47 protein-coding genes (1 of these 47 only partly in view) are annotated in these 57533 nt (G+C 66.3%); 22 read left to right on the top strand and 25 right to left on the bottom strand.

Features of this window, described 5'->3' with window-relative positions; all coding sequences use genetic code 11:
• From nuoI to ACO6D5_RS00655, 10 genes are all read right to left on the bottom strand, one after another.
• A protein-coding gene (gene nuoI, locus ACO6D5_RS00700; RefSeq protein WP_006223758.1) for an NADH-quinone oxidoreductase subunit NuoI crosses the window boundary here: on the bottom strand, positions 1-217 show its 5' end (the start). 272 nt of this gene lie to the left of the window's left edge; only the first 217 of its 489 coding nucleotides appear in the window; its start codon is at positions 215-217; its stop codon lies beyond the left edge, outside the window.
• A 21-nt stretch (positions 218-238) separates the two neighbouring features.
• Complete coding sequence (gene nuoH / locus ACO6D5_RS00695) at positions 239-1312, bottom strand: NADH-quinone oxidoreductase subunit NuoH (RefSeq protein WP_006223757.1); 1074 nt, start codon at positions 1310-1312, stop codon at positions 239-241.
• Positions 1312-3639 carry an NADH-quinone oxidoreductase subunit NuoG gene (nuoG, locus tag ACO6D5_RS00690; RefSeq protein WP_315526707.1) on the bottom strand — a complete coding sequence of 776 codons (2328 nt, stop codon included), beginning with the start codon at positions 3637-3639 and terminating at the stop codon, positions 1312-1314. Before nuoG ends, nuoH begins: the two co-directional genes overlap by 1 nt.
• 15 nt (positions 3640-3654) lie before the next feature.
• Positions 3655-5022 (bottom strand): NADH-quinone oxidoreductase subunit NuoF, encoded by a 1368-nt coding sequence (nuoF, locus tag ACO6D5_RS00685; RefSeq protein ID WP_006223755.1) that lies wholly within the window; start codon positions 5020-5022, stop codon positions 3655-3657.
• Positions 5019-5513 (bottom strand): NADH-quinone oxidoreductase subunit NuoE, encoded by a 495-nt coding sequence (nuoE, locus tag ACO6D5_RS00680; RefSeq protein WP_006217963.1) that lies wholly within the window; start codon positions 5511-5513, stop codon positions 5019-5021. Before nuoE ends, nuoF begins: the two co-directional genes overlap by 4 nt.
• 47 nt (positions 5514-5560) lie before the next feature.
• Entirely contained in the window at positions 5561-6817 is a 1257-nt protein-coding gene (locus ACO6D5_RS00675) for an NADH-quinone oxidoreductase subunit D (protein ID WP_280025679.1), read from the bottom strand.
• Positions 6818-6820: 3 nt separating this feature from the next.
• Positions 6821-7447 (bottom strand): NADH-quinone oxidoreductase subunit C, encoded by a 627-nt coding sequence (locus ACO6D5_RS00670; protein ID WP_315526706.1) that lies wholly within the window; start codon positions 7445-7447, stop codon positions 6821-6823.
• A gap of 76 nt (positions 7448-7523) precedes the next feature.
• A complete protein-coding gene (locus ACO6D5_RS00665) occupies positions 7524-8000 on the bottom strand; it encodes a NuoB/complex I 20 kDa subunit family protein (protein ID WP_006217960.1) in 477 nt (158 codons plus the stop codon).
• Between the two features lie 40 nt (positions 8001-8040).
• Entirely contained in the window at positions 8041-8400 is a 360-nt protein-coding gene (locus ACO6D5_RS00660) for an NADH-quinone oxidoreductase subunit A (RefSeq protein WP_006217959.1), read from the bottom strand.
• Positions 8401-8697: 297 nt separating this feature from the next.
• Positions 8698-9813: a porin gene (locus ACO6D5_RS00655; protein WP_485824336.1), complete on the bottom strand. Its 1116-nt coding sequence runs from the start codon at positions 9811-9813 to the stop codon at positions 8698-8700.
• A gap of 459 nt (positions 9814-10272) precedes the next feature.
• Here ACO6D5_RS00655 and ACO6D5_RS00650 point away from each other — a divergent pair, with 459 nt between their 5' ends.
• From ACO6D5_RS00650 to ACO6D5_RS00640, 3 genes are read left to right on the top strand one after another with little or no spacing between them, the layout of a single operon-like run.
• Entirely contained in the window at positions 10273-10887 is a 615-nt protein-coding gene (locus ACO6D5_RS00650; RefSeq protein ID WP_485824335.1) for a TetR/AcrR family transcriptional regulator, read from the top strand.
• Entirely contained in the window at positions 10884-11327 is a 444-nt protein-coding gene (locus ACO6D5_RS00645; RefSeq protein WP_315526702.1) for a PaaI family thioesterase, read from the top strand. Before ACO6D5_RS00650 ends, ACO6D5_RS00645 begins: the two co-directional genes overlap by 4 nt.
• The gene (locus ACO6D5_RS00640; protein WP_485824334.1) at positions 11324-11752 is read left to right on the top strand and encodes an NAD(P)-binding domain-containing protein; all 429 of its coding nucleotides are present in this window, start codon (positions 11324-11326) and stop codon (positions 11750-11752) included. Before ACO6D5_RS00645 ends, ACO6D5_RS00640 begins: the two co-directional genes overlap by 4 nt.
• Here the strand turns inward: ACO6D5_RS00640 and ACO6D5_RS00635 are convergent.
• The 7 genes from ACO6D5_RS00635 to axyZ form a co-directional block, all read right to left on the bottom strand.
• Positions 11723-12490 (bottom strand): phosphatase PAP2 family protein, encoded by a 768-nt coding sequence (locus ACO6D5_RS00635; RefSeq protein ID WP_485824333.1) that lies wholly within the window; start codon positions 12488-12490, stop codon positions 11723-11725. The two genes, ACO6D5_RS00640 and ACO6D5_RS00635, sit on opposite strands and share 30 nt — an antisense overlap.
• Positions 12487-13281 carry a metallophosphoesterase family protein gene (locus ACO6D5_RS00630; RefSeq protein ID WP_485824332.1) on the bottom strand — a complete coding sequence of 265 codons (795 nt, stop codon included), beginning with the start codon at positions 13279-13281 and terminating at the stop codon, positions 12487-12489. The genes ACO6D5_RS00635 and ACO6D5_RS00630 overlap by 4 nt, the downstream gene beginning before the upstream one ends.
• Entirely contained in the window at positions 13278-14252 is a 975-nt protein-coding gene (locus ACO6D5_RS00625; RefSeq protein WP_485824331.1) for a diacylglycerol/lipid kinase family protein, read from the bottom strand. The genes ACO6D5_RS00630 and ACO6D5_RS00625 overlap by 4 nt, the downstream gene beginning before the upstream one ends.
• 91 nt (positions 14253-14343) lie before the next feature.
• On the bottom strand, positions 14344-16143 hold the full coding sequence (locus tag ACO6D5_RS00620; protein ID WP_485824330.1) for a gamma-glutamyltransferase family protein: 1800 nt from the start codon (positions 16141-16143) through the stop codon (positions 14344-14346).
• Positions 16144-16298: 155 nt separating this feature from the next.
• Entirely contained in the window at positions 16299-17801 is a 1503-nt protein-coding gene (locus tag ACO6D5_RS00615) for an ABC transporter substrate-binding protein (protein WP_315526696.1), read from the bottom strand.
• Positions 17802-17921: 120 nt separating this feature from the next.
• Entirely contained in the window at positions 17922-18818 is an 897-nt protein-coding gene (locus ACO6D5_RS00610; RefSeq protein ID WP_315526695.1) for a LysR substrate-binding domain-containing protein, read from the bottom strand.
• A 38-nt stretch (positions 18819-18856) separates the two neighbouring features.
• The gene (gene axyZ, locus ACO6D5_RS00605; protein WP_315526694.1) at positions 18857-19495 is read right to left on the bottom strand and encodes a multidrug efflux transcriptional repressor AxyZ; all 639 of its coding nucleotides are present in this window, start codon (positions 19493-19495) and stop codon (positions 18857-18859) included.
• Positions 19496-19736: 241 nt separating this feature from the next.
• Here axyZ and ACO6D5_RS00600 point away from each other — a divergent pair, with 241 nt between their 5' ends.
• From ACO6D5_RS00600 to oprZ, 3 genes are read left to right on the top strand one after another with little or no spacing between them, the layout of a single operon-like run.
• On the top strand, positions 19737-20906 hold the full coding sequence (locus ACO6D5_RS00600) for a MexX/AxyX family multidrug efflux RND transporter periplasmic adaptor subunit (protein WP_485824329.1): 1170 nt from the start codon (positions 19737-19739) through the stop codon (positions 20904-20906).
• Between the two features lie 3 nt (positions 20907-20909).
• The gene (locus ACO6D5_RS00595; RefSeq protein WP_485824328.1) at positions 20910-24047 is read left to right on the top strand and encodes a multidrug efflux RND transporter permease subunit; all 3138 of its coding nucleotides are present in this window, start codon (positions 20910-20912) and stop codon (positions 24045-24047) included.
• Positions 24044-25435, top strand: a complete 1392-nt coding sequence (gene oprZ / locus ACO6D5_RS00590) for a multidrug efflux RND transporter outer membrane subunit OprZ (protein ID WP_485824327.1) — start codon at positions 24044-24046, stop codon at positions 25433-25435. Before ACO6D5_RS00595 ends, oprZ begins: the two co-directional genes overlap by 4 nt.
• A 23-nt stretch (positions 25436-25458) precedes the next feature.
• Here oprZ and ACO6D5_RS00585 read toward each other — a convergent pair whose 3' ends face one another.
• The 5 genes from ACO6D5_RS00585 to ACO6D5_RS00565 all read right to left on the bottom strand — a co-directional run bounded on the left by ACO6D5_RS00585 (position 25459) and on the right by ACO6D5_RS00565 (position 34051).
• Positions 25459-26118 (bottom strand): helix-turn-helix transcriptional regulator, encoded by a 660-nt coding sequence (locus tag ACO6D5_RS00585; protein WP_485824326.1) that lies wholly within the window; start codon positions 26116-26118, stop codon positions 25459-25461.
• A 54-nt stretch (positions 26119-26172) separates the two neighbouring features.
• On the bottom strand, positions 26173-27654 hold the full coding sequence (locus ACO6D5_RS00580; protein WP_485824325.1) for an efflux transporter outer membrane subunit: 1482 nt from the start codon (positions 27652-27654) through the stop codon (positions 26173-26175).
• A gap of 10 nt (positions 27655-27664) precedes the next feature.
• A complete protein-coding gene (locus tag ACO6D5_RS00575; protein ID WP_485824324.1) occupies positions 27665-30769 on the bottom strand; it encodes a MexW/MexI family multidrug efflux RND transporter permease subunit in 3105 nt (1034 codons plus the stop codon).
• 17 nt (positions 30770-30786) lie between these two features.
• Entirely contained in the window at positions 30787-31917 is a 1131-nt protein-coding gene (locus ACO6D5_RS00570; RefSeq protein WP_485824323.1) for an efflux RND transporter periplasmic adaptor subunit, read from the bottom strand.
• A gap of 160 nt (positions 31918-32077) precedes the next feature.
• On the bottom strand, positions 32078-34051 hold the full coding sequence (locus ACO6D5_RS00565) for a choline BCCT transporter BetT (RefSeq protein WP_315526686.1): 1974 nt from the start codon (positions 34049-34051) through the stop codon (positions 32078-32080).
• A gap of 126 nt (positions 34052-34177) precedes the next feature.
• Between ACO6D5_RS00565 and ACO6D5_RS00560 the strand changes: the two genes are divergently transcribed.
• Positions 34178-34558, top strand: coding sequence for a VOC family protein (locus ACO6D5_RS00560; protein WP_485824322.1), 381 nt, complete (start codon positions 34178-34180; stop codon positions 34556-34558).
• A gap of 32 nt (positions 34559-34590) precedes the next feature.
• Here ACO6D5_RS00560 and ACO6D5_RS00555 read toward each other — a convergent pair whose 3' ends face one another.
• Positions 34591-35220, bottom strand: a complete 630-nt coding sequence (locus ACO6D5_RS00555; protein WP_315526684.1) for a TetR family transcriptional regulator — start codon at positions 35218-35220, stop codon at positions 34591-34593.
• Between the two features lie 250 nt (positions 35221-35470).
• On the opposite strand from ACO6D5_RS00555, the gene ACO6D5_RS00550 reads away from it, so the two are divergent.
• Genes ACO6D5_RS00550 through ACO6D5_RS00540 form a run of 3 tightly spaced genes read left to right on the top strand, consistent with a single transcriptional unit; the run spans position 35471 to position 41174 of the window.
• Positions 35471-36538 carry an efflux RND transporter periplasmic adaptor subunit gene (locus ACO6D5_RS00550; protein ID WP_485824321.1) on the top strand — a complete coding sequence of 356 codons (1068 nt, stop codon included), beginning with the start codon at positions 35471-35473 and terminating at the stop codon, positions 36536-36538.
• Positions 36535-39687 (top strand): efflux RND transporter permease subunit, encoded by a 3153-nt coding sequence (locus ACO6D5_RS00545; protein ID WP_485824320.1) that lies wholly within the window; start codon positions 36535-36537, stop codon positions 39685-39687. Before ACO6D5_RS00550 ends, ACO6D5_RS00545 begins: the two co-directional genes overlap by 4 nt.
• Before the next feature lie 14 nt (positions 39688-39701).
• The gene (locus tag ACO6D5_RS00540) at positions 39702-41174 is read left to right on the top strand and encodes an efflux transporter outer membrane subunit (protein WP_315526682.1); all 1473 of its coding nucleotides are present in this window, start codon (positions 39702-39704) and stop codon (positions 41172-41174) included.
• 41 nt (positions 41175-41215) lie between these two features.
• Here the strand turns inward: ACO6D5_RS00540 and ACO6D5_RS00535 are convergent, their stop codons facing one another.
• Entirely contained in the window at positions 41216-41986 is a 771-nt protein-coding gene (locus ACO6D5_RS00535; protein ID WP_315526681.1) for an IclR family transcriptional regulator domain-containing protein, read from the bottom strand.
• Between the two features lie 224 nt (positions 41987-42210).
• Between ACO6D5_RS00535 and ACO6D5_RS00530 the strand changes: the two genes are divergently transcribed.
• From ACO6D5_RS00530 to ACO6D5_RS00475, 12 genes are all read left to right on the top strand, one after another.
• Complete coding sequence (locus ACO6D5_RS00530; protein WP_485824319.1) at positions 42211-43233, top strand: Bug family tripartite tricarboxylate transporter substrate binding protein; 1023 nt, start codon at positions 42211-42213, stop codon at positions 43231-43233.
• Positions 43233-44117 (top strand): polysaccharide deacetylase family protein, encoded by an 885-nt coding sequence (locus ACO6D5_RS00525; protein WP_485824318.1) that lies wholly within the window; start codon positions 43233-43235, stop codon positions 44115-44117. Before ACO6D5_RS00530 ends, ACO6D5_RS00525 begins: the two co-directional genes overlap by 1 nt.
• The gene (locus ACO6D5_RS00520; RefSeq protein ID WP_485824317.1) at positions 44114-44884 is read left to right on the top strand and encodes a polysaccharide deacetylase family protein; all 771 of its coding nucleotides are present in this window, start codon (positions 44114-44116) and stop codon (positions 44882-44884) included. Before ACO6D5_RS00525 ends, ACO6D5_RS00520 begins: the two co-directional genes overlap by 4 nt.
• A 107-nt stretch (positions 44885-44991) precedes the next feature.
• Positions 44992-46128, top strand: a complete 1137-nt coding sequence (locus ACO6D5_RS00515; protein ID WP_485824316.1) for a C45 family autoproteolytic acyltransferase/hydrolase — start codon at positions 44992-44994, stop codon at positions 46126-46128.
• Positions 46129-46163: 35 nt separating this feature from the next.
• Complete coding sequence (locus ACO6D5_RS00510; protein WP_315526677.1) at positions 46164-47726, top strand: ABC transporter substrate-binding protein; 1563 nt, start codon at positions 46164-46166, stop codon at positions 47724-47726.
• 625 nt (positions 47727-48351) lie between these two features.
• Positions 48352-48990, top strand: coding sequence for an FCD domain-containing protein (locus ACO6D5_RS00505; protein ID WP_315526676.1), 639 nt, complete (start codon positions 48352-48354; stop codon positions 48988-48990).
• Position 48991: 1 nt separating this feature from the next.
• Entirely contained in the window at positions 48992-49489 is a 498-nt protein-coding gene (locus tag ACO6D5_RS00500; RefSeq protein ID WP_315526675.1) for an ureidoglycolate lyase, read from the top strand.
• A 24-nt stretch (positions 49490-49513) separates the two neighbouring features.
• Entirely contained in the window at positions 49514-50440 is a 927-nt protein-coding gene (locus tag ACO6D5_RS00495) for an allantoinase PuuE (RefSeq protein WP_485824315.1), read from the top strand.
• 44 nt (positions 50441-50484) lie between these two features.
• The gene (locus tag ACO6D5_RS00490; protein ID WP_485824314.1) at positions 50485-51486 is read left to right on the top strand and encodes a Bug family tripartite tricarboxylate transporter substrate binding protein; all 1002 of its coding nucleotides are present in this window, start codon (positions 50485-50487) and stop codon (positions 51484-51486) included.
• A 105-nt stretch (positions 51487-51591) separates the two neighbouring features.
• Positions 51592-52098 carry an RNA polymerase sigma factor gene (locus tag ACO6D5_RS00485; protein WP_485824313.1) on the top strand — a complete coding sequence of 169 codons (507 nt, stop codon included), beginning with the start codon at positions 51592-51594 and terminating at the stop codon, positions 52096-52098.
• 49 nt (positions 52099-52147) lie between these two features.
• The gene (locus tag ACO6D5_RS00480; RefSeq protein ID WP_485824312.1) at positions 52148-53125 is read left to right on the top strand and encodes a FecR family protein; all 978 of its coding nucleotides are present in this window, start codon (positions 52148-52150) and stop codon (positions 53123-53125) included.
• A 191-nt stretch (positions 53126-53316) separates the two neighbouring features.
• Positions 53317-55833 (top strand): TonB-dependent siderophore receptor, encoded by a 2517-nt coding sequence (locus tag ACO6D5_RS00475; protein WP_485824311.1) that lies wholly within the window; start codon positions 53317-53319, stop codon positions 55831-55833.
• Between the two features lie 72 nt (positions 55834-55905).
• Here ACO6D5_RS00475 and ACO6D5_RS00470 read toward each other — a convergent pair whose 3' ends face one another.
• A complete protein-coding gene (locus ACO6D5_RS00470) occupies positions 55906-57456 on the bottom strand; it encodes an ABC transporter substrate-binding protein (RefSeq protein ID WP_315526669.1) in 1551 nt (516 codons plus the stop codon).
• Positions 57457-57533 lie beyond the last annotated feature (77 nt).

The raw sequence follows: 57533 nt of genomic DNA, 5'->3' as shown, positions 1-57533 counted from the left end.
ACACGGCTTCGCACAGCTTGCACGCGATGCAGCGCTCTTCCCCGTTGGGGTAGCGGCGCAAAGCGTGCAGGCCGCGGAAACGCGCCGACGTAGGCGTCTTTTCCTGCGGATAACGCAAGGTGACCTTGCGCTTGAAAAAATACTTGCCCGTCAGGCGCATGCCCTTGAGCAACTCGGTCAGCATCAGACTGCCGAAGAAATCTTTGATCGCTTCCATATCCTGCCTCTGCCTGGCGGCTTAGCGCCAAATGTTCCAGGGCGTCTGCATCCAGATCGCCACCACGACCAGCCAAACGCCGGTCAGCGGGATGAAGATTTTCCAACCCAAACGCATGATCTGGTCATAGCGGTAACGCGGGAACGACGCCCGGAACCACACGAACAACGAGACCACGACGAACGTTTTCAGACCCAGCCAGATCCAGCCCGGGATCCAGGTCAGCGGTGCGATGTCGATCGGGGAAGCCCAGCCGCCCAGGAACATGATCGACGCCATGCAGGACAGCAGGATCATGTTGGCGTATTCACCCAGGAAGAACAGGGCGAAGGCCATACCCGAGTACTCGACCATGTGGCCGGCCACGATTTCCGATTCGCCTTCCACCACGTCGAACGGGTGGCGGTTGGTTTCGGCGACGATCGCGACGACGTAGATCACGAACAGCGGCAACAGCGGCAGCCAGTTCCAGGACAGGAACGTCAGGCCCTTGTCGGCGAACCAGCCGCGGTTCTGGACGTTGACGATCTCGGACATGTTCAGGCTGCCGGACACCAGCAGCACCGTCACCAGCACGAAGCCGATGGCCAGTTCGTACGACAGCATCTGCGCCGAGGCGCGCAAGGCGCCCAGGAACGCGTACTTGGAGTTCGACGCCCAGCCTGCCACGATCACGCCATACACGCCGATCGACGTGATGGCCATGATGTACAGCAGGCCGGCGTTGACGTTGGCCAGCACCACTTCGGGACCGAAGGGCACGACGGCCCAGGCGGCCAGCGCGGGCATCAGCGTGACCACGGGGGCCACGACGAACAGCACCTTGTTGGCCTGGCTGGGGACGACGACTTCCTTCGTCAACAGCTTGAACACGTCGGCGAACGGTTGCAGCAACCCCTTGAAACCCACGCGGTTCGGGCCGACGCGCACGTGCATGGCGCCGATCATCTTGCGTTCCCAGTACGTCAGGTACGCGACGCACAGAATGATCGGCACGGCGATGATCACAATCTTGATGAGGGTCCAGAGGACCATCCAGACCGTCGGGCCCAGCAATGCCTGCCCGTGGCTCTCAAGAACATTAAGCCATTCCATCAGGCACGCTCCACGCTGAGTTGACCGAATGCGCCACCCAGGGCTGCGGTGTTTTCAAAGGCTGCGGAAATGCGCACGGCGCGATCGGCCACGGCATCATCCTGCACGGTTTCGAGTTCGACGGCGCCTTGCGCACCCGCGACGCGCACCTTCACGCCGGCGGTCAGGCCGAGGCTGGCGAGCGTGCGGCCGTTCATGGCGGCAGCCGGCTTCTTCGAGGCCGGGGACGCTTGCAGCGGCTCCGAACGGCGGACCATGGCGTCGGTGCGGTAGATCGGCACGTCAGCCACGCGTTCCAGGCCGCTTGCGGCTTGGCCCAGGCCCAGCGGGGCCTTGACGTCGTTGGACAAGCGGCCTTCGATGCCGCCGGCCAGCACGGCGTCGCGCACGGATTCGGAGGTCTCGTCGTCAAAGCCGGCCAGGTGCAGGACGTTGCCCAGCACGCGCAGGACCTTCCAGCCCGGACGCGTCTGGCCCAACGGCGTGACCGTGCCCTTGAAGCTCTGGGCCAGGCCTTGCGCGTTGACGAACGTACCCGAGGTCTCGGTGAACGGCGACACCGGCAGCATGACGTCGGCCCACTCGGCGGCGGCCGAACGGTACGGCGTCAGGGCGACGGCGAACTGCGCGCCACGCAGCGCGGCGATGGCTTGCTGGCCGTTGTCGGCATCCAGCAGCGGCTCGGCGTGCAGCACGACATAGGCCTTCAGCGGCTCGGCCAGCATGGCGGCGGCGGTCTTGCCGCCCTTGCCCGGAACGGCGCCGGCCAGGTAACCGCCGACGGTATTGCCGCCGGAGGTCAGGAAGCCGAACTTGCCGCCGGCCAGGTCAGCCACGGCGCGGCCATTGGCGGCCAGCGTCGAAGCCTGGGCGCTGGCGACAGCCAGGTTGCCCATCAGCACGGCGGTGTTGGCGCCGGAAGCCAGGCTCGCGGCGATGATCTTGGCGTTTTCGCCCGGGGTGACCGAGGCGAATTCGGCCGGCACCGCTTGTTCGCGGGATTGCGCCAGGGCGACGGCCACTTCGGCCAGCGCGCGCGGCAGCTCGGACGGCGCGACGGTGATGCGGGCGGCGACAGGCATCAGAGGATCGTCAGCGGCGCTGTCGACCATCAGGATCTGCGTGCCGCGCTTGGCGGCCTGGCGCAGGCGTTGCGCCATCAGCGGATGGTCCTTGCGCAGGAACGAGCCGACGACCAGGACGCGGTCCAGGTTGTCGAGTTCGGCGATGGGCATGCCCAACCACGGCGCGCCGGTCAATGCGGCGTCGAACGCCGGATCGGTCTGGCGCAGGCGGAAGTCGATGTTCTCGGAGCCCAGCGCGCGGACCAGGCGGCCCAGCAGCGCATATTCTTCGGTGGTGGCGTATTCCGACGCCAGCGCGCCGATCTGGCCGGCGCCGAAGCTGTCACGGACACGCGACAGGCCTTGGGCCACGGCTTGCAGCGCGTCGGCCCACGAGGCTTCCTGCCACTTGCCGTCGGTGCCCTTGATCATCGGGGCGGACAGGCGGTCGTCGCTGTTCAGGCCTTCGTACGAGAAGCGGTCGCGGTCGCTGATCCAGCATTCGTTGACGGCTTCGTCTTCGAACGGGACAACGCGCATCACGCGGTCGCCCTTGACCTGGACCACCAGGTTGGCGCCCAGGCTGTCGTGCGGGCTGACCGAACGGCGGCGGGCCAGTTCCCAGGTGCGGGCGCTGTAACGGAAGGGCTTGGAGGTCAGCGCGCCCACCGGACAGATGTCGATCATGTTGCCCGACAGTTCGGACTCGATCGAGCGGCCCACGAAGGTCGTGATCTCGGAGTGTTCGCCACGGCCCAGCATGCCAAGTTCCATCACGCCGGCGATTTCCTGGCCGAAGCGCACGCAACGGGTGCAGTGGATGCAGCGGCTCATTTCCTCGGCGGAAACCAGCGGACCCAGGTCCTTGTGGAAAACGACGCGCTTTTCCTCTTGGTAACGCGAGGACGAGCCACCGTAGCCCACGGCCAGGTCTTGCAACTGGCATTCGCCGCCCTGATCGCAGATCGGGCAGTCGAGCGGGTGATTGATGAGCAAGAATTCCATCACCGACTTCTGAGCGGCGCGAGCCTTCTCAGAGCAAGTGTGGACGACCATGCCGTTGGTCACGGGCGTGGCGCAGGCGGGCAGCGCCTTGGGCGCTTTTTCCACTTCAACCAGGCACATCCGGCAGTTGGCCGCGATGGACAGTTTCTTGTGGTAGCAGAAATGCGGCACGTAAAGCCCGACTTTCTGAGCGGCATGCATGACCATGCTGCCTTCGGGCACTTCGACCTGATTGCCGTCGACGGTTAGTTCAACCATTGCTGTTCCTGAGACCTACAGATATTGCGGGACCACACAAGACTTATGCTCGATGTGGTGCGCGAATTCGTCGCGAAAATGCTTGAGGAAGCCACGGACGGGCATGGCGGCGGCGTCACCCAGGGCGCAAATGGTGCGGCCCATGATGTTGCCTGCCACGTTGTCCAGCAAGTCCAGATCTTCCGGACGGCCGTGACCGTTTTCGATGCGATGCACCATGCGGTAGAGCCAGCCGGTGCCTTCGCGGCACGGCGTGCACTGGCCGCAGCTTTCCTCGAAATAGAAGTACGACAGGCGCAAGAGCGACTTCACCATGCAGCGCGTTTCGTCCATGACGATCACAGCGCCGGAGCCGAGCATCGAGCCGGCCTTGGCGATGGAGTCATAGTCCATCGTGCATTCCATGATGATGTCGGCCGGCAGCACCGGGGCACTGGATCCGCCCGGGATCACGGCCTTCAGTTTCTTGCCGCCGCGCATGCCGCCCGCCAGTTCCAGCAGCGTGGAAAACGGGGTGCCCAGCGGGATCTCGTAGTTGCCGGGGCGTTCGACGTCGCCGGTGATCGAGAACAGCTTGGTGCCGCCGTTGTTCGGCTTGCCGACTTCCAGGTAGGCCTGGCCGCTGTTGCGGATGATCCACGGCACCGCCGCGAACGTTTCGGTGTTGTTGATCGTGGTGGGCTTGCCGTACAGGCCGAAGCTGGCCGGGAACGGCGGCTTGAAGCGCGGCTGGCCCTTCTTGCCTTCCAGCGATTCCAGCAGCGCGGTTTCTTCGCCGCAGATGTAGGCGCCGTAGCCGTGGAACGCGTGCAGCTGGAAGCTGAAGTCCGAACCCAGCAGCTTGTCGCCCAGGAAGCCGGCGGCGCGCGCCTCTTCCAGCGCTTCTTCGAAGCGCTCGTAGACTTCGAAGATTTCGCCGTGGATGTAGTTGTAGCCGACGCTGATGCCCATGGCGTAGGCCGCGATCGCCATGCCTTCAATCACGATGTGCGGATTGAAGCGCAGGATGTCGCGGTCCTTGAACGTGCCCGGTTCGCCTTCGTCCGAGTTGCAGACGAGGTACTTCTGGCCGGGGAAGGCGCGCGGCATGAAGCTCCACTTCAGACCGGTCGGGAAGCCCGCGCCGCCACGGCCGCGCAGACCCGACGCCTTGACTTCGGCGATCACGTCTTCCGGCTTCAGGCCGGTGGTGAGGATCTTCTTCAGGGCTTCGTAGCCGCCGCGCTTGACGTAGTCGGCCAGGCGCCAGTTCTCGCCGTCGACGTCCGCCATGATCTGCGGCTGGATGTGCCGGCCGTGCAGGCACATCGAGTTGGATACATCGTTCAGCGGGTTGGGATCGAGCCCTTGCGCGAACTGCTTGTACAGGTCGGGCGCGTTCATGCCGACTCTCCTTGGACCTTGAGGGCCGCGACCAGCGCGTCCAGCTTCTCGTCGGTCATGCGCACGCACATATGCTTGTTGTTCACGATCAGCACGGGGGAATCGCCGCAAGCGCCCATGCATTCGCCTTCAACCAGCGTGAACTGGCCGTCGGCGGTGGTTTGACGGTAGTCGACACCCAGCTTGCGCTTGAGGTATTCGCCGGCACGGTCGCCATCGCGCAAGGCACAGGGCAAGTTGGTGCAGACGGCGATCTTGTTCTTGCCGACGGGCTTGACGTCGAACATGTTGTAGAACGTGGCGACTTCCTGCACCGCAATGGGCGGGACGCCAATGTAATTGGCCACATCTTCAATGGTTTCGGTAGCCAACCAGCCCTTCTCTTCTTGCGCGATGGCAAGCGAGGCCATGATGGCGGACTGCCGCTGGTCGGCCGGGAACTTCGCGAGTTCTCGGTCGATTTTCTGGTAGGCCTGTTCGGAAAGCAGCATAGTTTGAATCCGGGTTATGCGGGCGTGCTCGTGACTGTCTGGGCAGATCAGCGATCGATCTCGCCGAAAACGATGTCCTGCGTACCAATGATGGTGACGGCGTCGGCGATCATGTGACCGCGCGACATTTCGTCCAGCGCTTGCAGGTGGACAAAGCCGGGGGCCCGAATCTTCAGGCGGTAAGGCTTGTTGGCGCCATCGGACACCAGATAGATGCCGAATTCGCCCTTGGGGTGCTCCACCGAGGCAAACGCCTCGCCCGGGGGCACGTGGAAACCTTCGGTGAAGAGCTTGAAATGGTGAATCAGCTCTTCCATGTTGGTCTTCATGGCGGTGCGCTTGGGCGGGGCGATCTTGTGATTCTCGATCATGACCGGACCCGGGTTGTTGCGCAGCCATTCCACGCACTGGCGGATGATGCGATTGCTTTCACGCATTTCAGCGATGCGGACCAGGTAGCGGTCGTAGCAGTCGCCGTTGACACCCACGGGGATGTCGAAATCGAGCAGATCGTAGACTTCGTAGGGCTGCGTCTTGCGCAAGTCCCAGGCCACGCCCGAGCCACGCAGCATCGGGCCGGTGAAGCCCAGGGCCTTGGCGCGGTCGGGATCGACCACGCCGATGCCCACCAGGCGCTGCTTCCAGATGCGGTTGTCGGTGAGCAGCGTTTCGTACTCGTCGACGCAGGCCGGGAAGCGGTTGGTGAAGTCTTCGATGAAGTCCAGGAGCGAGCCCGAACGCGCATCGTTCATGATGCGCATTTCTTTGTCGCCACGGTACTTGCTGGTGTCGCCGTACTGCGGCATCGTGTCCGGCAGGTCGCGGTAGACGCCGCCCGGACGGTAGTAGGCCGCATGCATGCGCGCGCCCGAGACCGCTTCGTAGCAGTCCATCAGGTCTTCGCGTTCACGGAAGGCGTACAGGAACACCGCCATGGCGCCCACGTCCAGCGCGTGCGAACCCAGCGACATCAGGTGGTTCAACAGACGCGTGATCTCGTCGAACATGACGCGGATGTACTGGGCGCGCAGCGGGGCTTCGACGCCCAGCAGCTTTTCGATGGCCATGACATAGGCGTGCTCATTGCACATCATGGACACGTAGTCCAGGCGGTCCATGTAGGGCAGCGCCTGGATGTAGGTCTTGTGCTCGGCCAGCTTTTCGGTGGCGCGGTGCAACAGGCCGATGTGCGGGTCGGCGCGCTGGATGACTTCGCCGTCCAGTTCCAGCACCAGGCGCAACACGCCGTGTGCGGCCGGATGCTGAGGACCGAAGTTGAGCGTGTAGTTCTTGATTTCTGCCATGATTTAACGCCCCAAGCCGTAAGAGTCTTCGCGGACCACGCGCGGGGTGATCTCGCGCGGATCGATCGTGACCGGCTGGTAAATGACGCGCCGTTGCTCGGGGTCGTAACGCATTTCGACGGTGCCCGACAGCGGGAAGTCTTTGCGGAACGGATGGCCGATGAAGCCGTAGTCGGTCAGGATGCGGCGCAGGTCCGGATGGCCTTCGAAGACGATGCCGTACAGGTCGAACGCTTCGCGCTCGAACCAGCCCACGGTCGGCCAGCATTCCATCAGCGATGCGACCATCGGGAATTCGTCGTCGGCGACCCAGGTACGGACACGCAGGCGCCAGTTGTTCTCGATCGACAGCAGGTGGATCACCACGGCAAAGCGCGAGCGGTGGATCTTGGCACCGGTTTCCTCGGGCAGCTGGCGCGTGCCGTTGCCCCAGGTCAGGTAGTCGACGCCACAGAGGTCGATACAGGTTTCAAAGCGCAGGCCGGCTTCGGTGCGCAGCTTGTTGCAGACGGAGAACCACTGCTGCGCGGGCACTTCGAGCGTCAGCTCGCCCAACGCCTCGGTCAGCGCGATATCCGCGCCGAGGGTGGTCTGCAAATTGTTTTTCAGGGTTTCGAGCCTGGTCATCATCTTGTACGCTTAGGTGAACCGATACGCTGGATTCGCCGTGCCCGCGGCAGCGACTGCCGCCGGGCGGGGCGAAGGCTCAGCGCGCAATCGTGTTGGTCAGACGGATCTTGTTCTGCATTTGCAGCAAGCCGTAGACCAGCGCCTCGGCCGTGGGCGGGCAGCCCGGCACGTAGACGTCTACCGGTACGATGCGGTCGCAGCCACGAACCACCGAATACGAGTAGTGGTAGTAGCCGCCGCCATTGGCACAGGAGCCCATGGAAACCACCCAACGCGGCTCAGGCATCTGGTCATAGACCTTGCGCAGCGCCGGCGCCATCTTGTTGCACAGCGTGCCAGCGACGATCATCAGATCGGACTGACGCGGGCTGGGCCGGAAGATGATGCCGAACTGGTCCAGGTCGTAGCGGGCCGCGCCCGCGTGCATCATCTCGACCGCGCAACAGGCCAGACCGAAGGTCATGGGCCACATGGAGCCGGTCTTCGCCCAATTAAGGAACTTGTCGGCGCTGGTTGTGATGAACCCTTGCTTGAGAATGCCGTCTATAGCCATATTCGTCTCTGATAGCGTGCTGTGAAAAAACCCGGAGGGGTCATTCCCAATCCAGCGCGCCCTTTTTCCATTCGTAGATGAAGCCGACGGTCAACACGGCTAGGAAAACCATGACCGTCCAGAAACCGACGAGCCCGACTGTGCCTTGGGCGATGGCCCACGGGAACAGGAACGCGATTTCCAGGTCGAAAAGAATGAACAGAATCGCCACCAGGTAGTAGCGCACGTCAAACTTCATACGGGCGTCTTCAAACGCTTCGAAGCCGCACTCATAGGGCGACAGCTTCTCAGCGTAGGGACGCCGGGGGCCAAGGAGGGAGCCGGCCGTTAGAAGCGCGAACCCGATAAGGGTGGCCACTACGATAAACAGCAGGACGGGAAAATACTGTTGCAGGTTCATTCAGGCGTCCGTCAAATGCGCAAACCTTAGGATTGTAGCATTCGCGTGGTTACTTCCGGCTGAACTCTGTAGCTTGAATAACAGGTGAAAGACTGCATTCCTCAAATGGAACAATCGCAGTTTTCGAGACAGAGCAGCAAGGATACAGGACTCGCCTGACAAGCACCTGCGGAACGCAAAAATACGACCAAAAAACGAAAAAAAAGCCACCCCTGGAGGTGGCTTTATACGAACGGGCCGAAGCCCGTTCGTTCGCTTGCGCTTTGAATCCAGACAGGGCTTGCGCCCTGCGTTGGATTAGAAGCGGTGGCGGATACCGACGCCGACAGCGGTCGACTTCAGGTCGTCGATGAAGGCGTAGTTCTTGGCGTACGAACCGTAAGCGTACAGGTTGGTGCGCTTGGACAGGTCGTAGGTGTAACCCAGCGAGTACACGTTGGTGGTGGCATCGCCGCCGGTCAACTTGTCGTTCGACGGGTCAACACGCTGCCACGAACCGAACAGGCTGCTTGCGCCGCCGATCGGGGCGGACAGGCCGACCAAGTACGAGTTGGCCTTGAAGCCGTCAGCGAAGCTGTTGGCGCCAAAGTTGATGCTGCCCAGGTTGGTGTCGACGCCTTGACCAGCGAACCAGCCGTCGGTCGTGCGAGCGTAGGCCAGAGCCAGCTTCACAACTTCAAAGTCGTACGAACCGCCGATGGCGTACTGACGCGGGGTAGCGTCGGTCGAAGCGCCCGGCAGCTTGTTCGAAGCGTTCAGTTGGTCGTACGTCAGGGCTGCGTTCAGCGGGCCGTTGACATAGCGCAGACCGGTCGTGATGGCGCGGGTGTTGTCGGCGGTCTTGAAGCCGGTTTGAGCAGCGTTGGTGTCGTTCACGTTGAACGAGTAGCCGACGCCGAACTGGAAGCCGCTGAACGACGGGGTCTGATACATGACCATGTTGTCGTAGCGGTTCGTGTTGGCGGCGCTCAGAGCCACGCCGATGTTAGCTTGACCGAAGCCAGCGCCGAACGGGTCGATCGAGCCGAAGTACTTCGACGCGATGTTGGTTTGGCGACCGAAGTCCAGTTGGCCCCAGCTGTCGCTGGCCAGACCGACGGTGGCTTGACGACCGAACAGGCGGCCGCCTTGAGCGGAGTTGCCGTTACCGGAGTTGAAACCCGATTCCAGTTGGAAAACAGCGCGCAGGCCGTCACCCAGGTCTTCCGAGCCACGCAGACCCCAGCGCGAACCGTTCTGGACGCCGTTGATCATGCCGAAACGGCTGCCGTTCACGGCATCGTTCGCAGCACCGCTGATCTTGTTGTAGCCGAGGCCCGTGTCGATGATGCCGTACAGGGTGACAGACGTTTCTGCCTGGGCGACACCGGCGAAACCGGCGAGCAGGGCGGCAGCGAGCAGAGTCTTTTTCATTTAAGAAATCTCCGTTGATTTGAGTGACAAGAGCAGCAATCCAGCAAACCAGCCTGCCGCCCCCCTAACTCCGCGAAGGGAAGTTGACGCTATTGCATCAAAAATCGGGGGGACTGGCTATGGTCGGCATCAGAAAAGTGCAGGTTTGCGACACCCCTGTTGGGATCTTGCAACATCGCGCGGACATGGCGCCAAAGCTGCTAGGGCTTTCCCTTACTTAAACAGGCAAGCCCGTATCCATGCGACTTTCAGCCCTGCCCCTAATTATTCGCTGCATTTTAGCCTGCCGCTTTCAACCGGCTTTCTTACCGGCTTTGACGCGCTTTTCGCTTTATTCCCAACCCGCCCACCCTGCGGGCCACTGTCCTGGCCAGGCGATGGCAGGACGAGCCAATAACATTGTTATTAATAAAAATCGTCGATATCATCGAACCTGTTCCCTTGCCGCTACCGCGCCTCATGCCCTCCCCGACCGCCCGCACCGACCGCAATGAACGCCTGAGCGCCCTGCGCCGCCAGTTGATTCTGGACGCCGCGCAGCGCGTGTTCGAACGCGACGGGCTGGAGAAGACGACGATCCGGGCGATCGCCAAGGAGGCCGGCTGCACCACCGGCGCCATCTACCCCTGGTTCGCCGGCAAGGAGACGATCTATGGGGCGCTGCTCGATGAATCGCTGCAGCGGCTCCACGCGCACCTGGCCGAGGCGGCCGGCGCAGGCGATGCGCCTTCCGCCGCGCGACGCGCCATCCGCGCCTTCTTCGGCTATTACGCCGAGCGGCAGACCGACTTTTCCCTGGGCATGTACCTGTTCCAGGGGCTGGGGCCGCGCGGGCTGGGCCGGGAAATGGATGAAAAGCTCAACGCCCGGCTGCGCCAGTGCGTGGACCTGCTTGGCGTAGCGCTGGCCCGCAGCAAGGGCTGGAACGCCACGGTCGTCGGGGTCGAGCAGATGAATCTATTCACGTACCTGATGGGGTTATTGCTGCTGCTGCACACCCATCGCCTGAAATCCCTGGGCCAGCACGCGGACGCGTTGCTGGACAACTACTGCCTCGCCCTGGAGCAACGATGACCGCAACCGTCCTGGCCGCCGATAGCGACGCCCCGCTGATCAGCCTGGCCGACTTCCACATCCTGCTGGCCGACCAGCATCCTTTTTCGCTGTTGCTGGGGATCGACATCCTGCGCATCGGCCGCGGCACGGCGCGTGCCGTGCTGCCGGCCCGGGACGCCCACCAGCGCCTGGGCGGCATCGTCGCGGGCCCCATGCTGATGGGGCTGGCCGACCTGGCCATGTATGCCGCCGTGGTGGGCGCGACCGGCCAGGCGCACGCGGTGACGGCCAGCCTGACCATCAATTTCCTGCGCAAAAGCCCCGCCGGCGCGATCTATGCAGACGCCCGGCTGCTGAAGGTGGGTCGCCTGTCCGCAGGCGAAGTCATCCTGACCGGCGAAGGCTCGGACGAGCCCTTGGCCCATATCGTGAGCACGTGGTCCGTGCCGAAGCCATGAGCCCCCGCGTCAGCATCGTGGGGATGGGCGGCACCGGCACCCTGGCCGCCCGGCGCCTGCTGGAGGCCGAGCCGGACATCGCGTTGACCGTCTACGACATCGATCCCGAACGCTGCGAGGATTTCCGCGGTTCGGCCACGCTGGCCACCTCGGCCCGCGAAGCCCTGGCGGAATCGGACACCATCGTGCTGGCGCTGCCGCGGGAACGCGAGATCGACCGCACGCTGGAACGCTTCAGCGACGGCGAAGTCACCGCGCTCGTGGCCGGCAAGCAGATCATCGACCTGGCCCCTCCCCCCGCCGAGCAGGCGCGACGCCTGGGCCTGGCGGTCGCCGGGGCGGGCGGACGCTATACCCCCTTGCCGGGCGAGGCGACGGAAGACGCAGGCGCGCGGCTACTGAAGGTCTTGCTCTGCCCGGCGTGACGTGCAGTAGCGCTCGGCCACCGCCACGCATACCGACAGCCAGGCCAGGCTGACGGCGAAGCCCGCCACGACGTCGCTGGCGAAATGCACCTGCAGCAGGATGCGGCTGAGCCCGATCGCCATGATCAGCGCGGCCGAGACCGCCACGCAGGGCCATCGCCAGGCGGGCGGCGCCAGGCGCCACACCAGGTAGCAGGCCGTGCCGTAGACGGCCATCGCGGCCGACGCATGGCCGCTGGGGAAACTCCACCCTGCCACCGTGGCGTAGCCGTGATCATGTTCCGGCCGCACCCGTTCAAAGGTGTGCTTGAGCAACCAGTTGATCGCCCCGCCGATGCCGGTGGCGATGGCGCAGAACGCCGCCAGCCGCCACCAGCCCGTCCAGAGCAGGTAGACCGTCATCAGCACGCTCAGCACGGTCAGGAAGTTGCGGTCGCCCAAATACGTGAACCAGGACAGCAGCCACAGCAGCGAGGTGTCCATGGTCATGCTCAGGGCGTCGGCCAAGGCGCCGTCGAACGCGACGACGCCGCCCTGGCGGCGTACTGCCATCGCGAGCCCGAGGAACAGCGCCAACAAGACGGCCAGCGACGAAGCGTAGACCACATGGCGGGCCCGCCTGGAGCCGCCCACATAGGCGCGCATGCCCCAGAACGCGGCACCGCCGGCCAACAGCGGCAGCGCGATGAACAATTCCAAGGCATGGGATGCCGCCCACGCCGCCCACGCACCGGTCATGAAAGCGTCACCAGTGTCTTGTCGACCGGCGCGAACGCGTGCGTGCCCGCCGCGTAGTCCCAGCGTTCGACGTGGCAGGCCTGTTGGTCGCCCTCGCCTTCGCGCGTGATCACATTCACCGAGTTCGGCACGCTGCCCCGGACACGGTGAGAGCAGGCGGTGCCGGCCTGGACGATCCAGCCGGCGGATTGGCCGGCTGCCGTCAGCGGCAGCACATAAGGAAGATGGATGTGCCCGCCCAGGATCAGGTCGACGCCGGCCTGGGCCCAGGCCGCCAGCGCGCGTTCGCGCCCGATCAGCAGATTGGACAGGTCGGATTCGACCTTGGCGCGCACCGGATGGTGCGCCACCACGACCCGCAACTGGCCCGGGCGTGCCTGGCGCAGACGCTGCGCCACGCGGGCGATCTGCGTGTCGGAGATTTCGCCGTCCTTGCGGCGCCGCGGCCGCGTGGTGTTCACGCCGATCGCCAGCAAGCCCGGGTTTTCGAATACCGGCTCCAGCACGGCGCCCAGCGCGCGCCTGTAGTTGCCATACGGGTTGAGGGCGCGCGCGAACACGTTGAACAGCGGGATGTCGTGGTTGCCCGGCACGGCCAGCACCGGCAGCGACAGGCGTTCAATGAATTTGCGGGCGGCGGCGAATTGGCGGCGCCGCGCGCGCTGCGTGATGTCGCCGCTGAGGACGACGAGATCCGGGTTCAGCGAGCGGGCCAAGTCCAGCGCGGCCTCGACCACGGGCTTGCGCTCGGTGCCGAAATGCGTGTCGGATAATTGCAGGATGCGCGTCATGAGCGGTCCAGGTACTGCGAGTCGGCCGGCACCACCAGCGGCAGCTTTTCGCCGGCGACCTTGAATTCCAGCGGCGTGTTCATCCAGGAGATTTCGCCGTCCATCGCGACCTTGACGCGGCTGCGCCCCCGGATGTGGACCGTCAGCCGGTCGAAGGCGAAGTTGATCACGTGTTCCGCGTCGCCCAGCCGGCTGAACAGGCCGCGCACCAGCAAGCCGTACAGCGCCAGCGTGCCGACCGGACGCGCCGCCATCGCCATCAGGCGGCCGCGGTCAAGCTCCTGGGATTCGATGCCGATGTGCTCGAGTTGCAGCTTGTTGTTGCCGACCACGAGCGTGGGCGAGCGCAGATCGCGCACCCGGCCTTCATATTCCAGCTGCAGCCTGAGCTGGCGCGGCGCGCGCAGCAAGGTGACGATGCCCGACCATAGCGCCACCAGGCGGCTGCGGCCGAAGCGCTGCTTGTAGGCTTCGCGGTCTTCCAGCAACGTGGGGTACAGGCCCAGGCTGGCGTTCACCAGGAACAGGCGGCCATTGAGGTGGCCCACCTGCACCGGCCGCAAATGGCCTTGCAGGAAGCCGCGCAAGGCGACTTCGGTGTCTTGGGAGATGCCGTAGCTGCGGCCGAAGTAATTGAAGGTGCCCTGGGGCAGGATGCCGAAGGGCACGCCCTGGCCCAGCACCGTGCCCGCCACGGCATTGAGCGTGCCGTCACCCCCGGCGGCGATGACGGCGCCCTGCTCGTCTTGCGCGCGCTTGACGGCGGACTGCGCTGTTTCGGTCAGCCGTGACGGGTCATCGACGGGCATCAGCGTGTAGCGCCGGCCCGCCTCGTCAAGGATGCGGCGGATGGTGTCCTGCAGGACCTGCGCGTCGCCGCGCCCCGATCCGGTATTGAGGACGATGAAAAGCGGTTCTTGTCCCGTCAGGGATTGCGCCCCGGTTGCCGGGCGCTGCTGGGATGACGTCATGGGAGAAAGATAGCCCATGCCGGCAAATCGCCGCAAGGCGGCCCGACGCGCCTGGCCCGCCGGGCCGCGCATCGGGCGCCTCGCCCCCCGGTCAGCGGCCGATGGCGTAGGCCTGCATCAACCGCGGCGTGGCTGCGGCGTGCAGCAGTCCGTCCTCGTCGCGCGAGGCGGCGGTCAGGCGGCCCACGGACCACTCGGGCACTTCCTCGATCCGATGTCCGCGCTGGCGCAGGCCATCGATGACCTCGGGACCGAAGCTGGCTTCCACCGCCAGATGCCCGGGCTTGCGGTCGCGCGGGTAGAACGACGTGGGGAAGTGCATGGTGTGGGACATCGGCAGGTCGATCGCTTCCTGCAGATTCAGCCCGTGATGCACGTGGCGCAGGAAGAACAGCAGTTGCCACTGTTCCTGCTGGTCGCCGCCCGGCGTGCCGAACGCCAGGTAGGGCTTGCCGTCGCGCAGCGCCAGCGAAGGCGTCAGCGTGGTGCGCGGGCGTTTGCCCGGGGCGAGCGTGCCGGGCAGTCCTTCTTCCAGCCAGAACATCTGCGCGCGCGTGTTCAGGCCGAAGCCCAGTTCCGGGATCACCGGCGACGACTGGAACCAGCCACCCGAGGGCGTGGCCGAAATCATGTTGCCCCAGCGATCAATGACGTCCACGTGCGTGGTGTCGCCGCGCTTGGCGGAAGCGCGCATGTCGGCCAGCGTCGGCTCGTTGGTCGCGCTGCCGGGCGCGGACACCTTGGACAAGCGTTCCAGCGTGTCCATGACGCGCGCCACCTGGGCCTCGAAGCCGGGCACCTGGCCCGGCAGCAGGTCGTGCGAGGCGGACTCACCGATCAGCGCGCGGCGTTCCGCGTTGTACTCATCGGACAGCAGATGGGCCAGCGGCACGTCGATGAAAGCGGGATCGCCGTAGTAGGCCTCGCGGTCGGCGAACGCCAGCTTCATGGCTTCAGTGACGCGATGGATGAATTCCACGCTGTTCGGGCCCACGCCGGCAAGGTCCATGTCTTTGAGCAGCGCCAGCGTCTGCAGGAAGACCGGGCCCTGGCTCCAGGCGCCGGCCTTGGCGACGGTATAGCCGTGATAGTCGTAGGTCAGCGGCGTGTCGTAGCTGGCCGACCAGCCCGCCAGGTCGGCCGCGGTGATGACGCCGCGATGGGTCGTGCCGCTTTCGTCCATGACGTCGGTGTTGCGCGCGAACTTGTCGATCTCGTCGGCGATGAAGCCGCGGTAGAACGCATCGCGGGCCGCCTCGATCTGGCGTTCGCGGTCCGCGCCCACGGCCTCGGCTTCCTTCAGCACGCGGGTCCAGGTGCGGGCCAGCGCCGGGTTGCGGAACAGCTTGCGGGCTTCGGGCACCTTGCCGCCCGGCACGTAGACCTGCGCGGTCGTCGGCCAATGCGTTTCGAAGAAGTCCTTCAGACCGGCGATGGTGTTGGAAATGCGCGGCATCAGCGCATGGCCGTGCTCGGCGTAATAGATGGCGGGCTCCAGCACGTCGCGCACGCGCATCGTGCCGTGGTCGCGCAGCAGCAACATCCAGGCGTCGAACGCGCCCGGGATCACCGTGGCCAGCAAGCCGTTGCCGGGGATCAGCTTCAATCCTTCGGCACGGTAGCGCTCAAGCGTGGCCGCGGCAGGCGTCGTGCCTTGGCCGCACAGCACCTCCACCTGGCCGGTGCGCGCCGAATAGAACACCGCCGGCACTTCGCCGGCCGGGCCGACCAGATGCGGTTCGACCACCTGCAGCACGAACGCCGACGCCGCGCAGGCGTCGAACGCGTTGCCGCCGCGTTCCAGCAGCGACATGCCGGCCGCGCTGGCCAACCAATGGGTAGAGGTCACGACACCGAAGGTGCCGAGGATTTCCGGGCGAGTGGTGAACATAAGCAGTCCTGTATGGTTGTCAGATCCGAGGCCCCAGCGATCCAACCGTCGCAATCAAACGGTGCCTCCCGATCCGGGACACCGCGGATCCGGCTCCGCCGGTCCGCAGGTGTCGCCCCCTAGAGGGGGCCCGCGCAAGCGGGTAGGGGGTGGGCCTACTTCGCTGCGGCGGTGACGCCCTTCAGGCGGATCAGGCCGTCGGGGTAGGCGACGAAGCCGTCCACCTTCTTCTGCACGCCGAAGGTCCACGGCAGGTAGAACAGGTAGACGATGGGGCGCTGGTCCTGCATGGACGTCAGCACCTGGTCGTACATGGCGCGGCGCTTGGCCGTATCCGCTTCGGCGCGGGCGTCGTTCAGCAGCTTGTCCACGCCGGCGTCGCAGAACTTGCCGTCGTTCAGGTTGCCCTTGCAGCTGAGGTACTGGTGAATGTTGCCGCTGGGATCGACGCGGCCCGACCAGCCGCTCTGGCCCACTTCGAAATCACCGCGCGCCAGCGACGATTGCAGCGACGCGAATTCCACCGGGCGCAAGGTGATGTCGAAACCCGCTTCGGCGCCCATCGCCTGCACCAGTTCGAACACCTGCTGCATGGTCGTGTTGTTGCCGAAGGTGATCTCGAACTTCACGCGGTCAAAGCCCGCTTCCTTCAAGAGCGCCTGCGCCTTCTTCGGATCACGGCCCTTGTGTTCGAAGGCGGTGTTGTAGGCGAAGCTGGCAGGCGGGAACGGCTGGTAGGCGGGCTGGAACATGCCTTCGCCGATCACCTGGTTCAGCACGTCGCGGTCGATCGCCAGGTCAAGCGCCTGACGCACGCGCTTGTCTTTGGCCAGCGGGTTGTTGGCGCGCGCGCCGTTGCCCAGGTTGACCGAGATCGACTGGAAGCCCAGCCCGGTCACCGGCGCCAGGCGCAGGTTGCCGTCGTCTTTCACGGCCTTGGCATCACTGGGCGCCACCCGCTCGATGATGTCCAGGTCGCCCGCGCGCAGGTTGTTCAGGCGCACGGTGTTGTCGGGGATGGGCGTGAAGACCAGGCGGTCGAAGTGATAGTTCGCAGCGTCCCAGTATTTAGGAAATTTCTCGAGCACGATGCGGTCGTTCTGCACGCGCTCCTTGAATTGGTACGGCCCCGAGCACACGGGCTTGCCACCGGGATCCTTGTCGAACGTGGCGGGCGACATCATCATGCCCGCGCGGTCGGACAATTGTGAGAGCAGGGACGCGTCCGGCTCCGACAGGTTCAGCACGACGGTATTGGCATCGGGCGCGTCGACGCTGGCGACGGTGGCCAGTTCGCTCTTGCGGTTGCTGTCGGGCAGGGTGCGGGCGCGGTCCAGGTTGGCCTTGACGGCGGCGGCGTTGACCGGCGTGCCGTCATGGAACACGGCGTCCGTGCGCAGCTTGAACGTCAGCGACTTGTTGTCCGGGCCGACGGTCCAGGACTGCGCCAGCTGGGGCACGATCTTCAGGTCGGGCGTGATGTCCACGAGCTTGTCGCACAGCGAGGCAAAGACGATGCGGCCCACGAAGGTGCGCGCGCGCACCGGGTCCAGCACGTCCGGGTCGTCCTGCAGGCCGATCCGCAAGGTGGACTGGGCATGGGCCAGTCCGCCCACGAGCATTCCCGCCATGGCCATGGCGGCGCAAAGTTTACGCATGGATGTTCTCCCTCGATTGATTTTGTTGGATTCTGCGCCAGGCGCGCCGCGATTGTATAGAGCGCGCGCTGTCGGCCAGCTAAATGAGGCGGACGGCGGCCGCCTCGCGGACGGCCGCGCTCAGGGCAGCCGGCAAGGCGCCGAGAAATCGACCGCGGCGGCGACGGCGTCGCGCAAGCAGGCGACCAGCGCGCGCGTGTCGTCGCGCCGGTATTGGAACGCGTAGGGCAAGGCGGCCAGCGCAGGCTCTCCGTGCAGGACGCGCAGGCTGCCTTCGGCTTGCAGCGCTTCGGCCCAATGGCTGGGCAGCAGCCCGACGCCCGTGCCTTCGATCAGCAGGCCGGCGATGGCGCCCCAGTTATTGCAGCACAGGCGTTCACCGGACGACTCGCGCCCGGCCAGCCAATCATCGATGATGCGGGTCGTGCCCGCGCCGGCCGGCAGCGTGACCAGCGGCAGGCGGGCCAGCAGCGCCGGGGTCATGCGGGTTTCGCCCTCCAGCACGGAAGGCGACGCCGCCCAGGCGAAGCGCGCCTGGCCGATCGGCGTGGACGCGATGTTCGCGCGCGACGAGCGTCCCGCGATGACGGCAAAATCCAGTTCGCCATCCGCCACCCGCTGCTCCAGCACCTGGCCGATGTCCACGTAGGGCTCCAGCACCAGATCGGGATAGGCTGCCCGTACGCCGGCGATCAGGCGCGGCAGCCAGGTCAGCGCGGTCAGTTCGCCCACGCCGAAGCGGCAACGGCCGCGCAGGCCCGGCGATTCGGTCATGGAGGCCCGCACCCGGTCGGCGGCGGCAAGCAGTTCGCGGGCCTGCGGCACCAGCCGTTGGCCGGCGTCGGTCAGCGCGGCCTTGTGGCCGCTGCGGTCGAACAGCGCCTGGCCCAGCGCTTCCTCAAGCTCGGTGATGCGCTTGGACAGCGAGGACACCGACAGGTGCAGGCGTTCGGCAGCCACGGCGAAGCTGGCGCAGGTGGCGGCCCAATAGAAGGCTTCGAGTTGCTTGAGGGTCATGCGGCGATTGTAGGGGGAGGCGCCCCGCTCCGGCGGCGCTAGGCCAGACGCGGCATCAACAGGTGGGGCGACAGCCGCAGGGTGTCGATGCCGGCGCGCAACATGCGTTCGACGCGGGGCCAGATGTCGCCCTTCAGGCGATCCGACCAGCAGATGCTGTCGAACACGCCGTCCACCAGCGAATGCAGGTAAATGTTGGACAGCCGCACGTCCAGCGCGGACGGCAGGTCTTCGCGCTCGACGGCCGCGCGCAGCAGCTTTTCGGACGTGCGCTGCGCGTAGCGTTCCCACAGGTCGCGGCGGCGCAGCAACGGCGCGTTCTCGTCGCTGCGTTCGCATTTCAGGTACAGGATTTCCAGCACGCGCTGCATTGAGCCCTCTTCCGAATAGATCTGGATGAACTGGCGCATGGAGACGTAAAGCGATTCCAGGGCTTCGCCCTCGGTCGATACCTGGGTCAGCGAAGCCGCCTCGCCGAGCGCGCGGTCGCACATGGCGATACAGACGTCGATCTTGTTCTTGTAATGGCCGTAGACGGCGCCCCGGGATACCCCCGCGTGGTCCGCGATGTCGCTCATGGTGGTGCTGGCCACGCCTTTGGACAGGAACACGTGCTCTGCCGCATCCAGGATGCGGTCGCGGGTGCGTTGGGACTCTTCTTTCGTCTTGCGGGCCATGCAGGAAATCTCCAGGAAAGGGTGATGGGGAACAGGCGGCAAAAAAACGGCGGCCCGTCCAGGAGCCGCCATTCCCACACTGTTAAGAAGTGTGCAGCCATGAGCATACTTTCCAACAAGATAATCAATCAAGCATGACGGATTAAATGATAGACTCGCCTCCCACCGGGAAAACCCGCGCATTCCCGGCACGGCATCACCCTCTGCCCTTCCCACGGGCACATCACAACAACAATCAAAAATGAAGCAACGAGTCCCCTACAAAAAGCTCGCCTTTCTATCCGTATTGGTTCTTATTTCCGCTTGCTCGAATAAGGCGCCGGAAGAAGAAGCCAAGGTGCCCGCCGAAATCGGCGTCATCGTCGCCCGGGCCACGCCCACCGCCGTCACCACCGACCTGCCCGGCCGGCTTGAACCCTATCGCGAGGCCGAGGTGCGCGCCCGCGTGGCCGGCATCGTCACCGAGCGCCTGTACGAAGAAGGCCAGGATGTGGTCCGCGGCGCCGCGCTGTTCCAGATCGACCCGGCGCCCTTGCAGGCCGCCTACGACTCCGAGGCGGCCAATCTGGCTCGCGCCCAGGCCAACCTGTCCGCCGCCGCCGACAAGCTGCGCCGCTACGCCGACCTGGTGAGCGACCGGGCCATCAGCGAACGCGACCACGCCGAGAGCGTGGCCGATGAACGCCAGGCCCGCGCGCAAGTCGCGCTGGCCCGCGCCAACCTGCAAAGCGCCAAGCTGCGCCTCGGGTATGCGCGGGTCACCTCGCCCATCGACGGCCGCGCCCGGCGCGCGCTGGTCACCGAAGGCGCGCTGGTCGGCGAAGGCCAGGCCACGCCGCTGACGGTGGTGCAGCAGATCGACCCCATCTACGTGAACTTCGCCCAGCCCGCCGCCGAGGTGATGCAGCTGCAGAAGCAGATCCGCGCGGGCGCGCTAGAAGGCGTGGCGCCGGACCAGCTGCGGGTGCGCCTGGTGTTGCCGGACGGGTCCGAGTACGCGCGCGGCGGCACGCTGTCGTTCGCCGACCTGGCGGTGGACCCCGGCACGGACAACGTGACGATGCGGGCGCTGTTCGACAACCCGGGCCGCGAATTGCTGCCGGGCATGTACGTGCGCGTCAAGCTGGAGCAGGCGATCAACCGCGAGGCCTATCTGGTGCCGCGCGACGCGCTCTTGCGCACCGCCGAGGGCGCGCATTTGCTCGCGGCGGACGACACCGGCGAACTGCGCCGCATCCCGGTGGCCGCGCATCGGCTGCAAGGTCCGAACTGGATCGTGACGCAAGGGCTGGCCGGCGGCGAACGCATCGTCGTGGAGAACGCCGCCCAGCTGGCCGCGGGCCAGAAGATCAAGCCCATTGAAAAACCAGCCCCCGGCGCACAAACCGCCCCCGAGGGCAAGAAGGGATAAACCATGGCGCGTTTCTTTATTGATCGCCCCGTTTTCGCGTGGGTGATCTCGCTGCTGATCATGCTGGTCGGCATCCTGTCGATCCGCGCGCTGCCGGTCGCGCAGTATCCGGACATCGCCCCGCCCGTGGTCAACATCGGCGCAAGCTACCCGGGCGCCTCGGCACAGGTGGTCGAAGAGGCCGTCACCGCCATCATCGAACGCGAGATGAATGGCGCGCCCGGCCTGATGTACACGTCGTCCACCAGCGACTCCACGGGTTGGGCCAGCATCAACCTGACCTTCAAGCAAGGCACCAACCCGGACATCGCCGCCGTGGAAGTGCAGAATCGCCTGAAGGCGGTTGAGCCGCGTCTGCCTGAATCCGTGCGGCGCGACGGCGTGCGCGTGGAAAAGGCGGCCGACAACATCCAGCTGGTGGTGTCCTTGAAGTCCGACGGACGCCTGGACGACATCCAGCTGGGCGAGCTGGCGGCCTCCAACGTGCTGCAGGCGTTGCGCCGCGTGGAAGGCGTGGGCAAGGTGCAGTCCTTCGGCGCGGAAGCGGCGATGCGCATCTGGCCCGATCCAGCCAAGTTGACGGCCATGTCGCTGACGCCCGGCGACATCGCACGCGCCCTGCGCGACCATAACGCGCGCGTCACCATCGGCGAACTGGGCAACCAGGCCGTGCCGAAGGACGCGCCGCTGAACGCCAGCATCGTGGCGGGCGAATCCCTGCACACGCCCGAGCAGTTCGCCAACATCCCGCTGCGCACGCAGCCGGGCGGGGCCACGCTGCGCTTGAAGGACGTGGCGCGGGTGGAACTGGGCGGCACCGACTACATGTACCTGTCGCGCGTGAATGGCATGACGGGCACCGGGCTGGGCATCAAGCTGGCCCCGGGCTCCAACGCCGTGGACACCACGCGCCGCATCCGCGCCACCATGGACGAGCTGGCGCAGTATTTCCCGCCCGGGGTCACCTATGACCTGCCCTACGAGACCTCGACCTTTGTCGAAATCTCGATCCAGAAGGTGCTGCTGACCCTGCTGGAAGCGGTGGCGCTGGTGTTCTGCGTGATGTACCTGTTCATGCAGAACTTCCGCGCCACGCTCATCCCGACGCTGGTAGTGCCGGTGGCGCTGCTGGGCACGCTGGGCGTGATGCTGTGGCTGGGCTTTTCCATCAACGTGCTGACCATGTTCGGCATGGTGCTGGCCATCGGCATCCTGGTGGACGACGCGATCGTGGTGGTCGAAAACGTGGAACGCATCATGGCCGAGGAAGGCCTGTCGGCCCACGACGCCACCGTGCGCGCCATGCGCCAGATCAGCGGCGCGATCATGGGCATCACCGTCGTGCTGGTGTCGGTGTTCGTGCCAATGGCGTTCTTTGACGGCGCGGTGGGCAACATCTACCGCCAGTTCGCGGTGACGCTGGCGGTGTCGATCGCGTTTTCCGCGTTTCTGGCGCTGTCGCTGACGCCGGCGCTCTGCGCCACCCTGCTCAAGCCCGTGCCAGCCGGCCACCATGACAAGCGCGGTTTCTTCGGGTGGTTCAATCGCGCCTTCGCCCGCCTGACCGAGCGCTACACCGCCCGCGTGGCGGGCGTGCTGGCCCGGCCGGTGCGCTTCGGACTGGCCTATCTGGCCGTCATCGCGGCGGTGGCGTTCCTGTTCATGCGCCTGCCCTCCTCGTTCCTGCCCGACGAAGACCAGGGCAGCTTCATGGCCATGGTCATCCTGCCGCAAGGCACGCCGCAAAGCGACACGATGGCGCTGGTGAAGGAAGTGGAACGCTACATGCTGGACAACGAGCCGGTCGAGTTCGTTTATTCGGTCAATGGCTTCAGCCTGTACGGCAGCGGCCCGAACTCGGCCATGTTCTTCGTGACGCTGAAGGACTGGAAGGAACGGCGCGACGCCAGCCAGCATGTGGACGCCGTGGTCGAGCGCATCAACGAGGCCTTTGCCGAGCGCAAGAACGCAATGGTGCAAGCGCTGAATTCACCTCCCCTGCCGGACCTGGGCTCCACCTCGGGCTTCGATTTCCGGCTGCAGGACCGCGCGGGCCTGGGCTATCAAGCCTTGACCCAGGCGCGCCAGCAATTGCTGGCTGCCGCGGCCAAGCATCCGGCGTTGACGGAAGTGGTGTTCGCGGGCCAGGAAGAGGCGCCGCAACTGCAGCTGAACATCGACCGCGACAAGGCCCAGGCCATGGGCGTGGCCGTGGAAGAGATCAACACGGCACTGGCCGTGATGTACGGGTCGGACTATATCGGCGACTTCATGCACAACGGCCAGGTACGGCGCGTGACGGTGCAGGCGGACGGCAAGAGCCGCGTCGACGTGGACGACGTGTCGCGCCTGCACGTGCGCAACGTGCAGGGCCAGATGGTGCCGCTGTCCGCGTTCACCACGCTGAAATGGACGATGGGCCCGCCGCAGCTCAGCCGCTACAACGGCTTTCCCACGTTCACGATCAACGGGTCGGCGGCCAAGGGGCACAGCAGCGGCGAAGCGATGCGCGCCATGGAGGAACTGGCTGCCGAATTGCCGCGCGGCATCGGTTTCGACTGGTCCGGCCAATCTTACGAGGAACGGCTGTCGGGCAACCAGGCGGCCGCGCTGTTCGCCTTGTCGGTGCTGATCGTGTTCCTGGCGCTGGCCGCGCTGTATGAAAGCTGGACCATTCCGCTGGCGGTGATCCTCGTCGTGCCGCTGGGCGTGATCGGCGCCGTGCTGGGCGTGACGCTGCGCGGCATGCCTAACGACATCTACTTCAAGGTGGGCCTCATCGCCACCATCGGTTTGTCGGCCAAGAACGCGATCCTGATCGTGGAGGTGGCCAAGGACCTGGTGCGCGACGGCCAGGGCCTGGTGTCGGCCACGCTGGAGGCCGCGCGGCTGCGGCTGCGGCCCATCGTGATGACCTCGCTGGCCTTCGGCGTGGGCGTGCTGCCGCTGGCCCTGGCCACGGGCGCGGCTTCCGGCGCGCAGGCGGCGATCGGCACCGGCGTGCTGGGCGGGATCCTGACGGCCACCGTACTGGCCATTTTCCTGGTGCCGCTGTTTTTCCTGATCGTGGGCCGCCTGTTCGGCGGGCGCGCCCGCCCTGCGCGTCAAACCGACCGCGACCCTGTGGAGACCACGCCATGAAAGCCATGGCCATGACCTTATTGGCGGCAGCGCTGACGGGCTGCTCGCTGACGCCCGTGCATGAACGCCCCGCGGCCCCCATCCCCGCGGCTTATGACACGCCCGCGCAAGACGGGCAGGCGGAAATGCCCCAGGACTGGCGCGTGTACTTCAACGACCCGGCGTTGCAGGCCTGGATCGACGCCGCGTTGCAGAACAACCGCAACCTGCGCGTGGCGGCATTGCGCATCCAGGAGGCGCGCGCGCTATATGGCGTGCAGGACGCCGACCGCTTGCCCAGCCTGGACGGGCGCGGCGAATTCAGCCGGGGCCGCAGCGTGGAACCCGGACAGGGCCCGCTGCCGGTGGCGAACCGCTATCGCGCGGCCGTCGGCATCACAGCCTTCGAGCTGGACTTCTTCGGCCGCGTGAAAAGCCTGAGCGACGCGGCGCTGGAGCGCTACCTGGCCAGCGAAGAAGCACACCGCGCCGCAACCTTGTCGCTGGTGGCGGAAACCGCGACGGCGGTCTTCAACCAGCGCTCGCTGGCCGAGCAGCTACGGCTGACCGAGAGCACGCTGGCGCTGCGCGAGGCCACGCTGAAGATCACCCAGCGCCGATACGACGCCGGGCTGGAAACCGCGATCGGGCTGCGCACCGCGCAGATGCTGGTGGAGTCGTCGCGCGCCACGCATGCCGAACTCAGCCGGGAATACCGGCAAGCCGTGCATGCGCTGGGCCTGTTGGCGGGCGACTTCTCGCTGCCGGCGGGAACCGAAGCCGTCTTGCTGGAAAGCCAGAGCCTGACGCCACTGGCAGCCGGCTTGCCGTCGACGCTGCTGACGCGCCGGCCCGACCTGCGCCAGGCCGAGAACACGCTGCGCGCCGCCAATGCGGACATCGGCGCCGCGCGGGCAGCCTTCTTCCCGTCGGTGCAGCTGACGACCGATATCGGCAGCACGGCCGGCAGCTTTTCGGACCTGTTCGGATCCGGCACGGGCAATTGGGTGTTCGCGCCCACGCTCACGCTGCCCATCTTCAACGCAGGCCGCAACCGCGCCAACCTGTCGCTGGCCGAAACCCGCAAGGACATCGCCGTGGCCCAGTACGAAGGCAGCATCCAGCTGGCCTTCCGCGAGGTGGCCGACGCCCTGTCCGCGCGCGACACCTTGCGCGAGCAGATCGACGCCCAGCGCAAGGTGCGCGACGCCGACCGCGACCGCCAGCGGCTGGCCGAACGACGCTACGACCGCGGCGTGGCGGGTTATCTGGAAATGCTGGAAGCGCAGCGCAGCCTTTTCGAATCCGAGCAGGAATACATCCGGCTGCAGCAGCGCCGGCTGGTCAACGCGGTGGACTTGTACAAGGCGCTGGGCGGGTGGGAAACGCCGGCGGATAAGGGCTCGTAGGATGGGTTGCGCGCGACCGTCCGTCACGGCCGCGTGCTGACGCGGTACGCGCAGCGCCTTGCGCCAGCCAGGATGTGTTCCTCGCGATCGACCGTCACGCCCGCGCCCAGCACGTTGCGGAACAATTCGAGTTCGCTACGGCAAAAGCCCATACAGGCCTTGGCCGCCGAGCAGATCGGACAGTGGTTTTCGATGAAAAGGTAGTCCGCGCCGTCCTGGCGCAGTTCGGCCATATAGCCTTCGGACGAACGCACCTGCACCAGACGCTCCAGCCGGGCGGCCAGGTCCTTGGCGCCCAGCATGGCCTGGTGGTAGCTGTTCAGCATGGCGGCCTCGCGCACCTGGATCAGCTTTTCCACGCCCTCGTCGCCAAACACCTGGCGCACCGCGCCGATCATCTGCACGGTCATTTCGGCATGCGTGTCGGGAAAGCGGCCGTGGCCGGCTTGTGTCAGATACCAGATCTGGGTAGGCCGGCCACGCCCGGCGCTATGGCTTTCGGAATCGACCAGTCCATCTGCGTGCAACCGCGTCATCTGCTGGCGCACTGCTTCGGCCGTCACGTCCATGGCCTTGGCGATGACCGCGATGGACTGCGGGCCACGCGTCTTCAAGGTCATGAGCACGCGGTCCGCCGGTTGATGCGGCGTCCAGGTGACGGGTTGGGACAGGTTGTCAGACATGGCGATAACGGAACTCCAGTTTTTTTCCTATGGTGCCACGAACCGGGGCGCAGGTCAGCCGGCGGCAGGCGACGGCTTGGATCCATCCCCTGCCGATCCCTCGCTTGCCGCCGTTTCCGGCCCCGCCTCCCAGCCGCCGCCCAGCGCCTTGTACAGCGCGATCAGGCGGGTATAGGACTCCGTTTCCGCGACGGCCACGGCGTCCTGGGCGCGCAAAAGCGTACGCTGCGCATCCAGCACCGTCAAATACGGGGCGCTGCCCTCGCGGTAGCGCAATTGCGCCAGATCGGCCGCCCGGCTGCTGTGCATCGCCGCCTGCGCCAGGTTGCCCAGGCGCTGCTGCGTCTGGCCGAATTCCGTCAGCGCCGCCTCCAGCTCTTCCACGGCCCGCAACACGGTCTGCTCATAGCGTGCCACTTCGCCCTCGGAGCGGGCCACGGCGCCCCGCTTTCTTGCCAACGCCGTCGGCAGGTGGAACGCCGGCCAGTTCACACCCGATGCCACGCTGAACGCGCGGCTGGATGATGACCCGAAATCGGCCCCGCGCAACGCCACGAATCCCAGGAAGCCGCCCAGGTCGAACCGGGGATAGAGCTCGGCGGTGGCCACCCCCACGTCCGCATTGGCGGCCGCCATGTTTCGTTCGGCCGCCAGGATGTCGGGACGGCGCGACAGCAAGGCGCCCACGTCGCCGATCGGCAAGCGGGCGGTCAACGGCGCAAGTGGCTGGCCGGCATCCAGCTCGCCCAATTCGACGGGACGCAGCCCGGCCAGCACCGCGATGCGGTAAAGCGCCAGCCGCCTGGCCGCTTCCTGCACGGGCACGCTAGCCTGCACGGTTTCCAGTTCGGCCCGCGCGCTGGCCAGATCGCCTTCGTCGCCGCGGCCGGCAGACACCATCGCCTGCGTCACGCGCAGGCTGTCGCGCTGGCTGTCCAGATTGGCGCGCGCCACGGTCAGCCGCTGTTCGGCGCCGCGCAGCTCGAAGTAATTACGCGCGACCTCCGCTGCCACCACGATTCGCGCCTGCGCCAGGTCCGCCGCCTGTGCCTCGCTGCGCGCCGCCGCCCCTTCGGCCGTTCGGCGCAGACGGCCGAACAGGTCCAATTCCCAGGTGGCGTCGAACCCGGCTCGGTAACTTTGGGCCAGATTGCGCTGTCCGGCGGCGCCTGCGTTGGCTTGCGACAGGCTGCGCTCGTAGCGGCCATCCAGCGTCACCGCAGGCAACTGGTCCAGTTCTTTTTCATCCAGCACGGCGCGCGACTCGGCCAGGCGCGCCTGGGCAATACGGATGTCGTGGTTGCGGGACAGGGCCAGGGCGATCAGCCGGTCCAGTTGCGGGTCTTGCAACTGCTTCCACCAGTCGCGCTGCAGCCGGTCCGTGGAAAACAGCGCCTGCTCCGGGCTCGCCAGGGCCACGGGTGCGGCCTGCGGTTTCTGGTAATCGGGCCCGACCGCGCAACCCGCGGTGGCCAGGGCCGCCAGCAACACGGCGAGGCCGCGGCGCAGGCGTTGGGAATGAAGGGAATGGGTCATGATCGGTTCCTTAATGCTGCGGGGCGGCCACCGCGGCGTCCGCCGCCTGCGCCGCCGCCAGTTCGCGGGCGCGCGGCGTGTCGTTGGCCGCGCGGTGGTCGCGCGCGAAGACGGTGTAGACGGTGGGCAGCACGAACAGCGTGAACAGCGTGCCCACCAGCAGGCCCACCACGATGACGAGACCCAGGCTGTAGCGGCTATGCGCGCCCGCGCCAGAGGCGAACAGCAGCGGGATCAGCCCCATCACCATCGCCGCCGTCGTCATCAGGATGGGACGCAGGCGGATGCGGGCGGCCTGCTCCATCGCGGTGCGCCGGTCCAGCCCATGGCTGACCTGCATCTCGTTGGCGAACTCCACCATTAGGATGCCGTGCTTGCTGATCAGGCCGATCAGCGTCACCAGGCCGATCTGCGTATAGATATTGACGGTGGCCATGCCCAGCGCCAGCGGAATCAGGGCACCGCAGATCGACATGGGCACGCTGACCAGGATGATGAACGGGTCGCGCAGGCTTTCGTATTGCGCGGCCAGCACCAGGTAGATGACGATGATGGCGAAAATGAACGTGATCATCAGCGCCGAGCCTTCCTGGCTGAACTGGCGCGCATCCGACTGCCAGTCGTAGCTGAAGCCGGCGGGCAACTGCTGCGCCTGCTGCGTCAGGAACCGCACCGCGTCGCCCATCGTGACGCCCGGCATCGGGATGGCCTGGAAGGTCGCGGCGTTCAACTGGTTGAACTGCGTCAACGAATTGGGTTCCACCCCCATGGATACCGACACCAGGTTGGACAGCGGCACCTGCGCGCCGCTGGCGCTCTTGACGTGGAACTGCGCCAGCGACGCGGGCGAGATGCGCTGTTCGCGCAGGCTTTGCGGGATCACGTCATAGGACCTGCCGTCCATGCCGAAGCGGTTGACGTAGTTTTCGCCCACCAGCACGGCCAGCGTATCGCCGATAGCCTTCATGGTGACGCCCAGGCTGTTGGCCTTGGCGCGGTCCACCTTCAGCTGCACCACCGGGTTGTTGTAGTCCAGGTCGCTGTCCACCACCATGAACAGGCCGCTTTCGCGCGCCGCCTTTTTCAGACTTTCCATGGCCTCATACACGACCGGGTAATCAGCCGCGCTCATCAGCACCATCTGCACGGGCAGCCCGCCGGTGGAACCCGGCAGGGACGGCAACTGGAAGGCGAAGATATTGCTGCCTTCGACCTGATTGACCATCGACTGCATGTCGGCCTGGATCTCGTCGGCCGAGCGCTTGCGGTCCTTCCAGTCGACGAAGTCGACGCCACCGATGCTGTTGGACACGCCGTCCGAGCCGTTGATCAGCCAGCGCCCTTTCTGTTCCGGCAACGTCTTCATGACGTCGTCCCACTTCTTGCCGAACTTCTCGACATAGTCGATGTTGGCCTGCTGCGGCGACTTGATCGCCGTCAGCACGGTCGACTGGTCTTCCACGGGCGCCAGCTCGCGCTGCGCCGCGTTGTACAGGAACGGCAGGCTGATGAGCACCGCCACCGCGATCAGCCCCGTCACCCAGCGGTGGTGCAGCGACACGTCCAGCACGCGGCCGTAGGCGTCGCCCAGCCGCCCGAAGAAGCGCTCGGCGCGCTGCGCCATCCAGCCTTCCGACACGTGGCTGTTCAAGAGGAAAGAACTCATCACCGGCGACAGCGTCAGCGCGATCACGCCCGATACGACCACGGCGCCCGCCAGTGTGAAGGCGAATTCCTTGAAGAGCGATCCGGTCAGCCCGCCCATCAGCCCGATGGGCGCGTAGACGGCCGCCAGGGTGATCGTCATGGCGATCACCGGCCCCGCCACTTCACGCGCGCCGATCAGCGCCGCCCGCACGGGCGACTTGCCTTCTTCGATATGGCGGTGCACGTTTTCCACCACGACGATGGCATCGTCCACCACCAGACCGATGGCCAGCACCATCGCCAGCAGGGTCAACAAATTCACGCTAAAGCCGAACAGCGCCATGATGGCCGCCCCGCCCAGCATGGACAGCGGGATCGTGATGACCGGAATCAGCACGGCGCGCAGCGACCCCAGGCACAGGAAGATCACCACCACCACGATGGCGACGGCTTCCAACAATGTCTGCATCACGCCATCGATGGACGCGCTGATGAAGCGGGCCAGCTCGAACGGCACCTGCACGCTGGTGCCCGGCGGCAGGTTCTGCTTGATGTTGGGCACGAGCTCGTTCAAGCGCTTGACGATGACGAGCGGGTTGCCGACCGGCGTGGCGTTCAGGCCGAAGTACACGGCCGGTTCGCCATCCATCAGGCCGCTGGAATCGGTGGATGCCGCGCCCAGTTCCACGGTTGCAACGTCGCCCAGGCGCACGATGGCGTCGCCGTCGCGCTTGACCACCAGATCGCGGAATTCCGCCACATTCACGAGATCGGTGTTGACCTGGATGTTGGACACCACATACAGCCCCTTGGCCTGCCCCGGCGCCGCCTGCACGTTGTTGTCGCGCAGCGCCTGGGCCAATTCGCCCGCGGAGATGCCGCGTGCGGCCATCCGATTGGGGTCCAGCCAGACCCGCATGGCCAGCTTCTGGCCGCCATAGAGCTCGACGCTAGCCACGCCGTCGATCGACGACAGCTGCGGCTGCACGACCCGCGACAGGTAATCGGTCAATGCCGCCAGCGACAGCGTGGTGCTGGAGAAGCCCACATAGGCGACGGCGGTCGCCTCGCCCGCGGACTTGACCAGCACGGGGTCATAGACGTCTTGCGGCAGGCGGTACTTGACCTCGTTGACCTTGGCCATGACCTCGGTCATGGCTTTGTTGGAGTCGGCGTTCAGTTTCATCCGCACCGTGATGACGCTGCGGCCCTGCGTGGACGAAGACGACAGGTAGTCGATGCCTTCCACCGTAGCTACCGACTGCGCGATGGGCTGCGTGACAAAGCCCTGCATCAGGTCGGGGGACGCGCCCGGATACTGGGTGGTGATGGTGATGGTGGTGCTTTCGGTCAACGGGTACTGCCGCACCGGCAGGCCGCTCAGCGCCTTGATGCCCAGCAGCAGGATCAGCGTGCTGACCACCAGGGCCAGCACGGGCCGGCGCACGAAGAGGTCGGTGAATTTCATGGTTGCCTCCCGCCGCGTTAACGGGCTTGCGCCACGGTTTGCCGGACGCCATCCAGCGCCACCGTGTCGGTCGGGATGACCTCGACCGCCGCGCCGTTATGCAGGCGCAACTGGCCAGACGTCACGACCTGGTCGCCGGCGTCCAAACCTTCCGTCACGACGACCCGCCCGCGCACGCGCTCCGCCGTCTTCACATAGGCTTGCCGCACGGTGGGGGCCGCCCCCTGCTGGTCTGCTGCCGGCGGGGTCAGGACGTAGACGGAATCGCCATAGGCGCTATAGCTGACCGCGGTTTCGGGCACGGTGATCACATCGGGGCGATCAGGCAGACCGATGCGGCCGTGGGCGAACATGCCGGCCGCCAGCGCGCCATCGGCGTTCGGCAGGGTCGCCTGCACGCGCACGGTGCGCGAACCCGCGTCGACCTGAGGCTCCAGCGTCGTGACCTGCCCCGGGAACTCGCGGCCCGCATGGGCGTCGACCGTGACGGTCACGGATTGGCCGGTGCGCAATGCGCCCAGCGCCTGCTCGGGCAAGGTGATGTTGGCGTACAGCGTGGTCGCGTCGGTCAGCGACACCAGCGGGTCGCCCGCTTTGGCGAACTGGCCCAGGTTGACGCGGCGCACGCCCAGCACGCCGTCGAACGGCGCCTTGACGCGTTTTTGCTCGATCAACGCCTGCACCCGCCTGATGTCGGCGGCGGCCTGCTCATAGTCCGCCTGCGCCTGGTCCAGCTGTTCCCGCGTGGCGGCCTGCTGCGGCAGCAGGCGGCGCGTGCGTTCCAGCAAGGTCCGCGCATTGCGCGCCTGGGCTTGCAGACGCGCCAATTCGCCCTGCTCGGGCGCATCATTCATCTGCACCAGCAACTGTCCGGCCTGGACGCGCTGGCCGGCCGTGAACAGGATCTGCGTGACGCGGCCGTCCACCTCAGCCGGCACCTGGACCTGGCGTGTCGCTTCCAGGGACCCGATGCCCGTCAACGCCACGGGGAAGTCCGCCCGCACGGCGGGCGCCACCGCCACTTTGGCCGGCGGCATCGCCCACCCCCCCTTTTGCGACGTTCCGCTGAATTTCCACACCAGTCCGCCCCCCACCACCACCGCCAGCACGACGACGCCGGCCGCCCATGCCCCTGATTTCGCCTTCATGATTCACTCTCTATTTATCCAAGACAATACTTTGATAATCCGCCATTACGACGATTCCGTCAAAGTGGCGAAAGCAATCCCCGGGATAGGAGCAGGCTATGGACGAAAAAAAGCCGCCGGGAAAACCCGGCGGCATTGCGGGGCGCGCGCGGCGGCGCCGCTAGGTCCGTACCATGTGCAGGTAATGGCGATGGCGCTCGTACTGGTCCAGGATGTCGCCGATGACGGCGTCCCGGCTCCAGCCCATGATGTCGTAGTCCTGCCCGCCTTCGCGCAGGTGCACTTCCGCGCGGAAGTACTTGCGCTCTTCCTCGTCGGCCGCCTCTTCCGGCGTCAGGCTGGGACGGACGAACGCCTCGGGGCGCACCGCGTACCAGAAGTCCAGATGGTCGCCATGGGACACCTCCAGGGTCACGCCGCCTTCGCTCTCGTCCTCGCGCACAGCCACCGCATAGCCCTGGCGGCGCAATTCGTCGGCCACATCCTCCAGCGCCGGCCGCACCACGTCGCTGATGAATCGCAGCACGTGGGCGCGGCGCGGCATCATGACCATGTTGCGCAGGCGCCGTTCCCAAGATTGGCCGCCGCGCGCCGGCCGCGACAGGGTCAGGGACTGGTAGCGGATGCCGCGCTTGGTCGCGTCCAGTCTCAGCGCCTTGAACAGCCCCCACAAAGACAGCAGCAGGATGACGGAGAACGGCAGCGCGCTTGCGATGGTGGCGGTCTGCAACGCGGTCAGGCCGTCGGCCAGCAATAGCGCGATGGCGACGGCCCCCATCGACAGCGACCAGAAGATGCGCTGCCATACGGGCGTGCGGTCCGCCCCGCCGGATGCCAGCAAGTCCACCACCAGCGCACCCGAGTCCGCGGACGTGACGAAGAACACCGCCACCATCGCGATGGCGAACACGGATATCACGTTGCTCCAGGGCAGCTGCTCCAGGAATGCGAACAGCGCCAGTGAACTGTCGGCCTCGACGGTTTCGGCAAACCCCTTCACGCCGTCGACCAGGATGAAGTGGATGGCGGTGTCGCCGAACACCGTCATCCAGAACAAGGTGAAGCCGGCCGGCACCAGCAGCACGCCGCAAACGAATTCGCGGATGGTGCGCCCGCGCGAAATGCGCGCGATGAACAGCCCCACGAACGGCGACCACGCGATCCACCAGCCCCAATAAAAGAGCGTCCAGCCGCCGATCCAGTCGGAAGGATCGTAGGCGTACAGGTTGAAGGTCTTGTTGACGATGTCCGACAGGTAGGCGCCGGTGTTCTGCACAAAGGTCTGGAACAGGAACACCGTGGGGCCGACGATCAGCACGAACAGCAGCAGGATCACCGCCAGCACCATGTTGGCTTCGGACAGGATCCGGATGCCCTTGTCCAGCCCGCTGGCGACCGACAGCGTGGCCAGGCCGCACGTGATGACGATGAGGATGATCTGCGTGGTCACGCCCACGGGAACGCCGAACAGATGGTTCAACCCGCTGTTCATCTGCGCCACGCCCAGGCCCAGCGACGTCGCCACCCCCAGCACCGTGCCGATGATGGCGAAGATGTCGACCGCATGGCCGATCGGCCCGTGGATGCGGTTGCCGATCAGCGGGTACAGCGCGGACCGCAAGGTCAGCGGCAGGCCATGCCGGAAAGAGAAGAACGCCAGCGTCAGCGCCACCACGGCGTAGATCGCCCACGCGTGGAGCCCCCAATGGAAGAAGGTGATCTTCATGGCTTCGCGGGCGGCGGCGGCGTTGCCGCCCTCGCCGACCGGCGGCGACATGAAATGCATGACGGGTTCGGCCACGCCGAAGAACATCAGGCCGATGCCCATGCCGGCCGAGAACAGCATCGCGAACCACGTGAAATTGCGGTAATCCGGTTCACTGTGGTCGGGGCCCAGCTTGATGTCGCCGTAACGGCTGACCGCCAGGAATGTGACCGACAGCAAGATGATGGCCACTACCAGGATGTAGAACCAGCTGGCATTGCCGAGGATCCAGCCCTGCACCGCTTCGAACAGGTTCTGCGCGGTCTTCGGAGCCGCGATGGCAAAGCCCACGAGCAGCAGGGTGAACAGCGCGGCCGAGAAAAAGACCGGTTTGTTGATCGTGGAGGATGGTCGGGTTTCTGAAGTCATGCTGCCGCTCCTTTCGCCCGAGGGTTGGAAAAACCGACGCGGACCCCCTCAGTCTGGCCGCGCGCCGCAGGTATTACTATCACGCCCAGCGTACGGCTGACAATCTGAAATAACGGAGACAAGCGCATGATCGATCATCTGGACCATCTCGTCTTGACCTGCACCGACCCCGAGGCCACGGTGGATTTCTACACCCGCATCCTGGGGATGCGCCTGGAGACTTTCGGCGCAGGCCGCCAGGCGTTGCGCTTCGGCAACCAGAAAATCAACCTGCACGTGCGCGGCCACGAGGTCGAGCCAAAAGCGCATTTGCCCGTGCCGGGCGCGCTGGACCTGTGCTTCATCGCCGACCGGCCCCTGGACGAGGTGATCGTCCGCTTGAACGAGGCCGGCGCCACGATCATCGAAGGCCCGGTGGCGCGCACCGGCGCCACCGGCAAGATTCGCTCGGTGTACCTGCGCGACCCGGACCTGAACCTGATCGAGATATCGGAACTGGAAGGCTGAATAGCCCCCACGCCGCGCCGACTTGGCGTGGCTTATTGCCCCTCGGGCGGGGGGTCGCCGAAGACCACGCGGCGGAAGAATCCCGCCAGCACGGCCTCGGTCATTTCCAGCGGGACGCCCTGCGGATCGAAGGCATAGCTGAACTGCATGCCGTCCGACAGGGCGAGCAGCCCGATGGCCAGTTGCTCTGCCGGCAGCGGCAGCGGCGTGCCCACGTGGGCGGAAAACTGGCGGACGTATTCCGTGGTGGCGGCGCGCAGTTCGCGCAGGCAGTCCGTGAAGCCCACCCGGAACTCCGGGTCGCGCGCGGCTTGCAGCTTGCCTTCCATCCAGAGCAGGAAACAGTCGTTTTCGCGGTGGTGCGTGCTGTAGTACTCCAGCACGCGCGCCTCCATCTGCGGGCGCGATTCGCCGTCCTCGAAGATGGCGCGCATGTCGGCCATCACCTTTTCATGGTCGCGCCGGAGCAATTGCAGGAACAGTTCGGACTTGCTGCCGAAATTGGAATAGAAGGCCCCGCGCGTGTACCCGGCCAGTTCGGCGATGTCCTCGACGCTGGCGGCCACGAAACCCTTGCTGAGGAAAACCGATTGCGCAGCGTCCAGCAGGCGCTGGCGCGTCTGGTCTCGGCTTTGCTCGCGGGTAAGGCGGATTTTTGACATGGCGCGAGTTTAGCATTGGCGCCCCTTTCAAATACAGTCTTGTATCCGAATACAGACTTGCATTAGAATCCATGCCGTATCGAGTCTGACTCGCCCCTCTTTTGCCCTTTTCCGCGCCGCGAGGTGTTTCGTGAATTGTCCTGGCCCCTGCGCGCACTCCGCCGCGCACGACCTTGCCGCCGCCGCGGCGCCGCCCCATTCATCCCCCCGCCGCTGGACGCGCCGGCTGGCTTTGCCCGCGGCCTTGGCGATGGCCGTGGCCCTGTCGGCCTGCGGCCGCAAGGAAGCGCCCGCCCCCGCGCCGCGGCCGGTGGTGGCCATGCCGGCCAAGGCCGACGAACGCCTGCCAGCCTGGACCTTGCCGGGCGAAGTGCAGGCGCGCTACAGCACCCCGCTGTCGTTCCGCGTGGGCGGCAAGATCATCGAACGCCAGGTCAGGCTGGGCGACACCGTCACCCCGGGCCAGATCGTGGCCAAGCTGGACCCCGCCGACGCGACCAAGAACGCAGCCGCCGCGAAAGCCCAGTTGTCGGCCGCCCAGCATCAGTTGGACTATGCGCGCCAGCAGCTGGACCGCGACCGCGCCCAGGCACGCGAAAACCTGATCGCCGCGAACCAGCTCGAGCAGACCCGCAACGCCTACGCTTCGGCGCTGGCGCAACGCGACCAGGCCGCGCAGCAAGCGGCGCTGTCGGCTGACCAGTTGAAGTACACCACCCTGCAGGCCGACCATGCGGGCGTCATTACCGCCGAACAGGCCGACACCGGCCAGAACGTGGCCGCCGGGACGCCCGTCTACCAATTGGCGTGGTCCGGCGACATCGACGCGATCTGCGACGTGCCCGAAAGCGTGTTGGCGGGACTTGCCGTCGGTCAACGCGCCAACGTCACGCTGGGCCCGCTGCCCGGCAAGACCTTTACCGCCGTCTTGCGCGAGATTGCGCCGGCCGCCGATCCGCAAAGCCGCACCTACCGCGTCAAGCTCACGCTGGAATCGCCCTCGCCGGACGTCCGGCTGGGCATGACCGCCAACATCAGCTTCGACAATCGGGGTTCAGACAACCAGGCGACCTACACGGTGCCGGCCACCGCGCTGTTCCATGACGGCAAGGCGCCCGCCGTCTGGGTCGTCAAGCCGCAAGAAGACACGCTGGAGCTGCGCCGCGTGCAGGTGCTGCGCTACGACGCCCGCACCGTCACGCTGGCAGGCGGCGTGAAGGCCGGCGAACGCCTGGTCTGGCAAGGCGTGCACACGGTATCCGCCGGCGAAAAAGTGCGCGCCGTGCCGCCGCTGCACCCCGAGGACTTCGCGTCATGAGCGCGCCGGACCGGGAACCCGGCCACAGCCACGAAGAAGGCAAGTTCAACCTGTCGGCCTGGGCGTTGCGCCACCAGCCGCTGGTGATCTTCATCATTACGCTGGTCACGCTGTTCGGCGTGTTGTCGTATTCCAAGCTGGCGCAGTCGGAAGATCCGCCCTTCACGTTCCGCGTCATGGTCATCAAGACCCTGTGGCCGGGCGCGACCGCGCAGCAGGTGCAGGAACAGGTCACCGACCGCATCGGCAAGAAGCTCCAGGAGACCCCCAACACGGATTTCCTGCGCAGCTACTCGCGCCCCGGCGAATCGCTGATCTTCTACACCATGAAGGACTCGGCGCCCGCCAGCACCGTGGCAGACCAGTGGTACCAGATCCGCAAGAAGGTCGGCGACATCCAGGCCACGCTGCCCCAAGGGGTGCAGGGCCCATTCTTCAACGACGAGTTCGGCGACGTCTACACCAACATCTACACATTGCAGGGCGACGGATTCTCGCCGGCGCAGCTGCATGACTATGCGGACAAGCTGCGCACGGTGCTGCTGCGCGTGCCCGGCGTGGCCAAGGTGGACTACTTCGCCGATCAGGCCGAACACGTCTACATCGAAATCTCCAACACGCAGCTGACCCGCCTGGGCGTGTCGCCACAGCAGATCGCCCAGGCGATCAATACGCAGAACGCGGTGGCCAGCGCCGGCACCCTGACGACGGCCGACGACCGCATTTTCGTGCGCCCCACCGGCCAGTTCGAGAACAGCCGCGCGCTGGCGGATACGCTGATCCGGGTGAACGGGAAATCCATCCGGCTGGGCGACATCGCCACGATCCACCGCGGCTACGACGATCCGCCCGTCGAACAGATGCGCGCAGGCGGCAACCCCGTGCTGGGCATCGGCATCACCATGCAGCCCGGGCAGGACGTGGTGCGCCTGGGCAAATCGCTGGGCGCGACCTTCGAAAAGCTGAAGGCCCAGCTGCCCGCAGGCCTGACGTTGACCGAGGTCTCCAGCATGCCGCAGGCGGTCTCGCATTCCGTCGACGACTTCCTGCGATCCGTGGCCGAAGCCGTCGCCATCGTGCTGATCGTCAGCCTGGTGTCGCTGGGCCTGCGCACGGGCATGGTGGTGGTGATTTCGATTCCGGTGGTGCTGGCGGTCACGGCCCTGTTCATGGACGTGTTCGGCATCGGGCTGCACAAGGTGTCGCTGGGCACGCTGGTGCTGGCGCTGGGCCTGCTGGTGGACGACGCCATCATCGCCGTGGAAATGATGTCGGTGAAGCTCGAGCAAGGATGGAGCCGCGCCCGCGCGGCGGCCTACGCCTACACCAGCACCGCCTTCCCCATGCTGACCGGCACGCTCGTCACCGTGGCGGGCTTTTTGCCCATCGCGCTGGCCAAGTCCAGCACCGGCGAGTACACCCGGTCGATCTTCCAGGTGTCGGCCATCGCGCTGATCACGTCCTGGTTCGCGGCCGTGGTGCTGATCCCGCTGCTGGGCTACCGGCTGCTGCCCGAGCGCAAGCGCGAAGCCCATCTGCCGCACGATCACGAACACGACATCTACAACACCCGCTTCTACCAGCGCCTGCGGGGCTGGGTGGCATGGTGCGTGGACCGCCGCTACTGGGTGCTGGCCGCCACCGTGCTGATCTTCGTCGTGTCGATGGCGGGGTTCAAACTCGTGCCGCAGCAGTTCTTCCCCAGCTCGGACCGCACCGAACTGCTGGTGGACATGCGCCTGCAGGAAGGCGCGTCGTTCGCCGCCACGCTGCGTCAGGTGGAGCGGCTGGAAAAGGCCTTGGACGGCCGGCCCGAGATCGACCATTCGGTCAGCTTCGTGGGTACCGGCGCGCCGCGCTTCTACCTGCCGCTGGACCAGCAACTGGCCACGCCCAACTTCGCCCAGCTGGTCATCACCGCGCACTCGGTGGAAGACCGCGAAAAACTGGCGCAGTGGCTGGCGCCGATGCTGCGCGAGGACTTCCCCGCCGTCCGCACCCGCCTGTCGCGCCTGGAGAACGGGCCGCCCGTCGGGTATCAGGTGCAGTTCCGCGTCAGCGGCGACAAGATCTCCGACGTGCGGGCCGTGGCCGAGAAGGTCGCCACCGAAGTCCGCGCCGACAACCGGTCGGTGAATGTGCAGTTCGACTGGGACGAGCCTTCCGAGCGCTCGGTGCGTTTCGAGATCGACCAGCAGAAGGCGCGCGAGCTGGGCATCAGTTCAAGCGACATTTCCGACTTCCTGGCGATGACCCTGTCGGGCTACAACGTGACGCAGTACCGCGAACGCGACAAGCTGATCACGGTCAGCCTGCGCGCGCCCCGGGACGAACGCGTCGACCCCGCCCGCCTGGCCACGCTGGCCATGCCCACGCCCAACGGCCCGGTGCCGCTCGGCAGCCTGGGACAGGTGCGCTACGACCTTGAGTACGGCGTCATCTGGGAACGCGACCGCCAGCCCACCATCACGGTGCAGGCGGACGTGACCAGCGGATCGCAGGGCATCGACGTCACGCAAGCCATCGACAAGAAGCTGGACGCCATCCGTGCGGAACTGCCGGTCGGCTACCGCATCGAAGTGGGCGGCCCGGTCGAGGAAAGCGCCAAGGGCCAGTCGTCGATCAACGCGCAGATGCCGCTGATGGCGGTGGCCGTGCTGACGCTCCTGATGGTGCAGCTGCAGAGCTTTGCACGGGTGCTGATGGTGGTGCTGACGGCGCCGCTGGGCCTGATCGGCGTGGTGGCGGCGCTGCTGCTGTTCGGCAAGCCCTTCGGTTTCGTCGCCATGCTGGGCGTGATCGCGATGTTCGGCATCATCATGCGCAACTCGGTGATCCTGGTGGACCAGATCGAGCAGGACATCCTGAACGGCCACAAGCGCGTGGACGCGATCGTCGGCGCCACCGCGCGGCGTTTCCGCCCCATCGTCTTGACGGCCGCAGCCGCCGTGCTGGCACTGATCCCGCTGTTGCGCAGCAACTTCTTCGGTCCGATGGCGACGGCGCTGATGGGCGGCATCACCAGCGCCACGGTGCTGACGCTGTTCTTCCTGCCCGCGCTGTATGCGGCCTGGTTCCGCGTGCGCCACGACGAACGCGACGAACCGGAAGGCGTGCCGCCCGGCGCCAACGCCGCCGATACGCTGTAACGAGGAATTTGACGATGAAGATCCTCCCCCTCCGGCTGGCCAAGGTGCCGCTCGCGCTGGCGCTGACCCTGGCGCTGGGCGCCTGCGCCTTCGCCCCGGACAGCAAGCCGCCCGCCGTGGCCTCGCCCGCGCAATACGGCGTGGAACCCGTGCCCCCTGCCGGCGCCGCCGCCCAGGGCGTGGCGCAAACCTTCGAGGCAGGCGCGCGTCCCGTGCCCGAATGGTGGAAGCGTTATGGCTCCAGCGCGCTGGATGCGCTGGTGCAGGAAGGCCTGGCCAACAGCCCCAACCTGGCCGCCGCGGAACGCAATCTGGCGGGTGCGCGCGAGCAACTGCGCGCGCAGGTCAATTCGTCGCTGCTGCCGTCCGTGGACGCAGGCGGGAACGCCAAACGCAACCGTGCGCTGACCATGCCCAACCTGCCCGAGCCCACGGCGCTCTACAACGTCTTCACCGGTCAGATCCAGGCCACCTACGATCTGGACCTGTTCGGTGCCGCGCGCTTCGCCAACGCCTCGCTGGCGGCGCAAGTCGAGCAGCAGGCATTCCAGCTGGAATCCGCGCGGCGCTCGCTGGCGGGCAACATCGTCACCGGCGCCATCACCTCCGCATCGCTTGCCGAGCGCGTGGCGCTGACCGAAAAGCAGGTGGTGCTGCTGCGCCAGGTGGCGCGCGATACGCAGCGCCGCTACGAATTGGGATCCGCCTCGCAGAACGATGCGCTGGACGCCGACCAGGACGCCGCCACGTTGGAGGCTTCGCTGCCCGGACTGCGGGCGCAGTGGCACGCCACGCGCCACGCGCTGGCCGTGCTGCTGGGCCGCAGCCCCGACCAGGCCCCGGACGATCTGGCATTCAGCACATTGGCGGTGCCGGCGCAGGTGCCGGTAGTGGTGCCGTCCGAACTGCTGGCGTCGCGCCCGGATGTGCTGGTCGCCGACGCAGTGGTGCAGGCCGCGGCGGCCGATGTGGGCGTGGCCACGGCGCAGCTGTTTCCCAGCCTGTCGCTGTCCGCGTCCATGGGTAAAGGCGGTTTCAGCTGGCCGTCCGCGCTGTCGGGCGCCGGGTCGATCTGGGCGATCGGCGCGTCGCTGACGCAGCCTATCTTCCACGGCGGCGCGCTGCTGGCCGAACGGCGCGCCGCGCAGGAGCGCTACCAGGCCGCCGTGCTGCAGTACAAACAGACCGTGCTGACCGCGTTCCAGGACGTGGCCGACACCTTGTCGCGCCTGGATGCCGACGGGCAGGCGCTGGCCTCGGCCGAAGCATCGCGGCGGGCGGCCGAGCAGTCCTACCGCAACACGGCCAGCCGCGTGCGGCTGGGCGCGCTGGCTCCCTATACGGAGTACGCGGCGGAACAGCATTACGTGGCGGCGCGGCTGCGCGAACTGGAATACGCGAATGCCCGTCTGACCGAAACCGCGGCACTGTTCCAGGCCATGGGCTCGCCCGCGCGGGCCCCGGAGACCGCCTCCCGGCAGCCCTGAAGCGACCGGACCCCGGCAGTCAGCAAACAGGCCCCTCGCGCTTACGCCGCAGGGGCCTGTTCTTTCATGCGCGCGGCCAACGCCAGCGATTCGATGCGGCGCGCGGCGGATTGCAGCAGCGCCGTCGTCTTGTCCTGCGCGATCGTGTTCAGCCGCGTCGCCAGGAACGTGACGGTCAGCGCGCCGAAGATGCGGCGGTCTTCCTGGAACACCGGCACCGCGATGCCCGCCCGCTCGGGCGATATTTCCCCCACCCCCAGGTAAGCGCCCTGCACGCGGATCGTGTCCAGCCGCGCCGTGAATTCACCCAAGGTATCGCCCAGGCCCAGCGCGCGGACCTCTTCCGCGTGCGCCTCGTACAGCTTGCGCTGGTCCTTGCGTGGCAGGAACGCCACGATGGTCTTGGCCGTGGCGCCGCGGAACAAGGGATGCGCGCGGCCGCGGCCATGGGCGATGCCCAGTTCATCGGGGCCGCGTTCGTGATGGATGTTCAGGATGCGCAAGCCGTGGATCACGCTGAGCAGCACGTCGCCCCCGACTTGATCGACCACCTCGCGCATGATCGGCCGCGCCACGGCCAGTACCGGGTCGCCATCGATGATCAGGTGGTCCAGTTCGATGATGCGCGGCCCCAGCTTGTAGCCGCCGCCCGTCATGCGCAGCAGATAGCCCAGGTCGGACAGATCGCGGATGTAGCGGTAGCCCGTGGGCGCCGAATACGCCAGGCGGGAAATGATGTCCTCGGCCGTGAGCACCGGAGTGTCTAGGCTGAAGAGGTCAAGAATGGCCAGGGCTCGCTTCAGGGTGGACATGGGGTCTGGGGGCAAGGAACAACGCGGGAAACGGGCGGAGCGTATCACAGCGCCCGGCCGCGCAGCACGGCGTCATGAAGGCAGGCTATCGCTTGTTCGCCCGCAGCCAGACGAAGGCTATCGTCTTTCTTATTTTTATCATTTATAGATAAATACTAATTGGTAAGAATGAATTTTTATCGAATAATGATATTTAACTAGAAGCAGCACCCAAGGGGAAATCCATGAAGCAGTCATGCAGCAATGACGTACCGGAAGGCGGCATCAGCCGCCGCCAATTCCTGACAGCATCCGCCGCCGCGCTGGCCGGCGCGGCGATCGCCCGCCCCGGGCAAGCGTGGGCGGCGGACTATCCGGCGGGGCGCGCGATCCAGTTCATCGTGCCCTTCCCCGCGGGCGGCGGCACCGACCTGGTGGCCCGGCCGCTGGCGCAGGGCATCGGCGAAGCGCTCAAGCAAAGCGTGGTCGTCATCAACAAAGGCGGGGCGGCGGGCAACATCGGCACGCAGCAGGCCGCGCGCTCGGCGCCCGACGGCTACACCATCGCCCTGGGCTCCACCGGCACGCATACCGTGAACCAGAGCCTGTACGAGAACATCGGCTACGACCCGGTCAAGGATTTCGAACCGGTGTCGATGGTCTGCTACTACAACAATGTGCTGGTCGTGCACCCGTCGTTTCCGGCGCGCACGCTGCAAGAGCTGGTCGCCCTTATCAAGGCAAATCCGGGCAAGTACTTCTACGGCATCACGCAAAACGGCAGTTCGGCGCATCTGGCCATGGAGCTGCTGAAGGCCACGGCCGGGCTGGACTTGCCCGGCGTGCCGTACAAGGGCGCCGCGGCGGCGGTCAACGACTTCCTGGGCGGGCAGTTCCCCATCCTGATGGACGTCGTGATCAACCAGCAGCAATTCATCCACGGCGGCAAGTCGCGCCCGCTGGCGGTGACGTCCGCGCAGCGCGCGCAGGCGCTGCCGGACGTGCCCACCGTGGCCGAGTCCGGCTTCCCCGGCTACCAGGCCATCGGCTGGAACGGCGTGTTCGTGCCCGCCGGCACGCCGGCCGCCATCGTCAAGACGCTGAACGGCGCGGTGCAAAGCGCGCTCAAGCAGCCAGCGCTGGCGCAATTGACGCAAAACGGGTTGGAGCTGCATGGCGGCACGCCCGAAGCACTGGGCCGCTTCGTCGCCAGCGAAAGCGAGAAGTGGCGCACCCTGATCAAAAACGCCGACATCAAGGCCACCTGATGCAACGAATTCCTTACGGCGCCGCCATCGGCGCCGACGCCAACCCCTGGCTGCCGCTGGACCACGAACTGCGCGCGCAGGGCTTGCGGGCCGCTGACGCCCCGCCGGTGCGCGCCGTGGTCTGCGTCACCGTCCACGTGGACGGCCCCGCCGTCGAAGTCGGCCGCAAGCAATTGCCGGTGGGCCCGTACACCGCGGGCCGCTATGCGATCCGGCGCGGCGTGCCCCGGCATCTGGAGATCCTGGCGCGGCACCGCATGCCCGCCACCTTCTTCGCCTGCGGATACGACGTCGAACACTACCCCGCGACCTTCCACACCATCCTGGCCGCCGGACACGAGATCGCCGCGCACGGCTATCTGCACGAAGCCTGGGACCTGGGCGACGAAGAGCCTGCGCTGCTGGCCAAGACCCACCGGATCATCCAGCAGGAATTGGGTGTGACGCCGGTGGGCTGGTGTTCACCGTCCGGGCGCAAAAGCCATCGCACCCTGCCCGCGCTTCGCGAGTTGGGCTACTGCTACGACGCCAGCGAAAAGGACCAGGACCGGCCCTACCTGGCCGACGGCGACGACGGCTTCATCATGCTGCCGAACAACACCGTGTCGCTGGACGACTACCCCTTCTACTTCTCGGGCCACAGCCTGGCCGCCGAAGCCTGCGACAACTGGGTCCAGGAATTCGAGGCCCTGCGCCAGGCCGAAGGCTATGTGCACCTGACCGTGCACCCCAAGGCCGCCGGGGGTTCCGGCACGCCCGCCCGTGCTGCGGCCCTGGACCGCTTCCTCGCCCACGTCGCCGCGCAACCGGACGTGCACGTCATGACGCTGGAAGCGCTGGCCCGCCACTGCCTTGCCCGCCCCGACAACTGGAGACGCGCATGACCGCCCCCAAGACCGTGCTGGTGACCTTGAACGTGCAAGGCATCGGCCCCGAAGCCGCGACCCAACCCGAAACCGCGCTGCACGGCCGGGATGCCCATGGCCGCTACACCTATGGCGGCGGCCTGTCCCGCGTGCTGGACATGCTGCGCCGGCAAGGCATCCGCGCCACGCTCTTCTGGCCGGTGTTCGAAGCCGAGCGTTGCCGCGACCTGCTGGAGCAGAGCCTGCGCGACGGCCACGAGGCGGCCTCCCAGGGCAACGCCTTCGAAGACCTGAGCACGCTGGGCGACCGCGAAGCCGAGGTGCTGGAGCGCGCCCGCGACCGCCTGGCCCGTTTGACGGGCGCCGCGCCGCAGGGCTTCCGCTACACCAGCAGCGCGTTTTCAGCGCGCACCGTGCCGCTTCTGCGGCAATTGGGCTACCGCTACGACAGCAGCGCGATCGACGACGACGCGCCCTATGCGCTGGACGGCGACGGCGGCGCAGGCATGGTCGAGCTGCCCTGGAGCGAAGGCCTGTGCGACGCCACGCATTTCAGCCGCCGCGTCACCCAGGACCGCGCCTATGCGCACTGGGTGGAACAAGGCGACGCGTTGCTGGCCGCCGAAGGCTACGCCTGCCTGACCCTGCATCCGCGCGCCGACCACGGCGTGGGCCGGGCGGCGCGTCTGCAGAAAGTGGAGCAATTGCTGGAACGCTTCCGGGCGGCCGGCGCCGAGTTTGCGGCGTGCGGCGATCTGGCGGCGCGTGCATTGCGGACAGGATAGATCCGTCATTGGGTAAACCCTGAGCAATATTGGCGCCAAAATAAGCTAACATTTTTGAAATATTGATTTCCCTCCGACTACACGGCGCGCGTCGCCGCTTACCGTCCATGACCCAGATCACCCAATTCCCCTTCGTATCGGTTTCCGGCACGCCCGAAGCCCGTGGCCGCTCCTATGGCCAGCAAGCCGCCGACCGCGTGCGCAAAAGCGCGGCCATGTACGGCCAGACGCTGGTCGACCTGGGCTACGACGCCATGGCGCGCACCCAGCTCATCGCCCACTTCGCCCGTGAAATCGAGGACTTCGCCCCGCATTACCTGGAAGAAATGCGCGGCATCGCCGCAGGTGCGAATGTGCCGTTCGAAGACATCGTGATGGTGAACGCCCGCACCGAAGTCGTCGCCAAGGCGCGCGCCGAAAAGAAAAAGGCCGCCGAACTGGAACCCGGCGACGGCTGCACGGGCGCCCTGATCCTGCCCACGCGTTCGGCCAACGGCAACCTGATCCATGGCCAGAACTGGGACTGGCGCGCCGAATGCGCCGAAACCGCCATCGTGCTGCGCGTGCGCAACGACAACGGCCCGGACATCCTGACTTTCGTTGAAGCCGGCGGCCTGGCCCGCAGCGGTCTGAACAGCGCCGGCGTGTCCATCACCGCCAACTACCTGGAATCCGACCGCGACTTCCGCCAGTTGGGCGTGCCGCTGTCGCTGATCCGCCGCAAGGTGCTGGAACAGCAGCATTTCGCGCTGGCCATCAAGGCCGTCGCCACCACCCCCAAGTCGTGTTCGAACAACATCATGATCGGCATGGCCGCGGGCTTTGGCGTCGACTACGAATGCACCACCGATGAAGCCTTCCCGATCTACCCCGGCGCCGACGACCTGATCGTGCACGCCAACCACTGGGTCAGCGAAGTGGCGCTGGGCAAGCTGCGCGACACCGGCCGCGCCAGCACGCCGGAAAGCGCCTACCGGGACTGGCGCGTGCGCCGCCTGCTGAACGAGAAGACGCAGCTGACGCGCGAAGATCTGAAGCACGCCCTGTTCGACGACTTCGGTTCGCCCTATTCCGTCTGCCGCCCGCCGCGCCCGGGCAGCCACGACAACCTGTCGGCCACGGTCGCCATGGTCGTGATGGAGCCCGCCGCCGGCCTGATGGAAGTGGCGCCGCTGCCCGCGCTGAACCGCACGTTCACCCGCTACAGTCTGACCGCAGAACCCGAACTGCTGGCCGCCGCCTGACCGGCAATGCGCCCGCGCAACCCGAGGAAATATCAATGAAGAACCATTGTTTGCGCGCCGCGGTTGCGCTGGCGCTGGCCGCTCTGGCCGGCACGGCTGCCGCGCAATCCGCGCCGCCGCTGCGCATTTCGCTGACGGCCGACATCCGTTCGACCGAACCCGGCGTCAACCGCGACAGCAACAGCGACGCCGTCGTCCTGCACATCGTGGAAGGCCTGGTCGCGTACGGCGAAGACGCCGAAGTGCGCCCCCTGCTGGCCAAGTCCGTCGACATCAGCCCGGACGGCAAGACCTATACCTTCAAGCTGCGCGACGGCATCAAGTTCCATAACGGCAAACCGATGACGTCGGCCGACGTGCTGTGGACGTGGCAGCACTACACCGCCGCCAATTCCGGCTGGCGCTGCGCCAGCGAATTCGACGGCCGCGGCACGGTGAAGGTCACCGGCGTGGAAGCGCCCGACGCGCAGACGGTGGTCTACCACCTGGAAAAACCCACCAGCCTGTTCCTGGCGTCGCTGGCCCGCACCGATTGCGGCGGCACCGGTATCCTGTCCAAGGACTCCGTTGGCGCGGACGGCGCCTGGATCAAGCCCATCGGCACCGGCCCGTTCGAACTGGCCGAATGGAAACGCGGCGAATACATCCGCCTGACCAAGTTCGCGGGCTACTCGAACCTGGACGGCAAGCGCGACGGCTACACCGGCTCGAAGCGTCCGTTGGTGGACGAAGTGCGCTTCATGATCGTGCCGGACGATTCCACGGCCAAGGCCGCCTTGCAGCGCGGCAACATCGACATCATCGAAGACGTGTCCAACAACGACGTGCCGGTGCTGCAAGGCACGCCGAACGTGAAGGTGGCCTACGCGCCGGTGATGAGCATGACGGCGCTGCTGTTGCAGACCAAGGACCCGGTGCTGTCCAGCCCGAAGATGCGTCAGGCCCTGGCCCACGCCATCGATTACAAGCAGTTGGCCGCGGCCGTGACCGAAGGCCTGGCCCAGCCCAACAATTCCATCGTGCCGCTAGTGTCGCCCTACCATGACGCGGTCCAGAAGAAAGGCTGGGACTACGACCCGGCCGCGGCGCAGAAACTGCTGAAGGAAGCGGGCTACAAGGGCCAGGAACTGTCGATCCTGACCACGAAGCGTTACCCGCAGTCGTATAACTCGGCGGTGATCGTGCAGGCGATGCTGCAGTCGGTGGGCATCAATGCGCAGTTGTCGGTGGTGGAGTGGGCGACGCAGCTGGACCGCTACAACGCGGGCACCTATCAGATGATGACGTTCCCGTATTCGGCGCGCCTGGACGCGGCGCTGAACTACGAGATGGTGACGGGCGACAAGGCCAAACAACCGCGCAAGGTCTGGGATAACCCGGAAGCCGCGAAGCTGGTGGAAGCGGCGTCGGTGGATACGGATCATGCCAAGCGGCAGGCGGCGTTCGATCAGCTGCATCAGCTGTTCCTGGCGGACGTGCCGAGCATTCCGCTTTATAACGGGCTGGATATCGGGGCTTACCGGAGCAGCATCAAGGGGTACCAGCCTTGGGCGGTGAAGAAGCCGCGTGCATGGGAAGTGGAGCGGGTTTCTCAGTGAGCGCTGTAAGGCGGTGAAGTAGGACGCCCGTCGGCGCAGCCACCCTGACGGCGCGCGCCCACGATTGCGGTCCGGAGCCTTCGCTCCGGACTGCCCCCTTGTCATCTTCGTTGCGGCCTGCGGCCGCGGCCTTCAGATTCCCTCGGGCGCATCGAGGTTGCGCGCCGTCAGGGTGGCTGCGCCGACGGGCTACCAGCGTCTTGGCTTGAGGCGCTGCCAGACCCGTGGTTGGCGGAGAGTCTTGCGTCGCCCGCCGATTGCGGCCGCGCGGGCGGCCACAATCGGCATACATGGTTGCGGGCGTCGTGGCGGTGTTTCTCTGCAAGCGACCGCGCTCCTGTTGGGCGTAATCGCTCGTTCCCTGGCCCCTTCCTGATCCATCGCAGACGCCGTCCTGCGCCAATCGCGCCCGCCTTCTGGGCGTATCCCCCTTCCTCGGCTCCGCACCCCGATCAGGACATTTCCCTTCCCCATTTCTGCCCTTCGCCGAGCCAGCGCGTACGCCTCGCCTATTCGGGATACTACTGGTATCCCATTGGGATACCAATGAAGTACCGTTCAGCCATCGCATGGCCGCGACCTGTTTTTCCCGGGGGCGGCGCCGCTTCCATTCCTGCAACACGCCATGAACGCTACGCAACGCACCTATCAAACGCTTCTGGACCAAATCGTTTCGCGCCGGATTCCGGCTGGCGAAGTGCTCGAAGAGCGCCGCCTGGCCGATGAGCTGGACGTGTCGCGCACGCCCCTGCGCGCCGCCATGAATCGGTTGCTGGGCGAAGGCATGCTGGAGCGCCTGTCCAACGGATCGATCGTGGTGCGGTCGTTCGGCGTGACGGATCTGCTGGAGTTGCTGCAGATCCGCAGCCTCTTGGAAAGCGAGGCGGCGGCGATGGCGACGGGGCGCATTCCGGCCGAGCCGCTGGAAGGACTGCGCACGCGCCTGCAGGCCTTGCTGGATGCCCAGACGCCTGACGAAAAGTCGGATTGGGAAGTCGACAACGCCCTGCATGACCTGGTGGCCGCCTATTGCGGCAACCGGAATCTGGCGTCGATGATCACCGCGACCCGCCGGCAGGTGCGGATGTGCGACGTTGAGCGATTGCCGCAGCGGCAGGTGCAAGCCAGGGAAGAGCACCTGGCGATCGTGCAGGGCCTGTTGTCGGGCGATTCCGCCCGCGCGCGCCAGGCGATGGCCGCCCATCTGGAGAGCGTGCGCCGCAGCTACGTCAACTCGTTGGGATACCTGAGCCATGGCGCGTGACGTGACGAATTCTCCCGCCGTCGTGCGCGCCCAGCCGCTTACCGCCGATGCGTTCGCGCCATATGGCGAAGTGATCGCGCATCAGGGCGCGGAACGCCGCCACTTCCTGACGGAGCCGATGCGGCACGGGCCGCAAGTCATGCGGCAGGCCTGCTGGGTCAGCCGCGTGAATGCGCGGCCGGCCGGCCCGGTCGTGATCGAACTGATGGAGCGGCATCCGCACGCGGCCCAGACCTTTGTTCCCCTGACGGCGACGCCCTACCTTGTCGTGGTCGCGCCGACCGGGGCCGACGGCTTGCCGGATATGGCGCGGTTGGCGGCCTTTCTGGCGTCCGGCAGCCAGGGCGTTTGCTATCGCGTCGGCACCTGGCATCACGGCTTGACCGTGCTGGGCGGGCCGGCGGAATTCCTGGTCTTGATGGGCCAGACCGGCCGTGATGACGACGATGAGTTCTGGCAGGCGCCGGCCCCCCATGCCGTCGTTTCCCTTCCCGGTTGATTCTTCTCAGGTGGCTTGTCCGTGATGAACTTCGATCCTCCCCACTTGCGCCGCGATTTCATCGGCTATGGCGCAAATCCCCCCGATCCCCAATGGCCCGGCGGCGCGCGTCTGGCGCTGAACCTGTGCATCAACTATGAGGAAGGCGGCGAGCCGTCGGTGCCGGACGGCGACGCGGAATCCGAGACCGGGCTGACCGAAGGCGGCGCGGGCGGCTTTACCGGCCGCGACCTGGCGGCCGAGTCGATGTTCGAATACGGCAGCCGCATCGGTTTTTGGCGGGTGCATCGGATGCTGCAATCCCGCGGCATGACCGCGACGGTGCTGGGCTGCGGCCTGGCGCTGGAACGCAACCCCGAGGTCTGCGACGCGATCCGCGCCGCGGGCTATGACGTCTGCGCGCATGGCTGGCGCTGGGAACGGCATCAGAACCTGACGTTGGAACAGGAACGCGAGCGCATCCGCCGCACGGTGGAATCCATCACCCGTTCGGTGGGCTCGCGCCCGCTGGGCTGGTACTGCCGCTATGGCCCCAGCCTGAATACCCGCGCGCTGCTCGTGGAGGAAGGCGGGTTCCTGTATGACTCCGACACCTACAACGACGAACTGCCCTACTGGACGCACGTCGGCGACACGCCGCATCTGCTCGTGCCATACGGCCTGGCCAACAACGACGCCAAATTCATCCGCGGCGGCATGGCCACGGGACAGGATCTGTTCGAGTACCTGCGCGACGCCTTCGACATGCTTTACGAGGAAGGGTCGACGGCTCCCAAGATGATGTCCGTGGGGCTGCACCTGCGCCTGGTCGGCCAGCCCGGCCGCGCGGCGGGGCTGGCGCGCTTCCTGGACCATGTGGCGGCCCACCGTGATGTGTGGGTGTGCCGCCGCGCGGATATCGCCCGCCACTGGCACGCCTGCCATCCGTTCGCCCAGGACGCGCTGCGCTGATTCGTTTTCTGCAATGACCACGTTTTCTCTTTCAGGAGAGCAGTATGTCGAAGTACAGGAAATTCAATCGCCGCGGCGCGTTGGCCACCGCGCTGGCCGCGGTGCTGGCGCTGGGTCTGGGGACGGCTGCGCAAGCGCAACCGCAGCCCTATCCGAACAAGCCCATCCGCATCGTCGTGCCCTTCCCGCCGGGTGGCGCGGCCGACACGCTGGCGCGCGCCCTGTCGCAACAACTGAACGACACCCTTGGCAAGCAGGTGATCGTCGAGAACCGGGCGGGCGCGGGTGGCACCATCGGGACCAATGCCGTGGCAAGGGCGGAACCGGACGGCTACACGCTGCTGCTGGGCAACGTATCGACGCTGGCGATTGCCCCCAGCCTGTACCCGAACCTGAACTATGACCCGGTCAAGGACTTCCAGCCGATCACGCTCGTCGGCAAGAGCCCGCTGGTCTTCGCCATCAACCCGGCCCTGCCCGCCAAGAACCTGCCGGAACTCGTTGCCCTGGCCGCGAAAGAACCGGGCAAGCTGACGTTCGGATCTTCCGGCGCCGGCAGCATCACCCATCTGACTGGCGAAGTCCTGAACCTGGCCACAGGCGGCAAACTGGTGCACGTGCCCTACAAGGGCAGCTCGCCGGTGCTGCTGGCCGTGGCCTCGGGCGAATTGAGCATGGGCGTCACCCAGGTCGTGGAAATGCTGCCTCAGTACAAGGCCGGCCGTGTCGGCGCCGCGGCCGTGACCGGAACCGAAAAGTCGCCCGCGCTGCCCGACGTCTCGACGGCGGCATCCCAGGGGGTGAAGGGGTTGGAAGCGACCACCTGGTACAGCCTGATGGCGCCGGCCGGCGTGCCGGCTGCCGTCATCGAGCGCTTGCAGCCTGCCCTGCAGCAAGTGCTGACCAACCCGGACCTGCGCAAGCGCTACGCCGACGAAGGGCTGATCCTGGCCCCGTCCACGCCCGCGGAATTGGGCGCCTTCCTGGGCAAGGAAGTCCAGGATTGGGGCGCCGTCATCAAGCAAGCGGGCGTCAAACTCGACTAACGCACTTTCCGGGGATCGTGGGCCCGGGACAGCACAAGGGGCAATTGCTGTATTGAGAACGATTTGCAATAATGCACGCCCCTTTGTCCCAATGGCCCCGACCCCGTGTCCTCCCGACGCCCGCCCCTACCCGGATGGCTGGCCCATTACGCTGATCTGGTCAGTGCGTGGGCACGGCGCAAGCATGATGCCGACGAGGGGCAGGATGCCGCACAGAATGCGGCGCTAAGCCTGTTGCAGGCCGCGCAGCCCGATCTGCTTCGGGACCCGGCGGCTTACCTGCGGCGCAGCATCCGCAACGGCATGACGGCGCGGTATCAGGACAAGGTCTCGGTCCATAGCGTGGCCTGGCAGGAATTGGCGGAACACGAGCACCCGGCCGTCGCGGAGGTCGAATCGAACACTCGGGCGTCGCAGCTTTCCGACGCCTTGCAGCAAGCGCTGGAAGAACTGCCCCTGCCTTGCCAGCAGGTCTTCGCCTGGCATCGGCTGGAAGGCCGGACCATGGGCGAGATCGCGCAGCGCATGGACCTGTCGGTCAGCATGGTGGAAAAGCATATGGCACGCTGCATGCGCCATCTGCACATCAGGTTGAAGCAACATGCCCCCTGAGCCCCTGTATAGTCTTCGGCTTCCCAAGACGGCATCAACCCGTGCGCCCATGACGGATCCCTCTCAACCCGATTCCAGCGACCGTGCCTCGCAAGCGGCGGCGGACTGGTTCGCGCGTGTGCGGTCGGGCGGGATGACGCCCGCCCAGCAGGCGGCATTCGAAGCGTGGCGGCAGGCCGATCCCGCCCATGCCGCCGCCTACGCCGAGATGGAAGCCGTGTGGCAGGCCACTGCCCGGTTCGACGCCGAACGCCTGCGCCGCGTGCTGCCGTCGCGGCAGCCGTCGAGTATTGGCCGGCGCCGTCTGGCGTTCGGGTTGGGGCTGAGCGCGGCCGCGGTCGCCGGGGTCAGCTGGAACCTGTGGCCGTCGGACCCGATCCTGCAAGAGCAGGTGATCACGACCCGCGCGGGCGAAAGGCGCCAGGTGCTGCTGTCCGACGGCACCATGCTCGAGGTCAACACCGCCACCCGCGCGCGCGTGCGGCTTTACGCGGACCGCCGGACGGTGGACATGGAGTCCGGAGAAATCATGTTCTCGGTGACGCCGGACGCGCAGCGGCCGTTCCTGATCGACGCGGGTCAGACCCAGGTGCGGGTGACCGGAACCCGGTTCAACGTCCGCCGCGATGGCGACGCGGCGTCTGTCGCCGTCGAATCCGGCTCGGTCGCCGTGACGACGGGCAGTTGGTGGCGGCGGCAAGCCGTCAACCTGACCGCCGGCCAAGGCGTGCGCAAGCCCGCGGGCCAAGCGCTGACGGACATCGAATCCGTCGACGTGCAGGCGCTGACCGCCTGGCGCCAGGGCAAGATCGTCGTCGCCAATGCGCCGCTGGCGGAAGTCATCAGCGAAATGAATCGCTATCTGGCGCAACCCATCTTGCTGGCCGACGCGCGCCTGGGGCGGCTGCGGATCGCGGGCGTCTTCAGCGTGGACGACCCCAGCGCCTTCCTGAATGCCCTGCCCTCGATGGTTCCCGTCGAGGTCTTGCGAGGCCGCGACGGCGGCATCGTCATCCGTGCCCGTTGAACCGCCCTGCGGCGCGAAAAAATACATTTAGTTTCAAATAATCTGCGCTTTCCATTACGGACTTTCGCGCGTTTTCCACTCTGGACAGTAGCGGTTGGGCGGCGGGCTTCCCGCCGCCCTTCCAAAGCACCTTTGGCCAAAGGGAAACCGGCGCCTCGCGCCTGCACGCCTCGTCATGGAATAGAAGGATCGTGAGCATCAACATTTCGCGCAAGCGCAAGCCAGCGCTTTCCCGCCCCGCCGCCTGGCGCACCTGGATCGGCGCATGCGGCCTGGCCGCAAGCCTGGGCGCCCTGCCCGCCCCCGGCACCGCGCAGGCCCAACCGGCCGCGGTCCGGATCGACATCCCGGCCCAATCGCTGAACCAGGCGCTGCTGCAGCTTGGCCAGCAGGCGCCCATCGAAATCTATTTCGTGCCCGATCTGGTGGCCGGGCTGAACGCCCGCCAGGTCAGCGGAACCATGACGCCGGAACAGGCGTTGGACCAGTTGCTGCACGGCACCGGCATCCGCTACGTGCGTGACGGGGGCAGTATCACGCTGACCTCGGCGCCGGGGCCGGTGCAGCTGGCGCCCGTCACCGTGACGGGCGCCTTTGACGCCACGTCCGAAAACACCCATTCCTATGCCGCCCAGGCCGTGACCCTGGGCAAGACCGCGGAATCGTTGCGCGAAACGCCGCAGTCTGTCACGGTCATCACTTCGCGCCAGATCGAAGACCGCGGCATGACGACCTTGGCGGACGCGATGACCGCGGCAACCGGCATCACCGTCGTCCCCGACGAATACGTCACCGGGGGCAAGTATTTCTCGCGCGGGTTCCAGATCACCGACATCCGGGTGGACGGCGGCGCAGTCGCCGCGCTGGGCAAGAACGACTTCATCGCGGACCCGGATCTGGTCAAGTACGACCGCATCGAAGTCCTGCGGGGCGCGGACGGCCTGTATTCCGGCGCCGGTGAACCCGGCGGCACCATCAACCTGGTGCGCAAGCGGCCGCTGGAAGGCTTCCAGGCCAAGGGCAGCGTGTCGGCCGGCAGCTGGGACAACTACCGCGCCGTGGCGGACCTGAGCAGCCCGCTGGTGGAAAACGGCAAGCTGCGCGGGCGCATCGTGGCGGCGGCCGACACCAAGCACTACTTCTACGACACCGCCAAATCAGCCGGCCAGACGTTCTACGGCGTGCTGGAAGCCGACGTCGCGCCGCGCACCACCGTCATGCTGGGCGCCAGCTACGACAAGCGCCGCGAAACGCCCTGGTACTACGGCTTGCCCCGCTACAACACCGGCGAGGACATCGGCTTCACCCGCAGCACCAGCCTGGCGACCGACTGGAGCGCGAAGCACCATGAAGCCTGGGACATCTTCGGCGACGTGAAGCACACGTTTTCCAACGGCTGGAAATTCTCGTTGTCGGCCACGCATTCCGCCCAGCACTACAACGACAAGTACGGCTACCTGAGCGGCGCGGTCGATCCGGCGACCGGCGACGGCATGGCCTACAGTGGCGCCTACTTCCGTTCGGCCGGCTACCAGAACCAGCTGGACACGAACCTGGCAGGCAGCTTCGACCTGCTGGGACGCTCGCACGATTTCATCATCGGCGCCGACTACAGCAAGCACAAGGCGCATGCCAAGCGCACGGAGCTTGCCGGCGGAGGCCCCGTCAACCTGGCGGACTTGTCCCAGGCGTACTGGCCCGAACCCGACACGCCGGACTTCGGTGTCGGCACGTCCTACATCGACTTCCCGTATTACGGCGAAGAGCGCTCCGGCGCCTATGCCCGGTTGCGCCTGTCGCTGGCCGATCCGCTGCACGTCATCGGCGGGCTGCGGATCAGCAACTACAAGCAGTTCCTGGAACGCTCGGGCATGGCCGACGACGGCACCGCCAACTGGACCGAGCGCTACAACTTCAAGGACAACGACGTCATCACGCCCTTCGGCGCGGTCACGTACGACCTGAACGAGGCCTGGACCACCTACCTCAGCTACGCCGAGATCTACAAGCCGCAGGCGGGATACCTGTCGGGCCCGCAGCCCGGCAAGCCGCTGGACCCGATCACCGGCCGCACCTATGAATGGGGCGTGAAGGGATCGCACATGGGCGGCAAGCTCAACACGTCGGCCGCGCTCTACTACACCGAGCGCAACGGCGAAGCCGCGTCCGACGGCCGCTACCCCACCGATTCCAACCCCGACGACGGCAGCGCCTGCTGCTACATCGCGCAAGGCAAGGTGGTCAGCCGCGGCATCGACCTGGAAGCCAGCGGCGAACTGACGCCCGGATGGCAGCTGTACGCGGGCTATACCTTCAACCACAACAAGGACCGCCGGGGCGACCAGCGCTACGCCAAGAACACGCCGGCGCATCTGTTCAAGCTGTGGTCCACCTACCGGCTGCCTGGCCAATACAACAAGTGGATGGTGGGCGGCGGCGTGACCATGCAAAGCAAGAGCTCGGTCAGCGGCCAGGAATGGGTGCAGTCGGGCGGGCAATGGAGCCAGGCGGGCTACACGACCCGCCAGGGCGGCTACACGGTCGCCAACGCGCTGGTGCAGTACGACATCAGCAAATCCATGAGCGCCACGCTGAACGTCAACAACCTGTTCGACAAGCGCTACTACTCGGGCCTGGGCTCCAACAGCAAGAACAACTATTACGGCACGCCGCGCAACGTCATGCTGACGATGCGCGCCACGTTCTGAATGCGATAGGCCCCGGGGCATCACTGCCCCGGGGCCTATCGCGCCAGGCGGCGCCCGGACGGGCGCCGCGCCTTAGTTGGCGACCTTGGTTTCCCAGACGCGCGGCTTGCCTTCCCAGACCGAGAAGCCTTCGACGCGCTTGTTGACCGCCCAGGCGTCCGCCCCGTTGTACAGCATCAGCATCGGGGTCTGTTCCAGCATCAGGGCGTGCAATTGGTCGAACAGGGCCTGGCGCTTGGCCGGGTCGGATTCCAGGAAGCTCTCGTCTATCAGCTTCTGCGCGGCGGGATCATCCCAGACCTTGCGCGGCTGCTTTTCCTTGTCGCCGGCGAACTGCTCGAAGCTGAGCGACGGGTCCAGGCGCGACGAGAACGAGAACGAGCTGACCTGGTACTTGCCGGTGTTGTAGCGGTCCAGCTGCGTGGCCCATTCCAGCACCTCGATCTTGGCGTTGATGCCGACCGACTGCATCATGGCCTGCGCGATCACGGCGACCTGGTAGCTGGGCACGTGGGCGCGCTTGTTCGCGTAGATGACGACGGGTTCGCCCTTGTAGCCCGCTTCCTTCAGCAGCTGCTGCGCGCGCGCCGGGTCGTACTTGTAGCTGCGCTTTTCCGCTTCCTTGTAATAGGCCGAACCGGCGTAGACCGCCGAATTGTTCAGTTGGCCCAGGCCTTCGGAGGCGGCGGCGACCACCTGCGGAATGTCCAGTGAAGCGGCGATGGCCTGGCGCACCTTCACGTTCTTCAACACCGGATCCTGCGTCTGGAACAGCAGCACGTGCTTGACGGCGTCGTGCGGGCTGAAGACGGTCAGGTTCTTGGCGCTCTTCAATTCGCCCACATCGGTGTTGGTGATCTGGCTGGCGTCGATGGCGCCGGACATCAGGCCGGCCTTGGAGGTGGACGGATCCGGCACGACCAGGAACTTCACCTCGTCTACCAGCGGGCGCTTGGAGCCCACGTAGCCGTCCGGCTTGTCGCCTTCGGGCGAGACATAGTCCTTGAACGCCGACAGCAGGGTGTATTCGCCGCGCTTCCAATCCTTGAACATGTAGGGGCCGGTGCCCACGGGCTTGATCCACGAGCCGTCGGCCGCCACCGAATCCTTGGAGATGATGGCGGTCATGCCGCAGTCGGTGCGCGCCAGCGAATCCAGGAATACCGCCGACTTGCGGTCGACCTTCATCACGACGGTCTTCGCATCGGGCGCGGACACGTCCGTCACCTTCAGGCCGTTGCGGCCGTCGAAGTCACTGCGGCAGCGCCAGTCCGTCTTGGGATCCATGTAGCGCTGCCAGTTCCAGATCACATCCGCCGAGGTCAGCGTGGCGCCGTTGTGGAACTTGACGCCGTCACGCAACGTGAAGGTGTAGGTCAGGCCGTCTGGCGACAAGTCGACCGACTTGGCCAGCAGTGGGCCGACCGTGCCGTTCTCGCGGTAGCCGACCAGGCCTTCGACGATGTTCAGCACCACGCCGTCGGTGGTGTTGTCGCGGTTGACGCCGGGGTTGGTCGAGCGGATGTCGGCCGGTTGCGCCACAGTGAGCACTGCGGCGTGGACCGGCACGGCGGCAAGCGCCAGGGAGAGCGCAAGCGCCCGCGGAACGAAATGGTGGTGCATGGAAAAGACTCCCCGGCGTGCGGCGCAGATTTCACGCATATATTGGCGCCAAAATAATCTGCTAATTATGGCGACTC

The sequence above is a fragment of the Achromobacter sp. genome (assembly GCF_057314935.1).
Note: the sequence above shows the minus strand (reverse complement) of the source record. Positions and strands in the feature narration are given on the sequence as shown.

Excerpts from the sequence above, each read along its gene's own strand:
- nuoH (WP_006223757.1), bottom strand. The coding sequence starts at position 1,312 with ATGGAATGGCTTAATGTTCTTGAGAGCCACGGGCAGGCATTGCTGGGC.
- nuoG (WP_315526707.1), bottom strand. The coding sequence starts at position 3,639 with ATGGTTGAACTAACCGTCGACGGCAATCAGGTCGAAGTGCCCGAAGGC.
- nuoF (WP_006223755.1), bottom strand. The coding sequence starts at position 5,022 with ATGAACGCGCCCGACCTGTACAAGCAGTTCGCGCAAGGGCTCGATCCC.
- nuoE (WP_006217963.1), bottom strand. The coding sequence starts at position 5,513 with ATGCTGCTTTCCGAACAGGCCTACCAGAAAATCGACCGAGAACTCGCG.
- ACO6D5_RS00675 (WP_280025679.1), bottom strand. The coding sequence starts at position 6,817 with ATGGCAGAAATCAAGAACTACACGCTCAACTTCGGTCCTCAGCATCCG.
- ACO6D5_RS00670 (WP_315526706.1), bottom strand. The coding sequence starts at position 7,447 with ATGATGACCAGGCTCGAAACCCTGAAAAACAATTTGCAGACCACCCTC.
- ACO6D5_RS00665 (WP_006217960.1), bottom strand. The coding sequence starts at position 8,000 with ATGGCTATAGACGGCATTCTCAAGCAAGGGTTCATCACAACCAGCGCC.
- ACO6D5_RS00660 (WP_006217959.1), bottom strand. The coding sequence starts at position 8,400 with ATGAACCTGCAACAGTATTTTCCCGTCCTGCTGTTTATCGTAGTGGCC.
- ACO6D5_RS00655 (WP_485824336.1), bottom strand. The coding sequence starts at position 9,813 with ATGAAAAAGACTCTGCTCGCTGCCGCCCTGCTCGCCGGTTTCGCCGGT.
- ACO6D5_RS00650 (WP_485824335.1), top strand. The coding sequence starts at position 10,273 with ATGCCCTCCCCGACCGCCCGCACCGACCGCAATGAACGCCTGAGCGCC.
- ACO6D5_RS00645 (WP_315526702.1), top strand. The coding sequence starts at position 10,884 with ATGACCGCAACCGTCCTGGCCGCCGATAGCGACGCCCCGCTGATCAGC.
- ACO6D5_RS00640 (WP_485824334.1), top strand. The coding sequence starts at position 11,324 with ATGAGCCCCCGCGTCAGCATCGTGGGGATGGGCGGCACCGGCACCCTG.
- ACO6D5_RS00635 (WP_485824333.1), bottom strand. The coding sequence starts at position 12,490 with ATGACCGGTGCGTGGGCGGCGTGGGCGGCATCCCATGCCTTGGAATTG.
- ACO6D5_RS00630 (WP_485824332.1), bottom strand. The coding sequence starts at position 13,281 with ATGACGCGCATCCTGCAATTATCCGACACGCATTTCGGCACCGAGCGC.
- ACO6D5_RS00625 (WP_485824331.1), bottom strand. The coding sequence starts at position 14,252 with ATGACGTCATCCCAGCAGCGCCCGGCAACCGGGGCGCAATCCCTGACG.
- ACO6D5_RS00620 (WP_485824330.1), bottom strand. The coding sequence starts at position 16,143 with ATGTTCACCACTCGCCCGGAAATCCTCGGCACCTTCGGTGTCGTGACC.
- ACO6D5_RS00615 (WP_315526696.1), bottom strand. The coding sequence starts at position 17,801 with ATGCGTAAACTTTGCGCCGCCATGGCCATGGCGGGAATGCTCGTGGGC.
- ACO6D5_RS00610 (WP_315526695.1), bottom strand. The coding sequence starts at position 18,818 with ATGACCCTCAAGCAACTCGAAGCCTTCTATTGGGCCGCCACCTGCGCC.
- axyZ (WP_315526694.1), bottom strand. The coding sequence starts at position 19,495 with ATGGCCCGCAAGACGAAAGAAGAGTCCCAACGCACCCGCGACCGCATC.
- ACO6D5_RS00600 (WP_485824329.1), top strand. The coding sequence starts at position 19,737 with ATGAAGCAACGAGTCCCCTACAAAAAGCTCGCCTTTCTATCCGTATTG.
- ACO6D5_RS00595 (WP_485824328.1), top strand. The coding sequence starts at position 20,910 with ATGGCGCGTTTCTTTATTGATCGCCCCGTTTTCGCGTGGGTGATCTCG.
- oprZ (WP_485824327.1), top strand. The coding sequence starts at position 24,044 with ATGAAAGCCATGGCCATGACCTTATTGGCGGCAGCGCTGACGGGCTGC.
- ACO6D5_RS00585 (WP_485824326.1), bottom strand. The coding sequence starts at position 26,118 with ATGTCTGACAACCTGTCCCAACCCGTCACCTGGACGCCGCATCAACCG.
- ACO6D5_RS00580 (WP_485824325.1), bottom strand. The coding sequence starts at position 27,654 with ATGACCCATTCCCTTCATTCCCAACGCCTGCGCCGCGGCCTCGCCGTG.
- ACO6D5_RS00575 (WP_485824324.1), bottom strand. The coding sequence starts at position 30,769 with ATGAAATTCACCGACCTCTTCGTGCGCCGGCCCGTGCTGGCCCTGGTG.
- ACO6D5_RS00570 (WP_485824323.1), bottom strand. The coding sequence starts at position 31,917 with ATGAAGGCGAAATCAGGGGCATGGGCGGCCGGCGTCGTCGTGCTGGCG.
- ACO6D5_RS00565 (WP_315526686.1), bottom strand. The coding sequence starts at position 34,051 with ATGACTTCAGAAACCCGACCATCCTCCACGATCAACAAACCGGTCTTT.
- ACO6D5_RS00560 (WP_485824322.1), top strand. The coding sequence starts at position 34,178 with ATGATCGATCATCTGGACCATCTCGTCTTGACCTGCACCGACCCCGAG.
- ACO6D5_RS00555 (WP_315526684.1), bottom strand. The coding sequence starts at position 35,220 with ATGTCAAAAATCCGCCTTACCCGCGAGCAAAGCCGAGACCAGACGCGC.
- ACO6D5_RS00550 (WP_485824321.1), top strand. The coding sequence starts at position 35,471 with ATGGCCGTGGCCCTGTCGGCCTGCGGCCGCAAGGAAGCGCCCGCCCCC.
- ACO6D5_RS00545 (WP_485824320.1), top strand. The coding sequence starts at position 36,535 with ATGAGCGCGCCGGACCGGGAACCCGGCCACAGCCACGAAGAAGGCAAG.
- ACO6D5_RS00540 (WP_315526682.1), top strand. The coding sequence starts at position 39,702 with ATGAAGATCCTCCCCCTCCGGCTGGCCAAGGTGCCGCTCGCGCTGGCG.
- ACO6D5_RS00535 (WP_315526681.1), bottom strand. The coding sequence starts at position 41,986 with ATGTCCACCCTGAAGCGAGCCCTGGCCATTCTTGACCTCTTCAGCCTA.
- ACO6D5_RS00530 (WP_485824319.1), top strand. The coding sequence starts at position 42,211 with ATGAAGCAGTCATGCAGCAATGACGTACCGGAAGGCGGCATCAGCCGC.
- ACO6D5_RS00525 (WP_485824318.1), top strand. The coding sequence starts at position 43,233 with ATGCAACGAATTCCTTACGGCGCCGCCATCGGCGCCGACGCCAACCCC.
- ACO6D5_RS00520 (WP_485824317.1), top strand. The coding sequence starts at position 44,114 with ATGACCGCCCCCAAGACCGTGCTGGTGACCTTGAACGTGCAAGGCATC.
- ACO6D5_RS00515 (WP_485824316.1), top strand. The coding sequence starts at position 44,992 with ATGACCCAGATCACCCAATTCCCCTTCGTATCGGTTTCCGGCACGCCC.
- ACO6D5_RS00510 (WP_315526677.1), top strand. The coding sequence starts at position 46,164 with ATGAAGAACCATTGTTTGCGCGCCGCGGTTGCGCTGGCGCTGGCCGCT.
- ACO6D5_RS00505 (WP_315526676.1), top strand. The coding sequence starts at position 48,352 with ATGAACGCTACGCAACGCACCTATCAAACGCTTCTGGACCAAATCGTT.
- ACO6D5_RS00495 (WP_485824315.1), top strand. The coding sequence starts at position 49,514 with ATGAACTTCGATCCTCCCCACTTGCGCCGCGATTTCATCGGCTATGGC.
- ACO6D5_RS00490 (WP_485824314.1), top strand. The coding sequence starts at position 50,485 with ATGTCGAAGTACAGGAAATTCAATCGCCGCGGCGCGTTGGCCACCGCG.
- ACO6D5_RS00480 (WP_485824312.1), top strand. The coding sequence starts at position 52,148 with ATGACGGATCCCTCTCAACCCGATTCCAGCGACCGTGCCTCGCAAGCG.
- ACO6D5_RS00470 (WP_315526669.1), bottom strand. The coding sequence starts at position 57,456 with ATGCACCACCATTTCGTTCCGCGGGCGCTTGCGCTCTCCCTGGCGCTT.